Genomic DNA, 56,660 nt, shown 5'->3' on the forward strand with positions numbered 1-56,660 from the left:
GAAAACTCCACAGCACCGGAGCCTGGCCACTCACCGCGCGGCCAGGAGGCGTTGCAACGACGCAGAGACGCCGACACGCTCGGCGGGATCTCCAACAAGCGTTAGCTCGCCGGACTTCGGCCACCAGTTGAGGCGAAGATTGGTATCTGGCCCACCGAAAATGAACATCTCGAACTGACCTTTGTGTTCCCAGTGGCCCTGGCCATCGAGGGAATCCACCAGAACCTTGAGCTCATCAAGCGTGCCAAGGAATGTCATCGAGGCGGATCGCAGCAAAGCCAGTTTACGGAGCTGGACTGGCTTGGGGATCCACCGCCCAAGCTGCAGAACCGATGTGGTTCTCCCCCCGCCCGCGCGCCAGGGAGATCTGGCGTTGGCGCTCGGCGAAGCGAGCACAGTCGGCGTTGCTGAATTGGCCGATGCAGTGGTGGCAGCTCACCCCTTCCACGTAGCTGGGCTGCTGGCGATCGGCCAGCGAGAGGGGCAGCCCGCAGGCATGGCAAAGGCTGTGGCTGCCGGGCTCGAGCCGGTGATTCAGCGCCACGCGCTGGTCAAAGACGAAACACTCGCCCCGCCAGCGGCTCTGGCTCTCGGGCACCTCCTCGAGATAGCGAAGGATCCCCCCCTTCAACTGGTGCACCCCCTCGAATCCCTGCTGCTGGAGATAGGCCGTGGCCTTCTCACAACGGATGCCGCCGGTGCAGAACAGGGCCAGCCGGCGGGGCTGGCGCGCCGCCACCAGAGCGTGGAGATCGCGCTCCACCCAGGCTGGAAAGTCGCGGAAGCTGGCGGTGGCCGGATCGATCGCCCCGTCGAAGCTGCCCAGCGTCACCTCATAGGTGTTGCGGGTGTCGATCACCAGGGTGTCTGGGTCCGCGATCAGGTCGTCCCACTGCTGCGGCGGAACGTCGGTGGTCTGCCGTTGCGCCGGCTGGATCTCCGGCCGGCCCATGGTGACGATTTCAGCCTTGATCCTCAGCTTCAAGCGGTGGAACACCTGCCGCTCACTCCAGCTGAATTTGGGCTCAAGATCGGCCAGGCGGGGATCAAGGCGCAGCTGATCGAGAAAGCCACGCAAGCCAGTCTCAGGCCCGCAGAGCGTTCCGTTCAGACCTTCCTCGGCCAGCAACAGGGTGCCTTTCAGGCCAGCGGCCGCCGCCAGCGGCAGCCATTCGGCGCGCCGCTGGCGGAGCTCGCCGGGCTCGAAGCTCACGAACGCATAGAACGCCGCCACCAACCAGGGGGTATCGCCGGAATCGCTCACACCGTGTTGAGGCTGGGTACTTCCACGCTCACGCCCGCCGCCGCCAACAGGGCACGATCAGCCGCCACATCGGGGTTGCCCGTGGTGAGCAGGGTGTCGCCGTAAAAGATCGAATCGGCGCCCGCCTGCAGGCAGAGGATCTGGGCCTCACGGCTGAGCTGTTCGCGGCCGGCGCTCAGGCGCACCCGGCTGAAGGGCATCAGCATCCGAGCGGTGGCCACCATCCGCACCAGCTCCAGCGGATCGAGCGGTTCCTGTTGCTCCAGTGGTGTGCCCTCCACCGCCACCAGGGCATTGATCGGCACGCTCTCGGGGTGGGGATCGAGGTTGGCGAGCACCTGCAGAAGCCCGGCCCGGTCGGTGTCGCTCTCGCCCATGCCGATGATGCCGCCGCAGCAGACGGTCAAACCCGCCCGGCGCACCCTGGCGAGGGTTTCAAGGCGCTCCTGATAGGTGCGCGTGGTGGTGATCCGGCCGTAGAACTCGGGGCTGGTGTCGAGGTTGTGGTTATAGGCGGTGAGGCCAGCGGCAGCCAGCCGTTCGGCCTGCTGGTCGGTGAGCATGCCGGCGGTGACGCAGGCCTCCAGGCCCAGGGCCCGCACCCCGGCCACCATGGCGAGCATGGCGTCGAAGGGGGCACCATCGCGAATGTCGCGCCAAGCCCAGCCCATGCAAAAGCGATGGGCGCCTGCGGCCTTGGCAGCGCGGGCCCGCTCCAGCACCGGCTCCACCGCCAGCTCCGGGCGACCGCTGACATCGGCGCTGTGGTGCATCGATTGGGGGCAGTAGGCGCAGTCTTCTTCGCAGCCGCCGGTCTTGACGCTCAGCAGGGAAGCCAGCTGGACCCGATAGCCAGGATTGGCGGCCCGGTGCACCTGCTGGGCCTGCCAGAGCAACTCCAGCAGGGGTTGCTGCAGGAGATCTTCGATCTCCTGGCGGCTCCAGTTGTGACGCAGCGGAACCGGCAAGGTCTGATCGCCGTTAGCGGAGCTGACAGCGGCGGGTGAGGGGGCGGAGGGGGCGATCAAGACGGGACGTGGGAAGGGGGAGTGGGGGGAGCGACCGGCGCAGGGGCCGTGGCTGTGACACCGCCGAAGCGACGCTGGCGGTTCTGAAAATCGAGCAAGGCCTGCACCAGGGCCTGCTCGTTGAAATCGGGCCAGAGCACATCGGTGATGTGGATTTCGGCGTAGGCCAGCTGCCAGAGCAGGAAATTGCTGATCCTGTATTCACCACTGGTGCGGATCAGCAGATCCGGATCCACCTCCCCGACCGTCTGCAGCTGGCCGGCGAAGGCGGCTTCATCAATCGCGCCTGGATCGAGCTCACCCCGCGCCACCGCTTCGGCCAGCCGCCGGGCCGCCTGGACCAGCTCCCGCCGACCGCCGTAGTTGGTGCAGACGTTGAAGTGAATCCCCGTGTTGGCGGCGGTGCGGGCCGTGGCGGCAGTGATCAGTTGCTGCAGGCCCGGCGGGAGCTGCTCGAGATCGCCGAGGAAGCGGATCCGCACCTGCTCGCGCTCCAACCCCTCCAGCTCCCGGGCCAGAACCCGCTCAAACAGGGTCATCAGAAAACTCACCTCCTCGCCCGGCCGATTCCAGTTCTCGGTGGAGAAGGCATAGGTGGTCAGGGCGCTGATGCCCCAGTCACTGCAGAGGCGCAGGGTGCGTTTCAACGCCTCCACGCCTTCGCGGTGCCCCATCACCCTGGGCAGGTTGCGCTGGCGAGCCCAGCGCCCGTTGCCATCCATGATCACCGCCACATGGGCGGGCAGGCGGGCCGGGTCGAGCAGGGCCGGTAACGGCGCGATTGCTTGCCGGGACGCCTGGATCAGGTCAGTGGTCGCCAGGGAGCGACTCATGCGCGGGATTCGGGCGTGTCCTGCGTCACGCTACGCCCGGTGGGAAGGGGCACCACCGATCCATGGCCTGGCTTGGCAGGTGGTTTCGGAGCTGGCATCGCCAGGGCTTCGCTGAGCAGATCACGCAGCCGGCTGCTGGTGATCGGTCGCTCCAGGCGCCCCTGACGGGCCAGCGACAGGGTGCCGGTCTCTTCGGAGATGACGATGCACAGGCAGCGGTCAAAGCGCTCGGTGATGCCCATCGCCGCCAGGTGGCGGGTGCCATAACGGGCAATCCCCTGGCGCGACAGGGGAAGGATCACCCCGGCCGAGAGGATGCGGTTGCCCTTGACCAGCACGGCCCCGTCGTGCAGAGGCGTGTCGGCGGCAAACAGGTTGAGCAGCAGGTCGACGGAGAGCAGGGCGTCGAGCTCGATGCCGGGATTGAGAAAATCCTCAGGACGCAGATCACTGCCGAGATCCAGAAGGATCAGGGCACCGCGGCGGTTCTGGGAAAGGCGTCCGGCTGCTTCAGTCAGCAGGGCAACCGAACCGGAGAGGCCGGCATCAGCGCGTTGGCTGCCGAGTAACACACCCAGCCGGCCAGTGCCGAGCAGCTCCATCAAGCGCCGTAGTTCCCCCTGCCAGAGGATGGCCAGGGCCAGGCTGCAGCCGAGCACCACCGCTTCGAGCAGACGGGTGGTGAGGGGCAGGTTGGCAAAGCGCTGGACCACCCAGACCAGGGCGACCAGAAACAGCCAGCCGCGCAGCAGCCAGAGAGTGCGCGGCTCCCGCACCCTCGCCAGCAGGACCACTCCGAGGGCAGAAGCGAACAGAAGGTCGAGAACCAGGCGAATGTCCACAAACCCCAGCCAGCCCACAACAGGTCTTGTTCGTTGCCGTGCTCAGGGTACCGGCGAGAACCGCTCCGGTAAGAGGTCGTGGCGCAGCAGTTCGTCCGGCTGCTCCCGGGCCTGCACCAGCTCGGCCACGCCCCCCTGCACCAGCACGGCCGCCGGCCTGGGGATGCGGTTGTAGTTGGAGGCCATCGAGGCGTTGTAGGCCCCTGTGGCGAAGACGACGATCACATCACCCCGGCGGCTGGTCGGCAGGGCGAGGTCGTGGAGAAGCACATCACCGGATTCGCAATGCTTGCCCACCAGGGTCACGGTTTCGCTGGCAGGGGCGGTGGGCTGGTCGGCCAGAACAGCGGTGTACTGCGATTGATAGGTGATCGGCCGGGGGTTGTCGCTCATGCCGCCATCCACCGAGAGATAGGTGCGCAGGCCGGGGATCTCTTTACGACTGCCGAGGCTATAAAGGGTGAGACCAGCTGTCGCCACCAGGGAGCGACCTGGCTCACAGAGCAGGCGGGGCAGGGCTAGCCCTCGCTCACTGCAGGCGGCATTCACTGCTTCAGCCACGCCCTGCACCCAGGCCTGAATCGACGGCGGATCATCACCGGAGACATAACGAATACCGAGCCCTCCGCCCACGTTGAGATCACTGCAGGGATGGCCAAGCGAACGGGCGAGGGCGAGGGCCTCAGCCATCACGCCGGCGAGATCGTGGTGGGGCTGGAGTTCGAAGATCTGGGAGCCAATGTGGGCGTGAAGCCCTTCGAGGCGGGCCCAGCTGCAGCCGACCAGATGTTGCAGCACGGCCTCGAGCTGGTCGGGATCAAAGCCGAACTTGCTGTCGAGGTGCCCGGTGCGGATGTACTCGTGGGTGTGGCACTCGATCCCCGGCGTGAAACGCACCATCAGCCGCACCGGTTCAGGGCGGGCTGCCGCGAGCTCTTCAAGCAGCTCAAGGTCGAGCCAGTTGTCGACCACCACGGTCACCCCATGCTCCACCGCCAGTTCCAGCTCTTCGCTCGACTTGTTATTGCCATGCAGCACGATCCGATCGGCTGGCATACCGCCACGCAGGGCAGTAAGCAGTTCGCCGCTTGAAACGGCGTCAAGTCCCAGGCCTTCCGAGGCCACTAGAGCACTGAGTACCAGGCTGCTGTTGGCTTTGGAGGCATAGAGCGCCAGGGAAGGTCCGGGGTAATGGAGGGCCAGGGCGTCGCGATAGGCGCGGCAGCTGGCGCGGAGGGTGTCCTCATCGAGCACATAGAGGGGTGTGCCGTAGCGGCGTCCCAACTCGCTCAGGCCACAACCGCCCACTTCCAGCCGCCCGAGCGCATCAAGTCGCGCGCTGAGGGGGGCGAGGTTGCGGTTGGGGCTGAGCGTGTCCTGATTAGCCTCCAGCGCTGGCTGCAGACCCGGCTCGGCGGCGGCACGATCGAGTGGACTGAGCACGTTGAAGGAGGTCATTGTGATTGGCCTAGACCCTTGGGCTTTCAATCGTAAGGACCGTGGCGCACTCTGCTGAAACCTGGGTAGCGCAGCCACTGCCCAGGCCACTCACAACCAACGATCTCCAGGCCTGTGCCGCCCTCGACCGGCTGGCCCTCGGCGGTCTTTGGAATGAGACGCAGTGGCAGCGGGAGCTGGCTGAACCGGATCGACCCTGCCTGGGGCTCGGTGCAGGACCCACGCTTGTGGCGATCGCGGCGGGCTGGGTGATCTTCGATGAGCTGCACATCTCGCTGGTGGCAGTTGATCCCAGTGAGCAGCGGCGGGGCCTGGGCCGTCGCGTTCTTGAGGCCCTGCTGCTGAAAGGACAGGCCATGGGCTGCAGCCGCGCCACCCTGGAGGTAGCGGTAGGCAACGGGGCAGCCCTAGCCCTGTACGGCACGCTGGGCTTTTGCACCCAGGGACGGCGTCGCTGTTACTACCGCAGCGGCGAAGACGCTCTGATCCAATGGCTCAGTCTGGAAGCCAGGGATTGAAGCCAGCAGGCCTGGCCAGGGCGACATTACTGGGAAAGTGCCGGGACATTCGCCAAATGGATCGCCTCAAAGGTTCGGATTGCCGACCTTCAATGATGCGGAAGACCGCAAGATTTGGAAGGGCAAGCTATGAAGATCAACACCGTGGTGCCCTGTTCTGGCAATGACTTTGGCGATTCTTGCCGCGAATCCACCGGCACCCGCTTGACCCTGATAAGTTATTAGGACTTGCACAGGCACCGCCAATGTTCGAGCGGTTTACCGAGAAGGCCATCAAGGTCATCATGTTGGCCCAGGAAGAGGCTCGCCGTCTCGGCCACAACTTCGTTGGCACCGAGCAGATTCTGCTGGGCCTGATCGGCGAAGGCACTGGTGTGGCCGCCAAGGTTTTGAAATCCATGGGAGTCAATCTCAAGGACGCCCGGGTTGAAGTCGAAAAAATCATCGGCAGGGGCTCCGGCTTTGTGGCCGTCGAAATCCCCTTTACGCCGCGGGCCAAGCGAGTCCTGGAACTCTCGCTCGAAGAAGCACGTCAGCTTGGGCACAACTACATCGGCACCGAGCACCTGCTGCTTGGTCTGATTCGTGAAGGCGAAGGCGTCGCCGCACGGGTGCTGGAAAACCTTGGCGTTGACCTTGCCAAAGTGCGCACCCAGGTGATTCGGATGCTCGGCGAAACCGCCGAAGTGGCAGCGGGCAGCGGCAGCAAGGGCTCGACCAAAACTCCAACCCTCGATGAATTCGGCAGCAACCTCACCCAGTTGGCTGCTGAAGGCAAGCTTGACCCCGTGGTGGGACGCCACAACGAGATTGATCGGGTCATTCAGATCCTGGGTCGGCGCACCAAAAACAACCCCGTGCTGATCGGCGAGCCTGGCGTCGGCAAAACCGCCATCGCCGAAGGCCTGGCTCAGCGGATCACGGTCGGTGAGATCCCCGACATCCTCGAAGACAAACGCGTTCTTACTCTCGATATCGGCCTGTTGGTGGCCGGCACCAAATACCGCGGTGAATTTGAGGAACGCCTCAAGAAGATCATGGAGGAGATCCGTAGCGCCGGCAATGTGATCTTGGTGATCGATGAGGTTCACACCCTGATCGGCGCTGGAGCTGCGGAAGGAGCCATCGATGCCGCCAACATTCTCAAGCCGGCTCTGGCCCGGGGCGAATTGCAGTGCATCGGTGCCACCACCCTCGACGAATACCGCAAACACATTGAGCGGGATGCGGCCCTTGAGCGGCGCTTTCAGCCGGTGATGGTGGGTGAGCCGTCCGTCGTCGACACCATTGAGATTCTGCGGGGCCTGCGCGAGCGTTATGAGCAGCACCACCGCCTGAAGATCAGCGATGAGGCCTTGGTGGCCGCAGCCACCCTTGGCGATCGCTACATCAACGACCGCTTCTTGCCCGACAAAGCGATCGATTTGGTGGATGAAGCCGGCAGCCGCGTGCGCCTGATGAATTCCAAGCTGCCTCCAGCCGCCAAGGAGTTGGATAAGCAGCTCAGGGGCGTGCAGAAGGAAAAAGAGAATTCTGTGCGCGAACAGGATTACGGCAAGGCCGGTGAACTGCGTGACAAAGAAGTGGAGTTGCGCGAGCAGATTCGCCTCATCCTCCAGACCCGCCGCGAGGAAGAGCCCTCCGCAACGGAGGCAACCACCGACGTCGACCCTGCCGTCGCGGTGCCCGAAACTGCCGTCGCTATTGAGTTGCCGTTAGCGGGCGCTGATGGCGACCGCAGCCCGGTGGTCACCGAGGAAGATATCGCCCAGATCGTGGCGGCCTGGACTGGTGTTCCAGTTCAGAAACTCACCGAAAGCGAATCGGTGAAGCTGCTGAACATGGAGGAAACTCTCCACCAGCGTTTGATTGGTCAAGACGAGGCCGTCAAGTCGGTGTCCAAGGCGATCCGGCGGGCCCGGGTGGGTCTTCAGAACCCGAACCGCCCGATCGCCAGCTTCATCTTCTCCGGACCGACCGGCGTTGGTAAGACGGAACTCACCAAGTCATTGGCGGCCTATTTCTTCGGTAGCGAAGACGCCATGATCCGCTTGGACATGTCGGAATACATGGAGCGCCACACGGTCAGCAAGCTGATCGGCTCGCCTCCGGGTTATGTCGGCTTCAACGAAGGTGGCCAGCTCACCGAAGCGGTCCGCCGTCGCCCCTACACCGTTGTGCTCTTCGACGAAATCGAGAAGGCCCACCCCGATGTGTTCAATCTGTTGCTGCAGCTGCTTGAAGATGGTCGTCTGACCGATTCCAAGGGCCGGACGGTTGATTTCAAGAACACCTTGATCATCATGACCTCGAACATCGGTTCGAAGGTGATCGAGAAAGGTGGTGGTGGGCTCGGCTTCGAGTTCTCTGGTGCCGCCGCTGAGGAAACTCAGTACAACCGGATTCGTTCGTTGGTGAATGAAGAGCTGAAGCAATACTTCCGCCCTGAATTCCTCAACCGTCTCGACGAAATCATTGTCTTCCGTCAACTCAGCCGTGACGAGGTCAAGGAGATCGCGGAAATCATGCTGCGTGAGGTGTTTAGCCGCATTCTTGAGAAGGGCATCGAACTCTCAGTCACCCCGGCCTTCAAGGAGCGCCTGGTCGAAGAGGGTTACAACCCCAGTTACGGCGCCAGGCCCTTGCGCCGTGCCGTGATGCGCCTGCTCGAAGACAGCCTGGCCGAGGAGTTCCTCTCGGGCCGCCTCAAGGATGGCGATTCGGCTGTCGTCGACGTCGACGACGACAAGCAGGTTGTGATCCGTCCGAAGGGTGAAACCGTCGCGCCGCAACCCGAACTCGCTGGTGCTGGCGTCTGACCACTCTGGCCATCCAACACGCGATTGCACCTGCCGTCGTCCTTCGCGGCGACGGCGCCTGGGAAGCCGCCCTTCCCCGCATCGCCAGCCTCTGCCGACGTCCCTTGCTGCTTGGGCGCAGTGACTACACAGCTGCGCTTCGCCAGCAGTTGTTGGCTGATCTGGTAAGCCAGGGTCTCGCCCCCCTGGCAGCAGAGCTGCAGTTCGATTGCTGTGAAACCGATCTCAGCAACCTGGTTCAACAGATCACCAGCGCCAAGTCCAGCCTCAACGCCAAATCGCACACCGAGGCCATTGACGCGGTGATCGCGGTCGGCGGCGGCAAGGTTCTTGATGCCGGCAAGCTTTTGGCCCATCGCCTTGGCCTGGCTTGCATCACCGTCCCTACCAGCGCCGCCACCTGCGCAGGTTGGACGGCCCTGGCCAATCTCTATTCAACCGGCGGCGCCTTTGAGCGTGACGTGACCCTGGATCGCTGCCCCGATCTTCTGGTCTTCGACCATGCCTTGGTGCGCCAGGCGCCACCGGCCACCTTGACCAGCGGAATCGCTGATGCCATGGCCAAGTGGTACGAAGCGTCGGTCAGCAGCAGCAACAGTCCCGATGGATTGGTGCAACAGGCCGTTCAGCAAGCCAGGGTGTTGCGGGATCAACTGATGCTCGAAGCGGAGGAGGCTTTCCATAACCCCGGCAGCGAGGCCTGGGTGAGGGTCGCCGAAGCCTCTGCCCTCACCGCCGGACTGATCGGCGGCGTCGGTGGTGCCAGCTGCCGCACCGTTGCCGCGCACGCCGTCCACAACGGCCTCACCCAGCTGAGTGCCTGCCACGACAGTCTCCATGGCGCCAAAGTCGGCTTTGGTGTGTTGGTCCAGCTCAGGCTGGAAGAACTCCTCAGTGAGAATCGTTTGGCCGTCCAGGCGCGCCGTCAGTTGATCAGCCTGTTCCGCAAACTCAAGCTTCCCGTCTGCCTCGAAGACCTGGGCCTGAGCCGGGTGAGCCTTGAGGAGCTCCAACAGGTCTGTGCCTTCGCCTGCCAGCCCGGCTCCGATCTACACCACCTTCCCTTTGCGGTCAGCCCCACGGTTCTGTTGGCTGCCCTGGTCAGCACCACGGAAGGCTGCGAGGCGGCGCCCGAGCCACACCGAGCAGTCATCGCCCAAGCCGAACGGAGCCAACTTGAAGCCACTCGCACCGGACCGGACGCTTGAGCCTCTCCCCAACCCCTCCCCCTCCACTCCTGGGAGGCCGGGCACTGCTGGAGTGGGCAGCAACATCCTTGCAAGATCCCTTGGGACGGGAACTGGCTGCAGCCGTGCAGTGGTGGACGTTGCCTGGTTTGCCGGAACAATGGCCGGTAGCGGTGCTGGGCCAGGGAGAACCGCTGCTGCTCCTGCACGGCTTCGATAGCTCCTTGCTGGAGTTCAGGCGGCTGGCCCCGCTGTTGGCAGGCCGGGCCCAGTTGTTCATCCCCGACCTTTTTGGGTTCGGATTCAGCCCCCGTTGCCGCGATGGCCCCTATTCCCCAGCCGGGGTGCTAGCCCATCTTGATGCCATGTTGGGGGCTATCGCCGGCCTCGATGCCAGGCCTGTGGGTGTGATTGGCGCCTCCATGGGTGGTGCGGTGGCGGTCGAACTGGCCCGCCGCAGACCAGAGCGGATCCGGCGGCTGCTGTTGCTGGCGCCGGCGGGGCTCACCGGCCGCCCGAAGCCATTGCCCCCGCTGCTCGACGAACTCGGCGTGTGGTTTTTGAGCCGGCCTGCCGTGCGCCGCGGTCTCTGTCGCCAGGCTTTCGCGGACCCAGAAACCAGTGTGGGGCCGGCCGAAGCAGAGGTCGCCTCGCTGCATCTACGCACGCCAGGCTGGGCCGATTCGCTGCGACGCTTTGCCCGCAGCGGTGGTTTCGCCGGTTGCGGCAGCCCGCTGCCAGCGCAGCCGCTGCAGGTGCTTTGGGGAACCAACGACCGGATTCTGCGACCGCCGCTGAAGCGGGCAGCCATGGCCCTGCTGGGCGCGCGCGTGATGGAGCTCGAGGACTGCGGTCACCTTCCCCATCTGGATCAGCCCAATCAAGTGGCCGCCTCCTGGTGAACCAGAGGCGGCCATTGCCAAGAGGGGAGCAGGAACGCTCCTCCTGGTTCTCACCAGAGGCCGCGAATCGGCTCTAGCACCGGTGCGGGCTGGAAGATCGGCTCAGTAGCCGGTGTGAACTGCATGACTGCCTCACAGGCTGGATCGATGGCATGGGCGGGAAGCGAGAGAACGGTGCTGGCCGCTGAGAGGGCAGCGCCCGCCAGCAGAGCCCTGAGGGTGGAGGAATTCATGACAAGCCTGTGCTTACTGTTTCAGCGGAAACCACAACCATTCGCTGTCGGCATGGCCAGAGTTGACACGGCTGACCAACCCATGGAGCCCCGCAGCGGCCCGATCCTGCAACTCATCGCGGCCGGACTTCAAGTTTGGATCGGCAGCCAATGCGAAGCCGTGCAGAACCTGGAGCTGCAGCTCCATGGCACCGCCCTGCAATTGCTGCGCGGTCAATTGCAGGGGGTCAGCCTGAGCGGCCAACGGGTGGTGTACAGGGGTGTGGCGATTGAGTCGGTGCACCTGCGCAGCGAAGCCATCCAGGTGAAGGTGGCGGCCCTGATCAGGAGCAAGGCCGTTGAGCTCGACCATCCCTTCATCGTTCGTGGCCAGGTGTCCTTCAGTGCTGGTGGCCTGGTGGAAACCTTTCGCCACTCCCGCTGGCAGGCCTTGGGCGACAGCCTCGCCGAACAACTGCTGGGGATCACTCCGCTGGCCGATCTGCGCTTGACCGAGAACACTTTGATCTTCAGCGCGCACGCCACCGGCGAACACCCGGAGCTGGAAATTGAAACGCGCCCCTGTGCGCTGGATGGCAGCGTTGGCTTCGTCTGCCTCGATGGCACCTTGAAGCTGCGCCTGCCGATGGATCCCGCCATCCAGATCGAATCGGCCGGCGTGCAGGACGGCAGCCTGCAACTGCAGGGTGAGGCGCTGGTATCTCCTTGAACTCAGCTGAACAGATCCGAACTCAGCTGACCAGGGGCAACACCAGGGTCACGAAGTAGAACACCACCGCCGGAGTGAACAGATAGCTGTCGATGCGATCAAGGATGCCGCCATGGCCAGGAATGGCGTCTCCGGAATCCTTCACCCCGGCATCCCGCTTCATCATCGATTCGGTCAGATCACCCACCAAGGCGAACACCGAGACCAGAGCGCCGAGCAGGCCGCCGATCGCCCAGCCCCAGGGCCAGCCCAGCAGCACGCCACCGACGCCACCGACCAGCACACTCCAGGCCAGCCCACCGATGGCGCCCTCAATCGTCTTCCCGGGCGAAATCGGCGAGAGGGGATGGCGGCCGAGACGGCGGCCAATCACATAGGAGCCGATGTCAGTGGCGACCACCAGCAGGCAGGCCAGCAGGGTGAGTGCCATGCCTGAGCTGGCCGGCCCGCCGAGCTCTGCCAGTCGGGGGGCCAGCAAGCCGTCGCTGAGGTCACGCAGCCGCAACCAATGGCTGGGAAGAAAGCCCAGATAGAACAGCCCGAAGATTGAGGCGGCAATATCGGCGATGGTGCCGGTGACGGGCTGCAGCAGTAACCAGGCACAGATTGCCGCCCCTGACACCGGCACGACCGCAGCGGCCAGGTCGGCGGCCATGCCACCACCGCTGCCCCACTGGGTGGCGATCAGCAGCAACTGGCAAACCACCAGGGTGGTTTTGGTCGCAGGGCGGATGCCTTTGAACTGGGCCAGGCGGAAGAACTCCAGCAAGGCCAGGTGCACGATCACGCCCACCGCCAGGGCAAACCACCAGCCGCCCAGGCCCACCACCACCAGGCCGAAGCCCCCGGCGGCAAGACCGCTGACCACCCGGGACAGCGAGGTGGGAGAACGACGGGCCTGCTTCACCCGTGACGCTCGGCCGCGATCAGAAACAGGGGCTCAGCAGCCGCCAACCTGGCCTGGCTGCCGCGACGCTGCATGCGATGGACCGTGGCCTGAACCACCTGCACATCCAGCGCCTCAAGCTGACCCAGCGTGTCGGTGGCATCCACCAGCCCCTCAAGGTTGGCCGTACTGATCACGAGCCGGCCGCCAGGCTGAAGGGCGCGCCAGACAACATGGAGCACGGCCGAAAGCGGGCGCCCCACTTCCAGCAGCACCCGATCCGGATGGGGGGGCAGCAGATGGAGGTCGTCGGGGGCCTGGCCTGCCTGAATATGGAGATTCTCGATCGCAAAGCGCCGACGGTTGCGCTGCAGCAAGTCGATCGCCTCAGGGTCCCGCTCCAGGGTGTGAACCGTGCCGGCAGGCATCAACCGTGCGATCTCCAGGGCCAGGGCTCCGGTGCCGCCGCCCACATCCCAGACCACTGAGTCGGCCCGGGGACGCAGATGCGCCAGCAGCATCACCCGCAACTCCATGGGAGTGGGACTGAAGCCCGGGGCGTCCTCGAAGGCGGCATCAGGTAGGCCTGGGGTCACAAAATCCCAGGCAAAGCAAGCTCCAGAGCCAGCACCTGCAGCACCACTTGAACCGGGTGAGGATCCGAATCGATTCGCCAGGCCTCCAGCGCCCATGGCCAGCGCCCTTCAGACCACAACCTTCACGCTATCAGCGATCTGACCCGGCCAGAGCCGTCGCTGCTCCTGGAGCCACTCAGCCCGCCCCTGATCGATCCGCTCTCCGGGGATGAGCAGGGGAATGCCCGGCGGATAGGGACACAGGGGTTCGGCCGCCAGCCGGCCCACTGCTTGGGCCAGGGGTACGGCCTCGCTGTCAGAACGCCAGGCCAGGCCAACGGGCAGCTCCGGCTCGGCCACCAGCGGCAACGGCGGCGGCAGAAAGGCCGGCAGCGGCACACCGCCCAGGCACGCGGCCAACCGGCTGAGCTGACGGGGCAAGCGCCGACTCAACAGCGGCGGTGGCACCTGCCCCAGACAGAAGGTGAGACAGCCAGGTTCGGGCAGCTCGGCGATCACCCCACGCTCGCTCAACCAGTCGTCGGCCACCAGGCCGTTGACGCCCAAGGCGGCCGTGTTCAGCACCAGACGGAGCGGATCCTGATTGGCGACGACCGGCAGGCCAGCTGTCTCCAGCCGTTCGCGCAACCGCGCTGCGATGCCAAGGGCGCGCTGCAACTGAAGCGCGCCGCGCGGACTGTGAAGCTGGCAGAGGGCCGCCTCCACGGAGGCGAGCAACAGGGCACTGGGGCTGGAGGTCTGCAGCCAGAGCAAGCCACGCCACAGCGCTTCGGGCTCGACCCGTTGCCCCTGCAGCAGCACCACCGCGCTCTGGCCCAGACCGCCGGCGGCCTTGTGCAACGACTGCACAACCACGTCCGCCCCTGCCGCCAAGGCCGGGACCGGCAACAGCTTCGCTGGCAACCCCGCAGCGCCGAAATGGGCCCCGTGGGCCTCATCGACCAGCACCGGCAAGCTCCGGCGGTGGGCCAGGGCGATGCAACCCGCCAGGTCTCCGGCCAACCCCTGATAGGTGGGATGGACAAGCACGACGGCCGCCAGTGAACCGGCCTGCTCCAGCACCCGCTCCAGCCAGGCCGGCGTCGGTGGTTGCCACAAACCGGTGGCGGGATCGAAAGGCAGGTCGAACAGCACCGGCCGGAGCTGGGCAAGAACGCAGCCGTGCAACAGGCTGCGGTGAAGGTTGCGGGGCAGCAACACCCGGCTGCCGGGGGGGGCCAGGGCCAGCAGGGCCGCCTGAAGCAGGCCGCTGGAGCCATTCACACCGAACCAGCAATGGTCAGCGCCGCAGAGGCCAGCGGCATCGGCCTGGGCCAGCGCCACCGCCCCCTCGGCCTCCAGGGGTCCGCCGATCGAGGACAGTTCGGGTAGATCCCAGCGGGCCGGCGAAGCGGCCAGCAGCCGGCGGAGACCCGGTGCCAACCCCCGGCCACGCCCATGGGCCGGCAAATGCAGCGGCAGGGTGGGGCCCGGGCCAAGAAGGGCCTGCAGCAGGCGCATGGTCACCGCCGAAGTCTCCTTAGAGTTTGTTCTGTTGAGCCTGCCCGTTCAGGAGCTCCTGCCATCGTCACCCGCGCTCCGGCCCCCTTGGCACCCCCGTTCACGACCGATCGGGACCCAATTTTCTCCTACGACCCCCGGGCCGACCGTCGTTGGCTGCTGTTGCGGCCCTGGATTCTGATCGCCCGGCTGGTGGTGGTGCTCTGGCAATTGCTGGGCCTGGCCGTGGTGCTGGCGGTTCAGGGAACCAGCCAAGACGCCAAGGTTCAGCAACAGGTGGGGAAACGCATCCTCACCACCCTCACCGACCTGGGGCCCTGCTTCATCAAGCTGGGCCAGGCCCTCTCCACCCGCCCCGACCTGGTGCAGCGCGCCTGGCTCGAGCAGCTCAGCCAGCTCCAGGACAACCTCCCGCCCTTCCCCCATGCGATCGCCCTGGCGGTCATTGAGGAGGAGCTCGGCGCACCGGCCGACCAGCTCTTCGAGCATTTCCCCGCCTATCCGATTGCAGCGGCCAGCCTCGGCCAGGTCTACAAAGCGGAGCTGACAGGCGGACACTGGGTGGCCGTCAAGGTGCTGCGTCCGAACCTGGCCTATCTGCTGCGCCGGGATCTGGTGTTGATCCGGCTGCTCGCGGTGCTCAGCGCGCCATTCCTGCCCCTGAACCTGGGGGTGGGCCTCGGCGACATCATCGATGAGTTCGGCCGAAGCCTTTTTGAGGAGATTGACTACCGCCGCGAAGCTGACAATGCCGAACGCTTTGCGGCCCTGTTCGCCACCAACCCAGCCGTCACGGTGCCAAAGGTGGAGCGGCTGCTCTCCAGTCGCCGGGTACTCACCACCAGCTGGATCCATGGCATCAAGCTGCAGGATCGCCACGAACTGGAGTCCCATCACCTTGAGCCCGAAGCCCTGATCCGCACCGGCGTGATGGCGGGGATGCAGCAGCTGCTGGAGTTCGGCTATTTCCACGCCGACCCCCACCCCGGCAACCTCTTCGCCCTGCCTGGCAAAACCGGTCCGATGGGCCATGTGGCCTACGTCGATTTCGGCATGATGGATTCGATCAACGATGCCGATCGCCTCACCCTGACGGCGGCGGTCGTTCATCTGATCAACCGGGATTTCCTTGCCCTGGCCGGCGATTTTCAGACCCTCGGCTTTCTGCGCCGCAACGCCGACCTCACCCCGATCGTGCCGGCCCTGGAAACGGTGCTCGGCGGCCAGCTGGGTGAAAACGTCGGTTCGTTCAACTTCAAGGCGATCACCGATCGTTTCTCCGAGTTGATGTTCGATTACCCCTTCCGGGTACCGGCGCGCTTTGCCCTGATCATCCGGGCCGTGGTCAGCCAGGAGGGCCTGGCTCTGCGGCTTGATCCCAGCTTCCGAATCATCCGGGTGGCCTATCCCTACGTGGCCCGCCGGCTGCTGGCAGGGGACACCGCCGAGCTGCGCGAAAAGCTGCTGGAGGTGCTCTTCGACAACCAGGGGCGCCTGCAACTGCAGCGGCTCGAAAGCCTCCTGGCCGTGGTCGAACAGGATGAGGCCAACGCCGACCTGCTGCCGGTGGTCGGAGCCGGACTGCGCCTGCTGCTGGGTCCCCGTGGCGACAGCCTGCGCCAACGGCTGCTGCTGATGCTGGTACGCGACAACCGCTTGCACACCGACGATCTCAAAGCGCTGCTCGATCTGTTGCGTCGCACGTTTTCCCCGCTCAAGCTGGCGGGCGGAATGCTGCAACGGCTCAACCCCCTGGCCCCGGCAGCCTGAGCAGCAGGGACAACGGCAGGGGATCGCTAGGGTCGCTATCCGATCCCATGCCTGCTTTCACCGTGATCTCCGAGCCGATCGATCTGAGCGAAGCCACCGCGCTCGCCTCCGGTGGGGGCTTCACTGATCTCGACGCCCAGGAGATGCTGTTGCAGTACGTGCCGATCGGCCAACCGCCTTTTTTCCTCGCCGGCGTGGGCCTCGTGATCAGCCTGCTCTGCGGCCTCACCTTTTCCAAGCTGGTGCAGAACCGGCTGGATGGCTGGAAACAGGATCGCCTGGCGCTGTTGCCCCTGGGCACGGCCGAAACGGTGGCCTCCTACACGGGAATCATCCTTGGAGTCAGCCTGTTCATTGGCGGCAGCTTGCAGGTGTTCGGCTTCGGTGGCGGCACCGCCCTTCTGGTGGCCTTCCTGCTGTCGTTGCTCACCGCCGGTGGCCTCTGGATCCAGCTGGAGCGTCTGATGGGCCAGGTGCAGGACGGCAGTTTCAAGGCCGTGGACTTCGACAACTTCGACCAGTTTTTCTGAGGCGATCAGGCCACCAGATAGCCCTCCAGGCGACGGGACTGGGAGCGGATGCCTTCGAGGGCGCGGCGCTCCAGGTTACGGGTCTTGTCGCGGCTCATGCCCAGCTCCCGGGCGATTGAGGTGAGGCTCATCGGCTCTGCGACGTCCATGCCATAGCGCATCTTCAGCACATCGCGCTGCAGCTCCGGCAGTTGCTCCAGCAGCGCCCGCATGTCACCGCGCAGGCACTCGTTATCGACGTTTTCCTCGGGCAGGGTGCCATCGCCCTGCAGCAGGTCGAGCAACTCGGTGTCCTCGCCGTCGCCCACCTTGGTTTCCAGGCTCACCGGTTGCCGCGCCCGGCAGAGAAGGTCCTTCACTTCCTCTTCCGGCAGCTCCACCGCCACCGCCAGCTCGCTCAGGCTCGGGGTACGCCCCAGTTCCTGGCTCAGCTCACGCTGACCTTTCTTGAGCTTGTTGAGCGTTTCGGTGATGTGGATCGGCAGCCGGATCGTGCGGCTCTTCTCGGCAATCGCCCGGGTGATCCCCTGGCGAATCCACCAGTAGGCGTAGGTGGAGAACTTGTAGCCGCGGGTGGGGTCGAACTTCTCAACGCCGCGCACCAGACCGATCGTGCCCTCCTGGATCAGGTCGAGCAGCTCCATGTTCCGCTTGGTGTATTTCTTCGCCACGCTCACCACCAGGCGCAGGTTGGCGGCCACCATCCGCTCCTTGGCGCGGCGCCCGCAGGCCAGCTTGCGCTTGAGCACGGGCTGGCTCAGGCCCAGGGCCTGGGCCCACTGCGCCTGGCTGGGGGCCTGGCCTCCGGCACGCATCTTCAGCTCAATCTCCACCTCTTCAAGGCGTATCAGATCTTGAACCTGGCGGCCGAGGGTGATCTCCTGCTCATGGCTGAGCAGGGGCACCCGGCCGATGTCGCGCAGGTAGGAGCGCACCAGGTCGGCGCTGGGAATGATCGCCGTGGAGGAATCGGCTGCGGCCATGGAAGAAGAAGGCATCGGGCCGGTACGCGAGTTAGGAAACCCTTGTATTTCGTAATTTACCATCTCCGCACGCAATGCTCTGCAGCGCTTCCCCTGCTGTCTCCACTGCCGCTGCTCCTGGCTCCGGCAGACTGGCTCTCCTGGCGCAAGCAATCCGGGCAACAGCGATGGCAGCGGAACGGGAACGGATTCAGAAGCTGCTGGCCGGCGCCGGACTCTGCTCCAGACGACATGCCGAGCAGCTGATGCGCGAGGGGCGGGTCCGGGTCAACGGCGTTGTGGCCCAGCTAGGCGATCGGGCCGATTCCCGCCTCGATCGCGTCGAAGTCGACAACCAACCGCTGCCCAATCCGGCTGGCAGCCTCACCGTTCTGCTCAACAAGCCCGCCGGGGTGTTGTGCAGCTGCCATGACCCCGAAGGCCGCACAACCGTTCTGGACCTGCTGCCCAGGGAACTGACAGAGCAGACCGGACTCCACCCGATCGGGCGGCTTGATGCCCACAGCCGCGGCGCCCTGCTGCTCACCAATGACGGAGCGCTCACACTCCAGCTCAGCCATCCCCGTTATTCCCACAGCAAGACCTACCACCTCTGCCTGCGTGGCCATCCGGACCGGGCCTGCCTGGATCGTTGGCGCCAAGGGGTCCCCATTGATGGCCAGCCGTCGCGACCCGTCGCGGTTCGTGTCTTGAACAACCCCGGCAACAGCAGCGACCACACCTGGCTGGAGCTGCGGATGCGCGAAGGTCGCAACCGCCAGATTCGGCGCACGGCGGCCCTGTTGGGTTTTCCAGTCCTGGACCTGCAGCGAGTGGCGATCGGGGCCCTGACACTGGGAGATCTGCCCGAAGGCCGTTGGCGGCACCTTTCCGGCCAAGAATGGCTGGATCACGGCTGACCCTCGCCTTCCCATCCGCTTCCATGGCCCCCTCCTGGTTCGTTTCCTCATTCCCTGGCCCCCTTGGGCGCTGGCTGCGGCGGGCTCAGCCGGTGGCGGCGGCGGCGGCAGAACCCCCAGCCGATCCCTTGCTGACGGTGGGTCTGATGCTGCGGCGGCATCGGGAAGCGCGGGGCCTGAGCCTGCGCCAATTGGCCAACGAGACCCGGATCAGCACGCCGGTGCTGGAGGCTCTGGAGCGGGGTTGGCGGGAGCGACTGCCGGAAACGGCTTACCTGCGCACGATGCTGCCCCTGCTGGAACAGCACCTGGCCATGCCGGCAGGTTCCATGGCGAACGCCCTGCCGCAACAAGCGCCTCCAGTCCACGACGGCTGGGATTCCAGCCGGCAGCCCTTCCTCTCCCGATTCACGCCGGGCTCCATCGATGTCTTCACCACCTGGCAGGGGTCGGTGCTCTATGCCCTGATCAGTCTCGGTCTTCTCTACGGGCTGAACATCCAGCAACAACGGCTTGCGGCGGCCAACCAACTGACCCTGCGGCCGGTGTCGCCCCTGCCGCTGGCCATGCAGGACGGCCCGGCTGAGGCCAATGACGAGCTGCTCAAGGCCTATCCGGAACTGCGGCCGCTGCGGCTGGCCGAACGGGGCGTGGCGATGCAACGGCTGCGGGGGTTGGAGAGCGGCAACGCCATGCCATCGGCGGGGGTGCTGCGGCTGCAGCTGGCCGAACCGACCAGGATCGACCTGAGCAGTGAAAGCGGCGAGCGCACGCAATTGCAGGCGGCCCGAGGCGAACTGGTGCTGCAGATGCAGCCGCCGATCCAGCTGCAGCTCAACCCCGCTCCCAGTCGACCGGCCGTGTTCTGGGATGGTCAGGCAGTTAAGGCCGAGGCGACTCAGCCGGGCCGCTTCCGCATTCCTCCGGCGGCTGAGACAGCGGTGCCGTCCCCGGCTGCGGGCTCACGGCCGTAGCGACGGGCCAGTTCGCCGAGACCCTGCAAGGGTCCGCGCAGCGCATCGATGGGCTGCTCCAGCCGCCAACACCAGTTGCCCGTGCTGGTGCCAGGCGTGTTGAAGCGGGCGCGGTCATCGAGGTGGAGCAAATCCTGGAGGGGAACAATGGCCAGTTCGGCGGAAGAGCCCAGCGCCAGTTCCAGCAACTGCCAGCCGGGCGCGTCGATGTGCTGGCCGATCAACTCGCCGACCTGGTGACGCCGGTCCTCGCTGAGGTCCTGCCACCAGCTCAGGCAGGTGGCGTTGTCGTGGGTGCCGGTATAAACCACCCAGCGATCACCCCGATAGTTGGCAGGGAGATAGGCGTTGTCGGCGTTGCCGTCGAAGGCGAACTGGAGGATCTTCATGCCTGGCAGGGCAAAGCGATCGCGCAACGCCTCCACCTCCGGCGTGATCACGCCCAGGTCTTCGGCGATCAGGCGCAGGGGTCCATCGCCAGGCCCCAGCAGGCTGCCCAACAGGGCATGGCCAGGAGAACGTCTCCACCGGCCCGCCTGGGCCGTGGTCGCGTCGCCGGGCACGTCCCAGTAGGCCTCAAGGGCGCGGAAATGGTCGAGGCGCAGCAGATCAAAGAGCTGGAGTTGGCGCGCCAGGCGCCGTCTCCACCAGCGAAAGCCGCCCAGCCGATGCCGCCACCAGCGATACACCGGCGTGCCCCAGAGCTGGCCGCTGTCGGAGAAGTAGTCGGGTGGAACACCGCTTTGGCTGAACAGCGAGCCATCAGAACGCAGCGAAAACAGCTGACGATTCGCCCAGACATCGGCACTGTCATGGGCCACGTAGAAGGGCAGATCGCCGATCAGTTGCACGCCCAAAGCGCCGGCATGGTCAGCGAGTCGTTGCCACTGGCGTTGCAGGTGCCATTGCAGCAGCGCTTCTTGAAGCAAGGCGTCAGCCTCCTGCCGATCGAGCTGCCGCAAAGCGGAGCGCCCATGGCGGGCCAGGGGTTTGGGCCAGAGCCACCAGGGCTGCTGGCCATGGCGATCGCGCAGCACCATGAAGCGACAATGATCCTGCAGCCAGCCGGCCTGCTGGTCGCTCCAGTTTTGGAAGGCACGGAGCTGCTCGGCCGGTTGGCCGCTCCAGCGCCGCAGCAACAACCGCCCGAAGGCCGCAGCCCTCAGCGGGCAGGCGTTGAGGTCCAGCTGGTCGTCGCGGCTGGCCGGCAGTTCCTTCAGATCGTCAGCAGCCAGGAACCCCCCAGCCACCAACTCCGAGCCATCAAGCAACCAGGGGTTGAGGGCGAAGCCACTGGGAGAGCTGTAGGGAGAGCCGGTGCCATCGGTGGGGGCCAGGGGCAGCAACTGCCAGGCCCCGATGCCCTGCTCGGCCAGCAACTCCAGCCATTCCAGGGCCGCCGCCCCGAAACTGCCACTGCCAGACGTGCCGGGCAAGGCGGTGGGATGGAGCAGGACGCCGCAGCGCCGCGCGGCCTGCTTCTCAGATGCTGTCTTGCTCACGCGCTGGGAAGGCGGTAGCGGCTGATGATTTTCTTGGCGAAGGCCGGTATGTGCTGATCCGCCTTCTCCGGGTGGTTGCGGCGCACCCAAAGCGCGTTGCGGGTGAAATGGGAGTCGATCGAGAAGCGACCGTATTCCAGACCTTTGGGACCCACCCGCTGCACCAGCCAGCCCACCACCTCAGCCAGCCAGCCGGGCAGCTTCACCGCCTTGTCATAGGCGCCGATGCCCTGTTGCACGGCGGCGCGCCGATCACCGCTGCTGGTCACCGGCGCAAGCTCCAGTTCAGGCTCGACCAGATCCAGCAGCAGCTGGCCGAGCGGGTTGCGTACCACCAGCCATTGGCGGCCGAAAGTGGCACCCATGTACCCCACGACCAGATCGGCTCCGGCATTGACGTAATCGAAACAGCTCAGGCAACTGGGCGCGAAAACATCCTTGAGATGGGGCGTGTCGAGGCCGAAGAACGGCACCGTTTCCTGGCGGCCATCGCTATGGCGGAAATGAATGCGGAAGTCCTGCATGAACTCGTAGTGCACCACGGTGGCCGGCGAGCTGCTGGCGCTCTCCAGAAAGGTCTGCAGGCCAGCGCGGCTGACATTGTCAACACAGGGCATGCCGAGCACGTAGAGCTGCTCGAGTGGGAGGGTGTCCTGGACGGCTCGCAGGGCCTGGATCTGGCAGCCCACGCCGATCGCCAGCAGCCTGCGAATGCCGCTTCCCGGCAGTTGCTCCAGCACCTCAAGGTTGGGGGAGAGGGTGGGCTTGTTCACCCGTGCCGCCAGAACCTCTTCCGGGGTGCGGGCCAGCACCGGCACCGGCGTGAAGCGATCGTCCGGGCTCTGCTGCACGCAGAGCACCGCATCCACCAGCCCGCTTTCCAGCGCCCGCACCCCGATCCGGCTGACGATGCCTGTCCACTGGGCACCGGCGATCGGTGGACCCAGCCTGGCGCTGACCATGCGCTGGTGAACCCCGAAATACAGCTCGTCTTCGTTGTTGAGGTCACGGCTGCGGCCATGGGCTTTCTCCTCGAGACGCTCGAACTGCTGGTTGAGGAAGGCACAGGCGTTACGGACATACGCCACCCAGCGGCTGTCGCAAAGGCCGCAGTCACTGCAGAGATCCTTGGCTGGCTTGGGGCTCCCCTTGGCCAATGGCCTGGCCCGTTCGTGGGGGGGGAGAGAGGCTGTCGTCAAAGTCAAATCCTGCCGTTGAGCGGCATAGGAGCTCACAACCTATCGGTCGTTCGGGCTGGCCTGCACGGGCTGGGCGAGAGTGGGACAAATCGATCCAGGGAACCGACGCCCATGGCCGGCGGCCAGAGAAGCACAATCAGCTCCAGCCTGAGCAAGGCAGGTCAAGAGCTTGGGAACCGAGCTCGCAAGGCGCCGAGGCGCACGTATCTACTGGTCCTGGCCACAGCGACTCTGGGCCTGGCAGGCGGCATCGGCGCGCTCAATCTGGTTTGGGCCCAAGCCGATCCTGAGCGAACCGGCGCCCACCAGGCAGGAGAGCGCGCCAGGCTGAGCCCTCCGCCCACTCGCCCGATCACGGTGCTGTTGATCGGCAGCGACGCCGATCTGCTCGGGCAGGCCAGGAATGGCGCCGCCCCTTCAGGGCCCGCCAACAGCGACGCCTTGCTGCTGGCACGGGTGGATCCCGCCGGGGCCCTGCGGCTGCTGATCCTTCCCGCCGACCTGGCCGTTCAGCTACCAGGCGAGAAGCCCCCGCAGTCGCTCGGTTCGTTGTATCGAGAGGGCGGGCCAGCCCTGGCCAGCAGCTCCGTGGCAGCCCTGCTGGGGCTGGAATCCGGTCAACCCCAGCGCTATGTGGTGGTGCCCCGGGCCGCCCTGCGCAGCCTGGTTGATGGGCTGGGCGGCGTGGAGATGAATCTGGAGCAACCGTTGCGCTCCACCGACAAGACCCAGAATTTCGAGGTGGATCTGCAGGCCGGCCTGCAGAATTTCAGGGGCAATCAGGTGGAGCAGATGGTTCGCTTCCTGGAACCATCCCTGGGCGAACAGGGTCGCCGGATCCGCCAGCAGCTGGTGCTTGAAGGCCTCTTCCAACAGCTGTCCCGCCCTGAACAGGGATCTCGGCTGCCAGAGCTGCTGACCCAACTGGCTCCGCAGGTCGACACCAACCTCTCCACCGGTGAAGCCCTCAGCCTGCTCAGTGCGGCAACGGCCAATCCCAAACAGATCCGCTTTGACCAACTGCCACTGGCGCGGCCCAGCAAGGCCGACCAACCCTTGCGGCAGCTCCAGAAGAGTGCGGCCGTGCCGCTCTGGCCCAAGGGCTGATTCAAGCCAGCGCCAAGCGCTGCCAGCCCAGCTGCAGGGCTGCGGCCAAGGCCAGCTCCTCGGCGTCTTGGTCGGAGCCGGAAGCAGGGTTCTCCTCTCCAACCATGCCAAGCCAGGCCAGACCTTCGCGGCGGCGCATTGGCCCCTCCCAGGGGCCGCCCCACTGAATCAGGCCCACCAGGGGCACCCCGCAGGCATGGAGAAGCGCGCTGTAGGCCGCCGGGATGCCACCGCCGGCAGCGGCTGCGGTGATCAGAAGCAGCGTGGGTTGCCGCCATGAACCCAGGGAATCGGCCCAGCGGCCATCCGGCTCGATCCACTGCCCCGGATCCAGCGGCAACGGCGCCAGCCAGGGGCCATGGCGCTCAGCCAAGGAGGCCAGACGAGCCGTGGCTGTGGCCTGAGCCTGGGCGGGCCAGCCGGCCAGCGGCAAGGCCAGCAGGTCCGCCAGGCGGCTGGCCGCCTTCAGGGTGGTCGCGGCGTCACAGCCAGCACCGACCAGCATCAGGCGTTGCTCGGTGCGGATTGGCCCAGGCTGGACTGTTACGGCCCCTGTCTTTGCCATTTTTTGCAGTTCTAACGGCGACAGGCTTCTACCATCGGGACTAAGCCATGCGTCATCGCCGCCGCCGTGAGCAGTTTCTTGACCGCTGAGCAGGTGAAGCAGGGCGCGACAGCCCACGACACCAGGCGGCTGAGGCTGTTCAGTGGAACATCCAATCCAGGATTGGCCCAGGAAATCGGCGCCTACCTGGGAGTTCCGGATGGCCCGAGGGTGATCAAACGCTTCGCCGATGGCGAACTTTATATCCAGATCCAGGAATCGATTCGCGGTTGTGATGTCTTCCTGATCCAGCCCACCTGCGCTCCGGTGAACGATCACCTGATGGAGCTGCTGATCATGGTGGACGCCTGCCGCCGCGCCTCCGCCCGCCAGATCACCGCCGTGATCCCCTATTACGGCTATGCCCGCGCCGACCGCAAAACCGCTGGCCGCGAATCGATCACCGCCAAATTGGTGGCCAATCTGCTGGTGACCTCGGGGGTGGACCGGGTGCTGGCCATGGACCTGCATTCCTCCCAGATCCAGGGCTATTTCGATATTCCCTGTGATCACATCTACGGATCACCGGTGCTGGTGGATTATCTCTCCGCCCGTGATCTCGGTGAGGTGGTGGTGGTCTCCCCTGATGTCGGTGGCGTCGCCAGAGCCCGGGCCTTCGCCAAGCGCATGCACGATGCGCCACTGGCGATCATCGACAAACGACGCTCCGGTCACAACGTGGCCGAGAGCCTGACCGTGATCGGTGATGTGGCTGGCAAAACCGCAATTTTGATCGACGACATGATCGACACCGGCGGCACGATCGCCCAGGGGGGCCAGTTGTTGCGGGAACGGGGGGCCCACAGGGTGCTGGCCTGCGCCACCCACCCCGTGTTTTCACCGCCGGCCATTCAGCGTCTCTCCGAACCGGGCCTGTTCGAAGAAGTGTTGGTCACCAACAGCATCCCGATTGCCCCCGAGTGCAGCTTCCCCCAGCTCCAGGTCTTGTCGGTGGCCAAGATGCTGGGTGAAGCGATCTGGCGCATCCATGAGGAGAGCTCGGTGAGCTCGATGTTCCGCTAAGGCCAAGGCCGGAACTTTGGTGGCCACCACCACTGGCAGGGGCTGGTCCGAGCCGATACTCTCCGCCCTGGTGCCACAGCTTTCACCATCGCTCCGATCCTTCCCGCAGAGCCCGAGAACCCCGCCCCAAAGGCGGAGCCCATGCCGATGGCCATGCCCCTGAGGGTTCGACTCAAGGGCTCCCTGCCGGCCCTGCTCACCACCCTGCTCACCGCAGGATTACAGGGCATTGGCGCCCTGCCGGCCCTGGCGGCCAGCCCCCGGGTGGGCGTCTGGCTCACCAACAGCCCCAGCCCCCTCTACTACGACCGCCGCCGACTGGAGAAGGCCGTCGACGAACTGGCCGCCACCGGGATCAACACCCTCTATCCGAATGTCTGGAGCCGGGGAGCGACGTTCCACCGCAGCCGCTTTGCACCGATCGAGCCGGCCCTGCTCAAGGCCGATGCCTCGTTAGACCCGATCTGTCACCTCACCAGCGCGGCCCATCGCCGGGGCATGAAGGTGATCCCCTGGTTCGAATATGGCCTGATGGAGCCGGCCGATGCCGAGGTGGTGCGCCGTCACCCGGAATGGCTGCTGCGCCGCAGCGACGGCAGCACCCTGTACGCCATGCATGGGGCCAACCTCAAAACCTCGCCGCTCAAGGATCTGCGGGTCTGGTTGAACCCCGCCCACCCTGGGGTGCGGGCCCGGTTCATCGGCCTGATCGGCGAAATCGTGCAGCGATGCAACGTGGATGGCATCCAGCTCGATGACCACTTCGCCTGGCCGGTGGAACTCGGCTACGACACCTACACCAGCGCCCTGTTCCGCAAAGACACCGGCCGTGAACCGCCGAGTGATTACAACAACAGAGAATGGATGACCTGGCGCCGCCAGCAGCTCACAGGCCTGCTGCGGGAACTGCGCCGTGAGATGAAGCGCTCCCACAGCGGCTCTGTGGTCAGCCTTTCGCCCGGGCCCTTCCGCTTCTCCTATAACCACTGGCTGCAGGACTGGGAGATCTGGGCCCTGGGCAACCTGGTGGATGAACTGGTGGTTCAGAACTACGCCTATTCGGTGAATGGGTTCGCCAAAGACCTCGACCAATCGGCCTTAGTCAAGGCCCGCCGCTGGGGCATGCCGGTCCAGATCGGCATCCTGGCCGGCTTCGGCAAGCGCACCACGCCGATGCCTGCTCTGAACCAGAAGGTGAAGCTGGCGGCCGGCAAAGGAATGGGAGTGATCTACTTCTATTGGGAAGGCCTGTGGGGGGTCCACGCCGGCCCCGAAGGTGCGGCCGCCCGCAAAGCCGGCTTCCGCAAGCTGCACTCCAGCGCCTTCCCCTAGATCAGGATTTACGAGATCAGGATCGGCAAGATCAGGATTGGCGCCCTTCGCTGCCGAGGCACTGATCCACCACCTCGCGGGTGTTCGCCGAGAGTTCGGCGGCCGAGAGCCGGGCGGCGGCTTCGCGCATCCGTTCGCCGCGAAGGGGGCCGTAGCTCTGCCAACGGCTGAAGATCTTGGCCATGCGCGAGGCCGTGATCGGATTGCGGCGATCCAGGTCGGCAATCTGATCGGCCATGAAGCGATAGCCCTCACCTCCAATGGCGTGGAACACCGGCGGGTTGCCGGCCAGTCCGCCCAGCACGGCACGGATGGAGTTGGGAGCAGCCGCATCGAAACGCGGGTGGGCCAGCAGCCCACGCACCCGCTCAAGGCCATCGCCGAAAGGAGCGCTGGCCTCAAGGGCAAACCAGGCGTCAAGGATCACCGGTTTCTCCTGCCAACGCGCGTAGAAGGCGGCCATCGCCGCGCTGCGCTCTAGGCCCTCCCAGGGCTGCAGGGCCCGCAAGCCCGCGCGAGCCAGGGTCATCGACGGGCCATCCACCGCGGCCGCGGCCGCCGCCATCACGCCACGATCCCCGGCGGCGGCCAGCCAGGTCCAGGCTGTGGCGGTGAGCATCCGCTCGCCATTACCCGCTGGCCAGGCCTGATCCCAGTGCTGGCGGCAACGCTCGAGGGCCGAGCCAAGCGGGGCGGCGAGGGCTTCACCGAAGCGCCGCTGCAGGGCCAGCTGGGCCGCCAGGAGCAGCGGTGGATCCGGCGTGTCCATGGCCTGTTCAAGCTCGGCCATCCCCGGCAGGGCCATCAGGCAACTGCGGCTGGCATCGCCCAGGTCGTCTTCATTCAAGATTCGCTCAAAAGCAGCGATCAGGCCCGATTCCAGGGCGCTGTCTGCCTCACCGTCGGCGCGGCTGAGCACCGCCTGACGCAGCAGGGTCTGACCGGCATCCCAGCGGGCGAAGGGATCGGAATCGGCAGAGAAGAGCAACAGCAACTCAGGGCGTTGCCGCTCGATCTCCAGCCGCACCGGCGCTGAAAACCCCCGCAACAGCGACAAGGCCGGCGGCTCGCTGGAGCTGGGCAGATCGGCGAAACGAAAGATCTGCTCGGCCTGATCGATCACCAGCAGGCCTTGGGCGCCCAGGGGAAGCTCTTCGCCGCCAGCGCCCAGCAGGCCAAGGGCCAAAGGAATCACGAGCGGTTGCTTCTGCGGCTGCCCCGGGGTGGGCAGGGTGTGCTGGCGCACCTTGAGTTCCAGCACGCCGCCGGCCCCATCCCAGCGCCGCTCGATCCGTAGCACCGGGGTACCGGCCTGGTGATACCAGCGGCGGAAGCGCTGAAAATCAAAGCGAACGGATTGCGATTCTCCGTTCTCTGCCCCAGCGGTGGCGGCCTCTTCCATGGCCGCAACAAAGTCTTCGCAGGTGGCGGCGGTGCCGTCATGACGCTGCACATACAGCGCCATGCCAGCCATGAACAAGCGGTGTCCCAGCAGGGTGTGGAGCATGCGGATCAGCTCCGAGCCCTTTTCATAGATCGTCGTGGTGTAGAAGTTGTCAATCGCCTGGTATTGGTCAGGCTGTACCGGATGGGCCGTTGGACCGGCATCTTCACGGAACTGGGTGTTGCGCAGCATCGAGACATCCTCGATGCGCTTGACAGCAGCGGAATGGAGATCAGCAGTGAAGGATTGATCCCTGAACACCGTAAGACCCTCTTTCAAGGAGAGCTGGAACCAGTCGCGGCAGGTGATGCGATTGCCGGTCCAGTTATGGAAATACTCGTGGGCAATCACACTCTCGATGCGCTCGAGTTCGCCGTCCGTTGCGGTGACCGCATCGGCAAGAACCAGCTTGGAGTTGAAGATGTTGAGGCTCTTGTTCTCCATCGCGCCCATGTTGAAATGGCGCACGGCCACGATGTTGAATTCATCGAGGTCGTACTCCAGCCCATACACGCGCTCATCCCAGGCCATCGCCCGTTGCAGTGAGGCCATGGCGTGGGCGGTGAAGGGGGCATCGCCGGGCTCCACGTGGAGGCGGAGTTGCACGCTGCGCCCCGAGGCTGTGGTGAAGGTCTCGCGCACCTCCTCCAGCCGGCCGGCCACCAGGGCAAACAGGTAAGAGGGTTTGGGGAAGGGGTCGTCCCAGATCGCATAGTGCCGATTCCCCTCCAACTCCCCCTGCTCCACACCGTTGCCGTTGGAGAGCAGCACCGGGCAGTCGCTGCGGTCGGCCTCCAGGCGCACGCGAAAACGGCTGAGCAGATCAGGACGATCAGGATGAAAACTGATCCGCCGGAACCCCTCGGCTTCGCACTGGGTCGTGAACAGTCCGCCGCTGGCGTAGAGCCCTTCAAGGGTGGTGTTGGTCTGGGGCCGGATGCGCACCAAGCTGGTGAGCAGGAAGGGCCCTGGCGGTGGCGCCAGGATCACCAGCCGGTCGTCCTGGCGCTGGTAGGCCGCCGGCGGCAGGGTTTCGCCATCGATGGCCAGTTCCAGCAGTTCGAGGTCCACGCCGCGCAGTTCCAGCGGCGGCGATGGTGACGGGGCCTGGATGGCTGGGGCAAAGGCCAGGGCCGCCTCCACCAGGGCCTGGTCCGAGAACAGGCGCACGGTCAGGTCCGTGCGATCGAGGCGATAGGGAAACGGCTGGTAGTCGGCCAGCCGGGTCACGCAGTGGGGAGCCAGGCTCATCGGGTCTGGAAAGCAACGCTTCCTTGATCCTGGCGCCCCGTTCGGCCCTCACCAGGGCAGGGGGTCGCGGCCCTGGCCGGCATTGCAGCCCACCTGGGAACCCAGCAGGGCCCCAAGAGGCACGGCCCAGGTGCGACCGTCCTGGCGCGAAGCGGCGTAACCGAGGCCGCCGCCGAGAACACCGCCGACTAAGCGGCCGATCGAGCAGCGTTGCTGAAGATTCTGGGCGTCCTGCCAGCTGCTTGGGCCCTGCTGATAGGGGGCCGAGTTGATGCGTTGGCTGGGGTAATCCTGGAAGGGGGCCGGGAAGTTCCTCGCCAGAGAGACGGGGGCCTGATTCTGCCAAGACCTCGAGCCGGCGAGGGCTTCGGCAGGAACAGCCAGCACCAGACCAAGAACAGCGGCGGCCAAGGCGGCCGGTGCCTGAGAGCGAAGCGAGAGCGTGAAGACCATGGCGTGTGAGGCGGTGGAGATCCCCGAAGGGATGCCATCAGCAAAGCCCCAGTCCCCGATCAAAGTGCAACTGAGAAGGCCTCCAGCTACGTCTGAATGCAACCGCCACTTACGGAGCTGGAGGCCGGGCTCCGCCAGCACCCTGTTGCTTGATCGCGTCCTGCACCCGCTTGACCACATCGGCAGGGACCTCCGCTGGGCAGATCTCGACGGCTCCGATCACTGCGGATTTGGTGGACCCACGCCAGATCTCCTCGATCGTGAGTGCCTTGGTGCCCACCTGCTGGATCAAGCCCCCATGCAGCCCCTGAATCACCTGGGCGATGGTTTCGCCGGCGATGCCCACCGCTGTATCGAATTCAACCTTGGCGCTGCGTGAAATGCAGACGTTGACAGCCGCAATCCTGGTGTAAAGCGACATCTCCGCTTCGGTGGCCGGCGCGGCCTGGGCCTCGGGAACCAGCAGCGTCAGGGGGACAATCATCAGGGAGGCCGCCAACAGACGGCTGCTCCAACGAGAGGGAAGTCGCAAAGCAAGAGTGATCATCAACCCCCATGCTGAACCATGATCAGCGGGACATCAATCCACCAGGAGTGCAGCCCATGGAGTGGCTGACCTTGGACTGGACCCAGGACTTGCCCCAATAAGCCATAGGCTGGATCCAAGTTTTGGTTCTGTGACTGGTGCCCGGCTCAGGGGACATGGTCCCCATCACCCTGGATCAGGAAGCAGCTCCTGCAACCCGTCAAGCCCTGACGCTGCTGATTGTCGCGACCTCCCAGCACCTGAGCTCGCCGGGCCTGCGCGGGGTTCTCCAATTTCTGGAGAGTCATGACTATGGCTTCGAGCTGAATCTTCAGATCGCCGATCCAGCCAAACGCCCCGAGTTGCTGGAGCTCTATCGCCTGGTGGCCACCCCCGCCGTGGTCAAGCTCCACCCAGCGCCTCGTCAGGTGTTCGCCGGCAACACCATCCTCGAGCAACTCAAGGGCTGGTTGCCCCGTTGGCAGCAGCTGGAGATGGTGAGCGGCCTGGGAATGAGCCTGCGCCCGGTCGAGAACGATGGCAGCCGCAGCCAGCGGGAACTCCAGCTCGAAGACCAGCTGCTGGTGCTGCGCCAGGAGAATGAAACACTGATTAATCGGCTCGGGGTGCAAGAACGGCGGCTGCGGATGGTCGCCCATGAACTGCGCACGCCCCTGACCGCCGCGAAACTGGCCCTGCAGAGCTTGCAGCTTGGACAGATCGACAACAGCCGCTGCAAGGACGTGCTGAACCGCCGGCTCGACGACATCGAGCATCTCTCCAAGGACCTGCTGGAGGAGGGCACGACCCGATGGGAAGCCCTGTTCAATCCCCAGCGCCTGGATCTCGGCTCAGTGGCAGCGGAAGCCCTGCTGGAGCTCGAAAAACTCTGGGTGGGCCGGGACTTGACACTCCTGGCCGATGTTCCCGCCGACCTGCCTGATGTCTTCGCCGACCAACGGCGCATGCGCCAGGTCCTGCTGAACCTGCTCGAAAACGCCCTGAAATTCACCCCTGAAGGGGGGCAGGTGACGCTGAGAATCCTGCACCGGACCAGCCAGTGGGTTCAGGTGTCAATCTGCGACACCGGCCCTGGAATCCCGAGGGAAGAACAGGAACGGATTTTCCTCGACCGCGTCCGCCTCCCCCAGACCTCTGCCACCACATCGGGATTCGGGGTGGGTCTGTCGGTGTGCCGGCGAATCACCGAGGCCCACGGCGGTCGCAGTTGGGTGGTCTCGGAGCCAGGCGAGGGAGCCTGCTTTCACTTCACCGTCCCGACCTGGAAAGGCCAGCACGCCCTGGCCCAGAGTCCGCCTTGACGAAGGGCCACTCCAAACCGTAGTTTCCAACCACGGTCCGCCTGGCTTAAACGCTGTGCCCCGTGGCCTTGCCCCCATCGTCTAGAGGCCTAGGACACCTCCCTTTCACGGAGGCGACAGGGGTTCGAATCCCCTTGGGGGTATTCAATCGAAGAGGTCGAAGCGTTTTTGCTGACTTTTCGATTGACAACCATTGGCTATTAACGGCGATTCGCTGTTTACAGCGATTGCGCAACCATCGAGCTGTTTAGCTATTTCTGATTTAAATGGTTAGTTTTCGAGGTTTTTCCTCTTCTTTGGCTCTTGTTTTGTGCGAAAACAAACTCGCAGTTAGAAAGGGTTAATCAGTGCTGACTGGCTCTGATGATCAAGCGCTGCTAGGTGCAGCGAACAACGGCTGACCCTGCGTTCGCGATCAAACCTGATTCAGAGGCCTCGTTCAGGCTCAGAACTGCTGCGGCAGGCCTTGGCTGGCCCGACGTTGGGCCTCCCGCTGCACGGCCCGCAGATTGGCGGCCAGATCCTCACGCAGTCGCTGCTCGATCAGGCCGATCGGCATGCCCTGGCGCCCCTGAACCGTCAGTTCGTAGAGAAGCCTGGAGCCCAGGCGATCACCGCTCACCCGCCAGGCCCCCTCGAAGCGCCGGAAATCACCCTGGGTCATCGCGAAGTGAAGCAGGCCTTCCTCGGGCTTTTCGGTCAACTCGAGCTCAACGCGAGCCTTGAAGCGCAGACCGCAGAACTCCTGGCAACCGACCTGCTCCAAGCCCACCCGGGCGCCGCGGCGCCAGAGCAGGCGGGAGGTAGCGAGGTTGGGGATGAAGCGGCTGAGGTTCTCGTAATCGGTGATGACGTCCCAGACCAGGGCATGTTGCAGATCCAGGCGCAGCTGCACGGCCAGGCGGCGCACACCCTGGGGAAGGCGCTCCATGTCCTGCTGGATCGTGTCGAGGTCACAGGCCGGCTGGTTCGGATCCAGTCGAGGCTGGGGGGCAATACCGAAGGCCGAAAGTTGCGCCAAGAGAGAAACGCCGAACTCGGGGGGTTGGGAGGTGAGGGCCGCTACACCCCGATGTCAGAACCCAAACCTAACCCTGCCGATCTGGGCGCTGGTGGGCAAGGCCTGGAATTGCCTGCCTGATCAGGCTTGCCTATGATTTGGGCGCATTTTCAGGAACGGTGGCTGAATGCGCACCTCGACAGCAGCGCTTGGCCAGAGCGATTCCCGCATGTTCACCCTTGTGGTTCAGGGACTGGGCGGTCCTAGTCAACGAACCGCCGAGCGACGCCTCAGCGTCTGCTTCAGCCAGATGCAAGCCACCCTGCGTCTGATCAACCAGCAGGGGGCTCGCCTTCTTTCGGTCACGCCGATCGGGGACTCCCCCGAGGCTGAAGCCTCCCCCCCAGTTCCCACCACCCCCTCTCCAACTGTGACCACCACCAGCGCGCACGAGGCACCACCCGTCAACCTCTACAAGCCGAAGGCCCCCTACCTCGGCACCGTGCTGGGCAACTATCCCTTGGTGGCCGAAGGGGCGATCGGCCGGGTGAACCACATCACCTTCGACCTCTCCGAAGGCAATCTCCACTACGTGGAAGGCCAGAGCATCGGCATCATTCCCGACGGCGAAGACGCCAACGGCAAGCCCAACAAACTGCGGCTCTATTCAATCGCCAGCACCCGCCATGGCGACGGCCTGGAAGACAAGACGGTTTCCCTCTGCGTCCGCCAGCTCCAGTACGAAAAAGATGGCGAGACCATCTACGGGGTCTGCTCCAGCTTCCTCTGCGACATTGAGCCAGGCAGCAAGGTGAAAATCACTGGCCCAGTGGGCAAGGAAATGCTGCTGCCTGCCGATGAGGAGGCCAATGTCATCATGCTGGCCACCGGCACCGGCATCGCCCCGATGCGCGCCTACCTGCGCCGCATGTTCGATCCGGGTGAACGTGCCAAGAATCCTGGCTATCAGTTCCGCGGCAAGGCCTGGCTGATCATGGGTGTGCCCACCACCCCCAACCTGCTCTACGAAGAGGATCTCCAGTCGTATCTCACCGAGTTCCCTGACCACTTCCGCTACACCAAGGCGATCAGCCGTGAGCAGAAAAATCCTTCCGGTGGGCGGATGTATATCCAGGACCGGGTCGCCGAACACGGCGAGGAAATCTTCAATCTGATCGAGGATCCCAAGACCCACGTCTACATGTGTGGCCTCAGGGGCATGGAGCCAGGCATCGACGAAGCCATGACCGCCGCTGCCACCGCCAAGGGGCTGGATTGGAGCGTGCTCCGTCCCCAGCTCAAGAAGGCTGACCGCTGGCACGTCGAGACCTACTGAAACGGGTTTCAGCCGCTGGGTTTGACGCTCTTGGCTTGCCTACGGGCAGGCCATTTTTTGCCGAAACCAGCACAAATCTGCCGGCAACGCTGCGCAGGTGCCGTCCTGCCAGCTTTTGTGGGTAGATCAGCCTGAATGACGCCCTCTCCATGACCAGCACCCTCACCAATCCACTCAGGGTCGGGTTGCGCCAGGAGCGCGTGATCTCGCCCCAGTGCCTGGTGATCTTCGGTGCCAGCGGCGATCTCACCCACCGCAAGCTTGTGCCTGCGCTGTTCGAGCTGTTCCGCCAGAGGCGGTTGCCCAGCGAGTTCGTCATCCTCGGCTGTGCTCGACGCCCCTGGAGTGACGACGACTTCCGCGGCAAGATGGCCGAGGCGCTGGCTGAAACGATCCGTGATCACCCCCGCGACTGGGAGCAATTCGCTGGAAACCTCTACTACGAACCGGTCGACTTGCAGCAGAGCGAGCAGCTTCTGCGCCTGGCCGATCGCCTCGATGGCCTCGACCGCCTGCGGGCCACGCGGGGCAACCGCACCTTCTATCTCTCCGTTTCACCTGATTTTTACGGCAGCGGCTGCCGCGCCCTCGCCGACGCCGGCCTGCTGAGCGACCCGAAGCGCAGCCGGGTGGTGATCGAAAAACCATTCGGCCGCGATTACGGCAGCGCCGAGAAGCTCAACCGGATCGTGCGGGCCTGCGCCCAGGAGAATCAGGTCTTCCGAATCGACCACTACCTGGGCAAGGAGACGGTCCAGAACATTCTGGTGCTGCGCTTCGCCAACACGATCTTTGAGCCGATCTGGAACCGCAATTTCATCTCCAGCGTGCAGATCACCGCCGCTGAAACCGTCGGGGTGGAGGAAAGGGCCGGCTACTACGAGAGTTCCGGCGCCCTGCGCGACATGGTCCAGAACCACCTCACCCAGATGCTGGCGCTCACCACGATGGAAGCGCCAGGCCGTTTCGACCCCGAAGCGATCCGCAACGAAAAGGCCAAGGTGCTGCAGGCCGCCCGCCTGGCCAACAACACGGAGCCCTGGAAATGCTGCGTGCGCGGGCAGTACAGCGCCGGCGGCAGCCCCAGCGACCCGTTCAAGGCCTACCGCGACGAGCCGGGCGTGAACCCGAACAGCACCACCGAAACCTATGTGGCGATGAAGCTGTTCATCGACAACTGGCGCTGGCAAGGCGTGCCCTTCTATCTGCGCACGGGCAAACGCCTGCCGAAGCGGCTCTCCGAGGTGGTGCTCACCTTCCGGGAAGCTCCCGTCCACCTCTTCGATGCCGCCGGCGGCAGCCCAACGGCCAACCAGCTGATCCTGCGCATCCAGCCCGATGAAGGCGCTGGCTTTGTTTTTGATGTGAAGGCGCCGGGTTCAGGCATGCGCAGCCGACCGGTCGACATGCACTTTTCCTACGACGAATCTTTCGGGGAACCGTCTGACGAGGGCTACGTGCGCCTGCTGGCCGACGCCATGCTGGGTGACCCCACCCTCTACACCCGCGCCGATGAAGTGGAAGCCGCCTGGCGGCTGTACACGCCGCTGCTGGAGCTGATCGAGGACAGCCCCTGGCAGTTGCCGGTTCAGCCCTACGAGGCCGGCACCTGGGGACCCGGTGCCGCCGACAGCCTGCTGGCCTCCGACGGCCTGATGTGGCGCCGTCCCTGAGCTCCAGACACCTGACCAACCGCCGACCCTCCCTGCGCTCGCCCCGATGTCCCCCCAGCTCACCCTTCAGGCCCCGCTCGAACTCTCCCCTGACGAGGTGCCGAATTATCTCGAGCATCTGTGGGGCAGCGAACTCGACGCCTCCACCGGAGCCTCCACCTTCACCCTGGTGGTCTGGGAGCCGTCGTGGCTGCAGCAGCAGCTGATCCGCACCGGCCACATCGACGGGCCGATCAACGGCCTGCTCAACAAGGAGCTCTTCGCCGCCGCCCGCTCGGTCACAGCGGATTGCGGCTTGCCGCTCTGCACCGCTCCGATGGCCCCCGAGCTGTCCCACGCCCTGGGTGAGCAACCGGGTGAACACAAGGCCGAGGATCTGCGCGGTCAGTTTGTGGACCAGGCGATCAGTGCCCACCGCCCGCGCCGGCTGATCACCCTGGCCCCGACCCTGCGCGAAGACCACCCGCTGGAAACGCTGGTGGCCGCCTACTGCCCCCTACCGGAGGAGAGCAGTGGCAGCCCACCGGCCTGTGGCGACGTGGTCGTACTGCGGGGCGGCAAGGGCGCCATCGAGCAAGGCCTGGCCCTTGTGGGTCCGCTGGTGGCGGAGGAGCTCCCTTGCTGGGTGTGGTGGAACGGATCTCTCGATGAATCCCCCGATCTGCTCGAAGCCCTGGCTCTGCCCAACCGGCGGGTTGTGCTCGACAGCTCGATCGGGAATCCCCGCCGCTGCCTCGATGTCTTGGTGGACATGATCGCCACCGGACGAGCGGTGAACGACCTCAACTGGTTGCGGCAGCGCGGCTGGACCGAATCCCTGGCGATGGTGTTCGATCCGCCCGGCCGCCGTGAGGCCCTCAACAAGGTGGTGCAGCTCGACATCGACGTGGAAGGAACGCACCCGGTGCAGGGCTTGCTGCTGGCGGCCTGGATCGCCGATCGGCTCGGTTGGCATCTTCTGAACAGCTACCAGATCCCCGCCGACGGCCTGGATGTGGGCATCGGAGCTGAATTCCAGCGCTCCGATGGCGAGAGCGTCCAGGTGCGGCTGATGTCCGTTCCCGTGGGGATTCCCAACAGCCATCCCGGTGCCCTCGTTGGTCTGCGGCTGATCTGTTGCCCGCAGGGGAAAAAACCGCTGTGCGTCATCCTCTGCTCCGAATCGGGCGGCTGCATGCGCCTCGAAGCCGGTGGGGTGGCGACGATGGAACTGGCCGAGGAGGTGGTGAGCGTCTCGGGGGACAGCGAGGAGATGGAGATGGCCCGCTTGCTCAGCGGTGGACACGACTCCACCAATCCCCTGCTCGCCGCCGCCGCGCCCCTGGCTGCCAAGCTGCTGCCTCTTTGATCCGCGTCCCGACGACCCGCCGGCATGGCCTGTTTGATTGCGGCCCCCTGCAGCGGCAGCGGCAAAACCCTGCTCAGCCTCTGCCTGACGGCATTGGTGCGCCAGCGGGGCGAGACGATCCAGACCTTCAAGGTGGGACCGGATTACCTCGATCCCCAGCTGCTCAGCCTGGCCAGCGGCCGGCCCTGCCGCAACCTCGACAAACTGCTCTGTGGCTCCGACTGGGTGCAGCGCAGCTTCCCCTGGTGGGGGCGGCAGGCCGATCACTGCCTGGTGGAAGGGGTGATGGGCCTCTTCGATGGCCGGGGACCTGGCCTGGAGGGCAGCTCGGCTGAACTGGCCTTGAGCCTTGAGCTGCCTGTGGTGCTGGTGGTGGAGGCCAGCCGCCAGGCTGGATCCGTGGCCGCCCTGGTGAGCGGCTTCCGCGACCATCTCGCCAGCCTCCACGTTGCCGGGGTCGTGCTCAACGGCGTCAGCACCGAGCGACATCAGGCCCTGCTCAGCGAAGCCCTGGCGGCCATCGCCATGCCGCTGTTGGGGGTGCTGCCCCGCCACCCCAGCCTCAACTTGCCCTCACGGCACCTGGGCTTGCTCCCCGCCCACGAGCTCGAAGACGTCGAGTCCAGCCTGGAGGCCTGGTCCGATCTGGCTGAGCGCCACCTCGATCTCGGCCGGCTGCTGCCGCTGCTGGAGCCGCCGCCCAACCCAGGCCCTGCGGGCCACAGCCAGGATCCGATTCGCTGGTGCCTGAAGCAGGCCAGCCCGCAGCCTCAGCCGCGGGCCCAGTCCCAGGCCAACGCCAAGGTCCAGCCGGTGCGCCTGGCGATCGCCAGCGATGCCGCCTTTCACTTCCGCTACCCCGAAGCCAGTGAGCTGCTGGCCGGGCTCGGCCTGGCGCTGCTGCCCTGGCAACCGCTGGCCGATGAGCCCCTGCCAGCCGGCTGCCAGGGCGTGATCCTGCCTGGGGGCTACCCAGAACTGCACGCCGCCGCTCTGGCAGCCAGTGGCCGCAGCCTTGCTGAATTGCGCCGTGCCGCCGCGGCCGGATTGCCGATCTATGCCGAGTGCGGCGGCCTGCTGCTGCTCGGCGAGCAGCTGGTGGACGACAACGGCGGGGCCCACGCCATGGCGGGGCTGTTGCCGTTCTCAGCCCGGCGCGGCGCCCTGCAGCTGGGCTATCGCCAGGCCAGCCCCCTGGCCGACGGCCTGCTGGTCCGCCAGGGGGAGAGCCTCTGCGGCCACGAATTCCACCGCTGGGAGCTGCAGCCAGCGGGCCTCAGGCGGCCTGGGGCGGAGCCAGCGCTCTGGCAGCTCGAAGGCTGGGGCTGGCCGCAACGGCCGGAGGGCTGGAGCCGGCCGAACCTGCATGCCAGCTGGCTGCACCTGCACTGGAGCGGCTGCGCCCAGATCTGCCATCGCCTGGGGGCCGCCGCCGCCGCCGCCCAGCCGCTGGCCCCCGCCCATGCGGCAACCTGAAGCCGGCACGCCGTTCGTTTTTCACCAATCGACCCTTGACGACCTCCCACCAACACCCCACGTCGGAGCTGTGGTTGTTACGCCACGGCGCCACCACCTGGGCCCGCCAGGGGCGCCACACCGGCACTACCGATCTGGCCTTGTTGCCCGATGGCGAAGACGAGGCCCGCGCCCTGGCTTCGGTGCTCTCTCCCCTCAGCTTCGCAGCGGTGCTCTGCAGCCCGCTGCTGCGGGCCCGTCAGACCTGCGAGCTGGCGGGGCTGGCCGGCGCCGCCCTGCCCTGTGAGGATCTGCGCGAGTGGGACTACGGCGACTACGAGGGCATCACCACCGCCGAAATTCGCCAGCAGATCCCCGGTTGGAGTGCCTGGAGCCATGGTTGCCCAGGCGGCGAGAGTGTGGCCCAGGTGGATCAGCGCTGCCAGCGGGTGATCGCCTTGGCCCTGGCCCTGGTGCCGGCTCCCGGCCAACGGGTGGCGCTGTTTGCCCACGGACACATCCTGCGGGCCCTGGGGGGTTGCTGGCTGGGCCTGGGGGCCGCCGGCGGCGGCCTGCTGTCGCTGGCCACCGGTACGGTCAGCGTGCTCGGTCACGAACGGGAACAACGGGTGATCCTGCGCTGGAATGCCCCCACCCCTGCCAGCTGAGCCGATGAACCAGGTCGGTCTCTGGGGCGAGCTGATCGCCTATGGCAGCGGCGTCAGCCTCAGCCCGATCCACATCGGCCTGCTGTTTCTGTTGCTGCTCGGTGCCAACCCGTTGCGGCGGGGAGGACTGTTCGTGCTCGGTTGGATGGTGACAATCGCGCTGATGGTGGGCCTGCTGCTCACCGTGGGCCACGGCTTTCTGCTGAGCATGGAGCAGGGCACCAGCCACCGCACCGGCCTGGACCTGCTCGGTGCCGGTGCCCTGCTGGCCCTCGGGCTGCGCGAACTGCTGCCGAGCAAGCAGGGTCTCAAGGAGCCGCCGGCCTGGTCCAAACAGCTCGATCGCCTCAGCAGCTTGCCGTTGCCGCTGCTGATCGGCGCCAGTGCGGGCCTCGAAGTGATCAGCCCCGACGATGTCTTTCTGGTGGCCAAGGCGGCCGCCGCCCTGCTCGCCGCCGGGCTGGCCTGGCGCCAGGAGTGGATCCTCGCGGCCCTGTTCACCGTGGCCGCCAGCCTGCTGTTGCTGCTGCCCTACCTGGCTGTGGTGCTGAACCGGCAGGGGATCCTGCCGCTGCTGGAGCGGGGCAAGGCCCTGCTGCTGGCACGCAGCGATCTGGTGGTGGGCGGCCTCAGCCTGGCGCTGGCCGGCTACCTGGGCTGGCAAGGGATCGAGGGCCTGCGGCTGAGCTGAGGCTGAGTTCGGCTGAAGCTGAGTTGATCGGGCCCTTAGCCATCGCCTGTTTCCTCCTCCTCCAACCAGCGCCGCCAGTGGTCCGCGTCGGCTTCGCTGCCTTTGGAGCCCACCATCCAGACCGCCGTACGGGCCCGGCTGACCGCCACATAGATCAACTGACGGCGGAGCAGGGGATCGCGGGGCCAGAAGACATCGGCATCGATGAACACTTCGGAGAAACTGCTGCCCTGGCTGCGGTGCACGGTCATCACAGCAGCAGGACCCAGTGAGGCGAAGGAATCGCGCACCAGGAAGTAGCGCCGCCAGAGGCTGCGGCCTTCTTTTTTGCCCGCCTCGCGGGCTTCCGCCGCCAGGCGGGCCAGCACCGCCTCAAGCTGCCGGCGCCCCAACGATCCAGGCGGGGGAAGGAGCCGCAGCGAGAGTGGCGTCTCGCTGCTCTCCACAGCCACCACCTGGGTGTCGATCACGGGGCCGCCACTGACGCCGAAGCCGGCCAGGTCACAGCGCTCCGGAGTGACATCGCGCACCACCAGCTCCCGATTCGAGGCCAGCACCATGTCGGGTTCTTCGCCACCCTCCTCACCCTGCGGGCAGGCCGGTGCCATCACCGCCTGGCGGGTGAGCAGCACTTCGCCGGGCAGCACCGGCAACTGATCAGCCATGGCGCCATGGATGGCGCGACGGGCCAGGGGCACCAGCTGCTCAAGCGAGCGGTTGGTGTAACAGAGGATCCGGGCCTGATCGGGGTTGTCACATTCGGCCGCCCGGCGCAGGGCGGCCTGGGCCGCCTCCAGCCAGGGCTGACGCTCCAGCAGCGCCACCAGCCCTCCCTGCTGGCGCATCACCGGAAGCAGGGGCGGGAGCCGGCAAGGCAGGCGCTGCTCGCGCAGGCCAGTGGCGAGGCGAAGCACCGGCCCCTGGTGGCGCACCACCTCGCTCAGGGCGCAGCGGTGGGCCCGCTCGATCTCAAACACCGGACTGGAGGGGGCGCCAACGGGGGGCAACTGGGCCGGATCACCCACAAACACCAGGCGGGTGGCAAAGGGATGGGCGCCTTGCAGGGCGATCTCCAGCAGCTGGCCATCCACCATCGAGGCCTCATCGATCAGCACCAGGCCCAGGTGTTCGAGGGCCACAGCCGTCTGCTCGGTGGCCTCGCAGACTTCGCGGCCACCCTGGCGCCGCAACTTCAGCCGCAGCAGGCGGTGCAGGGTGGAGGGATGCCAGGTGGCCCGCAAGCCGCTGAGGTCGAGGTAATGGCGCAGCACGCTGACCGCCTTGTGGGTCGGGGCCACCACCGTCCAGCAGAGGCCAAGCTGCTCAACATGGGCCAGAAACGCCATCGACAGAAAGGTCTTGCCGGTGCCGGCATAGCCACTGAGCACGAAGGGGGTGCCATCCGCAGGCCTGGCCAGCCAGCTGACGAAGGCCTCAACGGCCCGTTGCTGGCCGGCGGTGAGCGCAACCGCTGCGGCCGGACCGGGGCCCCTCAACCGATCCGAGCCACTCAACCGATGGGAAGCCAGCCCCAGCCCCGGGCGATCTGCAGGGGGGAGCCGGCCAAGGCCAGGCCACAGAGGGCGATCGCCGGACCGATCAGGCTGCCGACGAGCACCTCGAGGCGGGTGTGGCCCAGGGTTTCCTTGAGAAGCGCCGTTGCCGCAGCCGTGACCGGAAGCTTGTCCGATAGATCTGCCGGTTGGTCTGCTGGGAGGTCTGTTGGTTGATTCACGCTGGCCTCCTGCCAGAGCGCCGCAGGAAGGCTGTTGATCCGTTTGGCCTGCAGGCCGGCGGCGTAGCGCACACCGGTTGCGTCGTACATCACCACAAAGGCAACGGCGCAGGCCAGGGCAAAGAGGGGGTCATCAAAGCCCAGCTGCCAGCCGGTGCCGGCGGCTGCGCCGGTGACCAGGGCCGAGTGACTCGACGGCATTCCGCCGGTTTCGAGCAGGACCGCCGGCCGCCAGCGTTGATACAGCACCAGTTCGACCAGCACTTTGGCGAGCTGGGCCAGGCCACAGGCCGCCAGGGCCCAGGCCAGCACGCCGTTGCCCAGCAGCTGCTGGGGAATCGAGCCTCCCGCAGAGAGCACGCTCATCGATCCCGACTCGTGATGTAGTCAGCCAGAGCGAGCAGGGGCTGGGCCTTGGCCTGCCAGGGGAGAAGGGCCTGCTTGGCTTCAGTCACCAGCAAATCAGCCCGCTGGCGGGATTCCTCCAGCCCAAGCAGCTTGGGATAGGTGGTTTTGTCGGCCGTCAGATCCTTGCCGGCGGTCTTGCCGAGCACCTCACTGCTGGCGGTCAGATCGAGGATGTCATCGATGATCTGGAACGCCAGGCCGATGCCGCGGGCGAACCGGCCAAGGGCATCGAGTAGGGGCTCCGGGGCGCCGGCAATCAGGGCACCGCTCAGCACCGAGGCCCGCAGCAGCGCCCCTGTTTTATGCAGATGGATGTACTCGAGCGTGCCCAGATCCACCGGCTGGCCCTCCGATTCCAGATCCACGACCTGGCCGCCGACCAGTCCAGGAGCACCGGCGGCCAGAGAGAGCTCACCAACCACCTTCAGCAAGCGCTCGGCCGGCACCGCCGGGCTGCGTCGCGCCACCATCTCGAAGGCGCGGGTGAGCAGGGCATCACCGGCAAGGATGGCGTTGGCTTCGCCGAACACCTTGTGATTGGTGGGGCGACCGCGGCGCAGGTCGTCGTTGTCCATGGCGGGAAGGTCGTCATGGATCAACGACATGGTGTGGACCATCTCCAGGGCCACGGCGGTGGGCAGGGCCAGGGCACTGTCTCCGCCAGCCAGTTCACAGCTGGCCAGGCAGAGGATCGGGCGCAGGCGCTTGCCGCCGGCCAGCAGGGAGTAGCGCATCGCCTCCCGCAGTGACTCCGGCCGCTCCGGTCCGAGGGCGCCATCAAGGGCCGCATCGACACGCAAGCGCGAGGCCTCCAGGTAGGCAGCGAAATCAAAACCCGTGCTCACCGCCACGGCCATCGGTACCAGCGCGTTGGCCGGGATTCTCTCAGGCCATCGCACGGCATGGCACTCAAACAAGAAGATCCGCCAACGGATTGTCAACTCCCGGCTGCGCCGCTGAGCTGCGCTTCCACCAACTGGTCACCGTATTGAGCAGCAACATCGTCACCGTCATCGGGCCGACACCACCGGGCACTGGCGTGATCGCCGCGGCGATCGGCTCCACCTCCGCAAAGCGCACGTCACCGCAAAGCCGCCCGCGGGCCGCCGGGCCGGCCGCTGGGTCTGGAGCCAGGCGGTGGATGCCGACATCCACTACCGCGGCCCCGGCTCTGACGTGCTCAGCACCCACCAGCAACGGCTGTCCGGCGGCCACCACCAACACCTCGGCCTCGCGCGTGAGTGCGGCCAGATCTCGGCTGCGGGAATGGGCCACGGTCACCGTGGCATTGGCAGCCTGGAGCATCAGGGCCATCGGCTTGCCCACCAGGATGCTGCGGCCGACCACAACAGCCCTGGCGCCTTCTAAAGCGATGCCGGCGCGCCGCAGCAGGGCCATCACCCCGGCTGGGGTGCAACTGCGAGGACCGGGCTCCCCCTTGAGCAAACGACCGAGGTTGAGACTGTGGAGCCCATCGGCGTCCTTCTCCGGATCAATCGCCGCCAGCAAGCTCGCCTCGGGCAGGCCGGGGGGAAGGGGAAGCTGCAGCAGGATGCCGTCCACCTCTGGATCCTCGTTCAATCGTCGGATCACGGCCAGCACCTGATCGGGCGTGGTGTCCACGGGCAGATGGGCGCCGAGGTTGCGAATTCCCACCCGCAGACAAGCCTTTTCCTTGTTGGCCACGTAAACCCCGCTGGCGGGGTCTTCGCCGACCCTCAACACCGCCAGTCCGGGCGGGCGACCGGCCTTCTGGAGATTGGCGGCGATCAGCGCGCTGAGGCGCTGTTCCAGCTCCGCCGCCAGTTGACGACCATCGAGGGACAGAGCCATCGCCGGCGTGCTCAGGTTGTACCAGCATGACAACCCGGCCGCCGCGGCACGCCTCGCTAGCGTTGGTGGACCGGCGGCGGAGATGGTGCTGCACCTGGCTCGCGCCAAACGAACCTGGCGCCAATGGCTGCGGCGGGAATCGCCGCGTCAGGCCTTGTATTGCTGGAAGATCAGGGATTGGCTGGCTGTGCTGCTGGTCTGCGCCCTGGTGGCCCTGGTCTCGAGCTGGCCCTGGCTGGTGGAGCCGATTCTGCGGCCGGGCATCCCGGCCCCGTTCAGTGCTGTGGCACCGCGGGAAGCCACCGTGGTCGACACGGACGCCCTGGAACGACGCCGCTCCCAGCTGGGAACCCGCACCAACGTGCAGGTTGTGGATCGCCAGGCCAACGTCGAACTGCAGCAACGCCTGGAGCGCCAGCTCCAGGAACTGGCCCAGGTGGCCGCAGGCCCCCAGGACCGGGTGGCCCCGCTGGAGCTGGCGCCGCCTGAGCAGGACTGGCTGATGGCCCAGAACCCAGAGCAACGCGCGGCCTGGAATCAGGCCTTGCGCCAGGCCCAGCAGCGCATGCTCAGCCAGGGGGTGGTGGGAAGCGTGGCGAAACAGCAACTGGAGCAGGCCGCCAGCCTGCAGCTGGCCCCATTGCCGGAGACGGCCAAAACCCTGGGCAGCCGCCTGCTGGCGGTCAATCTGCAGGGACGCACCAACCTGCGCAACGATGCCGGACTCAGCCAGCGCTTGATCGAAGAGCTGCTCAACCAAGAAGGGATTCCGCGCATCAGGGTGAAGCAGGGGGACCTGATCACCCAGCAGGGGGAGCCGATCAGCCCCCAGGCCTACGACGTGCTCGATTACTTCGGTATGGTGGATCGCAGGCCCTTGTTGAGGGCCTGGGTGGTCCATTTCCTCGAAGCCTTGGCCGCCTGCCTGGTGACGGTCCTGATCATCCGTCGCTGGCGCAGCAATCTCGAGCCTCGCCACGCCCTGCTGGTGCTTGGCATGCTTCTGGTGGTTCAGGGCTTCAAGCTCTGGCTCGGCAACACCGCCAGCCCCCTGGCCCTGCTGGTGCCGCCCACCTTGCTGCTCGCCCAGGCGCTGGGGACAACCACAGGCCTGGCCTGGCTGGCCTCGGCCAGCTTGTTGTGGCCCCAACCGCTCGACGACTACAGCGAGGTCCGCCTGATCGTCGCGGCGGTGGTCGCGGCGGTCGCGGCGGTCCTGGCGGGGCGACAGCGCAGTCGGGCCCAGCTGGTTCAGCTGGCGATCCTGCTGCCCAGTGGCGCCCTCGCCCTGCAGTGGCTCATGCTCCAGATCGTGGCGCTCTGGCATGGCCGCACCCGACTGCTGCCCAGCGGCAGCGAATTGGGCGGGGAGGCTTTGCTGATGGGCGGCCTGCTGATGGGCGGCCTGCTGCTCGGCCCTTTGGTGGAGAGCTTCTTTGGCCTGCTCACCCGAGCCCGCTTGATGGAACTCGCCGACCTGCAGCGGCCGCTGCTGCGGCGGCTGCAGGTCGAGGCGCCCGGAACGTTTGAGCACACCTTGATGATCTGCGGGCTGGCCGAGGAAGGAGCTCGCGCCATCCATTGCGACGTGGACCTGATCCGCACCGGCTCCCTGTATCACGACGTTGGCAAACTGCATGCGCCGCAATGGTTCATCGAGAATCAGTCGGAGGGGCCCAACCCCCATGACCTGCTCGATGACCCCGCCGGCAGCGCCGCCGTTCTGCAGGCCCACGTGGATGAGGGGCTGAAACTGGCTCGCAAGCACCGCCTGCCCAGGCCGCTGGCTGATTTCATCCCGGAGCATCAAGGAACCCTGCGCATGGGGTACTTCTTCCACCAGGCCCGGGAGCGAGACCCGTCGGTGCCCGAAGCGAACTACCGCTATGTGGGACCCACCCCCCAACGCCGAGAAACGGCGATCCTGATGCTGGCCGATGGCTGTGAGGCCGCCTTGCGCTCGTTACCCCCAAACACCTCAGAGCAAGAAGCGAGTGCGATGGTGCGCCGGCTGATCGATGCCCGGCGCTTAGACGGCCAGCTCAAGGACAGCGGACTGAGCCGCGGCGAACTCGAACTGGTGATCCGTGCCTTCGTGCGGGTCTGGAAGCGGATGCGTCACCGACGCATTCCCTACCCGATTCCGGCCCGCAAGGCCTACAGCGCCTGAATGGTGCCCAACCCCGTGGCGATAGGGTCCATGCAGGCAGATCCGCCCATGGTTTCTTCTTCGCTTCTCTCCTCCGCAGGATCTGGCTCCAGGATCGGTGTGCTGATCTGTGGCCACGGCAGCCGCAACCGACTCGCTGTCGATGAGTTCGCCCGGCTGGCCACCGGGCTGCGCCAGCGCCTGCCCCAGGTACCGGTGGAATACGGCTACCTGGAATTCGCCCGGCCGATCCTGCGCGACGGCCTCGAAAGCCTGCGCCAGCAAGGCGTGGACCAGGTGCTGGCGGTGCCCGGGATGCTGTTCGCCGCCGGCCACGCCAAGAACGACATCCCCTCCGTTCTCAACACCTACACGGCTGAAACCGGCCTGCGCATCGACTATGGCCGCGAACTGGGCATCGATCTCAAAATGATCCAGGCGGCCGCCGCCAGGATCCGTGACGCCCTCGTGCCCGCCGCTCAGACGCTCCCGTCTTTGCACGACACCCTGCTGGTGGTGGTGGGGCGGGGCTCTTCGGACCCGGATGCCAACTCGAACGTCAGCAAGGTGACCCGGATGCTGGTAGAAGGCATGGGCTTCGGCTGGGGGGAAACGCTGTATTCGGGGGTCACTTTCCCGCTGGTGGAACCGGGTCTGCGCCATGCCGTGAAGCTGGGCTTCAAGCGGGTGGTGGTGTTCCCCTATTTCCTGTTCTCCGGCGTGCTGGTCAGCCGCATCCGCCACCACACCGAGCGGGTGGCGGCCGACCATCCAGACATCACCTTCCTTGCGGCCTCCTACCTCGGCGATCACCCCCTGGTGATAGACACCTTCCAGGAACGGGTGGAGGAGGTGGTGCGGGGCGACACGCAGATGAACTGTTCGCTCTGCAAGTACCGCGCTGAGGTGCTGGGCTTCGAGACCGAGGTGGGAGCGCCCCAGCGCAGCCACCACCACCACGTGGAGGGGCTGATCGAAGGCTGCACCCTCTGCGAGCGCGAATGCACCGGGGCCTGCCAGCCCGACGGCGTGCCGATCCCCCTGGGGCATCAGGCCCACAGCCACGGCCACGGTCCTGACCACAGCCATGACCATGGCCACGCTCCCTACCCCCAGGCTGACCATCCGCTGGGCCCACGCAGCCTTGGCTCCAGCGGCTCAGCCGTCTCGACTCCAGGCGAGTCCCAGGAGACAAGCAACCGATAGGTTCTGCTGATCAATCAACGATTTCCCCAGCCGAAGCAGGTTTTCCCCAGCGAAAGCATGGTTTTTCCACAGGTTGAGCGGCGGGAACCGGCTTGATAGCGAGACATCTGGGGATTGTGATGAATTCATCCCCAGGAACTTGACAGCAGCGTGCCATCGCTTTTTCCAATCGACGCCGGCGGCAGGGACAGCCAAAAAACGAGCGAGCGGTTGGCTGTCTCATCCCAACGCCCGGTGGGTTTGGCTGGGATTGGTCGCTTTGACGCCAGGCCATGGTCTGTGGCTTGCTAGGCACGAACGACGCAGGACTGGCAGTTGGGCAACGGTTCAGATCAGGGCCATCGGCACGACGACATCACAGGCAACGAGCTGGTCTCCCTCGAGGCCGAAATTCCCGAGGTGCTCTTCGATGGGATGCGGGAGTTCATTCGCAGGCACCCCCACTGGGACCAATACCGGCTGGTCAGCTCCGCTCTGGCCTGCTTCCTGTTTCAGAACGGCTGCACAGACCGCAACGTCACCCAGCACTACCTCAACGGTCTGTTCCTGCGCCAGGAAGCCAGCTGAGGGGCACAAAAAAAGCGGAATCATGATTGATTCCGCTTTGGTTTCTCCCTTGCCCGACCCTGTGAAAGGTCGCCCCCAGATTGTGCGGCTGGCTCCTTAGAGGCGTTGTGGTCGTTGACACCAGTCGCCCGCTCCCGTCAGGAGCCGCGCACAAGATCGTGAGCCGCCCGTTCACAGGCTCTCCAGGTGATCGCCATCTCCGTGAGGGTGGGGCTCTGCCAACCCGAACTGGGCCAGCAGGCCCCATCGGTGAGCAGCAGGTTGGGGGCCCGCCAGCAGCGGTTCCAGGGGTCGAGCACCCCGTCCTCCGGCCGCTTCGCCATGCGGGCACCGCCCAGTTCATGGATGTAGTAGCCGGGTGGAAGCGCCTCGTTGGACACGGCCAGGTTGCGGCGCAGCAGCGGCTCGGCCAGGGGGATCAAGAAAAGGTCTTCAAGGGGTCGGATCTGCCCCCCCGCGGCTGTCACCACCTCCCCCATCCGCTGCTGCATGTGGGCCACCAGCCGCCGTTCGTTTTCGCCCCAGTGGCAGTCGATGTGGGCGGTGGGCAGCCCCCAGGCATCCACCTGATCGGTGTTCAACGTGAGGCGGTTGTGAGCTTCGGGGAGCACCTCGCCAAGACCGCTGAGGAAGCCCACCGCTTCGCTGCGGCGCCGTTTCAGCGGCCCGGGCGGGTCGAAGCGTTGCAGCCCCGCCCAGATTCCATAGCCGCGCAGAAACGGCAGCGCGCCCCCATCGCCGAGGTTCACGGTGTTGGGGATGAAAACGCTGCCAGCAGCGGAGAGTTCGGCGGCTTGGCGGGGGGCTGGCTGGTCCGGGATCGCGAAAAAGCGGCAGCTGGAGATGTGATCCATCAAGTAGCGCCCCAGGCAGCCGGAGGGGTCCTCCACCCCACCGCTCTGGTGGTCGGCGCCGGAGTGCAGCAGGATCCGAACCGATTCGAGGGTGGAGGCGCAGAGCACAACCAGGGCCGCCGGGGCGCGCCGCCGGCGGCCGCTGAGCCGTTCAACAAACACCACGCCATCGGCACGGCCGCTGCGGCGATCACAGCTGACATGGCTCACCACCGCGTTGCTGCGCAGGGTCACCCGGCCGGTGGCGAGGGCCCGGCCCAGGGCACCGGCCTGGGAGCTGGAGGAGGGCCAGGGCTGCTGCCCATCGCCGCGGTTGCCAAGGGCGAACCCACGGGAATGGATCAGGGGGAGGCCGAGATCCTTACCGATCGCCTGGCCCAGGTGCCGCTCCGCCGGGGTGTAAGGCAGCGGCGGCAGAAACTCCCCATCAGGAAGCTGGGGCAAGCCATCACGCTGGCCATGCACGCCCAGCAGCCGCTCCAGGCGGCCGTAATAGGGCGCCAGGTCTTGGTTTTCGATCGGCCAGCAGGGGCCGTGCCCATCGCGGGCAGCCGCCTTGAACTCGTAGTCGGAGAGCCGCAGGGTGATCCCTCCCCAGGTGAGGCTGCGGCCACCCACCTGCCGGCCACGGCTCCAGACAAAGGGCCTCGCTTCGGGGGTGGTGTAGGGGTTCTGGAGCTCGTCGACGTAGAGATCGGGGTTGGTTTTCCAGTAGCCAGGGTGCTGGGCCTGGAGCCGTTGCCGACCGCTGCTGAGCTTGCTGAGCCGGCGCAGGCTGTTGAGCGGCTCACTGCCGAAGGCCTGGGATGGGCTGAGATTGGGGCCGGCTTCGAGCACCAGCACCCGTAGGCCCGCCTCCGCCAGCACCATCGCCGCGACCCCACCGGTGGCACCGGAGCCCACCACCACCGCATCGAATCCATCGAGTTCGCCTGGGGAGGAGGAGGTCGGTGCGATGGGACAAGGTCGCCGGAGGCGAGAGGCTAAACCAGTGGCAGCAACGAAGGCAGACGCCTGGAGCAGGCCAGGGGTGCGGCCGGCCGCACAGAGATCAACAACAGAGAAACAACGCAGAGAACAACTGAGCCACTAGCAAACAACCAGCAAGAATAAAACAGCCATCAAGAATCAAACAGCGCTAAGTATCAAAAGGCGTCGAGAATCAAGCAGCTGTCAAGCACGAAGCCAACAACAAAGATTTAACGTCCGCCAGAAACGAAGCCGCTGATGGATCAATAGTCCAATTTAAATCATTCTCAGGTTCGGGATTTTCAGCTTCAGTCCATGAATCGCTGGTTATTGCGTTGCCCTCAAAGACAACCCGATTGCTGCGGCGCCAGCACCAATCAGAGATCGAAGAGGCCAAGTGCCATTCCAGGCAAGCCATCTAGAAAGGCATTCCAGTCAGCCCATCTAGGCAAGCCTTCCAGTCATGCCAACTCGATCACGCTGAGCATCAGCCGCCCAGCATCAAAAAACCCCCAGATGCTGAACCAGCATCTGGGGGTTTGAAGTGGTGGCGGGGAGGAGATTTGAACTCCTGACCTTCGGGTTATGAGCCCGACGAGCTACCAGACTGCTCTACCCCGCGCCGCTCTGGAATCTTATCAGTCGAAGCGCAGCTCCCCTTGCACCGCCAGCTCCAGACCCAGGCCAGGCGATAGGAACTGCTGGCCGAGTTCTTCCAGTGCGAGCGGGGTGAGCCAGTCAAGTTGCTTGAGCAGATGCAGCGCCACGGCCTGTTTGGCCCGGCTGGCGCCGTCTTCCACCTTGATCGCCAGGCCCAGGCCCTCGCCCATCCGGGCCAGACACTGAATCCCCTCGGCGCCACCCTTGCTGACAACAAGACCGTGGCTGCGGCGCATCAGCTCGGTGTCGAAGCGGCCTTCGCCCGCCACAAGCTCAGGGTGCGCCAGCATCGCCCGGCTCAGCCGCTCCAGCTCAGGCTGCTCGGAAGCCCCCAGGTGGGCGAACAGCAGAGCCATCTGGGCGAGCTGCATCTGCAGGGTGGGGGCGCCACAGTCATCGCGAGCGGCGACCAACTCCGCCCCGGGCAGGCCCAGCAACTCACCCACTTGCTTGAGCAACTGCTGCTGCAGGGGGTGGTCGGTCTGCAGGTAAGACTCCAGCGCCCAGTTCATCCGCCGGCAGGTGGCTAGAAAGGCGGCATGTTTTCCCGAGCAGTTGTGCTCCAGGGGGCTGGCGCCTGGTCGGGGCTGTGGGCACTGCAGCCGTTCAGCCTCCAGATCGGCACTCCAGAGAATCTTGAAGGCTTCGCGGGCCTGGGCGGGGGTGCCGGTATGGGAGGAGCAGGCGATCGCCAGGCCCCGATCACCGCTGCCGGTCTGGTCGGCGGCGCCGCTGCTCACGAACATCTGGGCCTGGAAGGGCTTAAGGGCCGAGCGCACGAAGCTCAGCTGCTGGGGGTCACCCGCCCGCATTAATACCCGCCCGCGCTGGTCGCAGACCACCGCATGCACCCGGTGCACCGACTCGGCAATGCCGTTCCTGAGCAGCAGCACCTCCAGGGGAGGAACCCCAGGGCGTTGGGGTGAGCTGAAGCTGGAGGGCAGGGTCATCGCCACATCGTCAGTGCTTTTTCAAAGAGCCTGGCAGAGCCCGGTACCGAGCAGAATTAAGCCCGCGGCCAGCCCCAGTCCCAGTTCAAGCCGCGCCAGCACGGGACGGACTTCATGCAGGGCCACCAGCAGATCCTGCTGGCGCCACGCCAGGGGCTTCTCCCACACCTGGCCGTCATACCAACCGGATTCTTCGTACTCCACCCGCTCAGATCGCAGGCGCCTGTGCACGTAGCTCCAACCCAGCCATTGACGCAGCAACAAAAACACCGCCGGCAGCACGGCGAAGACGGCAGCCACCAAAACGAGCCGGGGAAGGTTGTGACGCAGGGGCCAGCTGCCACTGGCAATCAACAGAGAGAGCGGCAGGCTGATCAGCCAACACCAGGCCAGGGGGCGGATCAGGCCAGAAGCCTTGACTGCCGGCCAGGTGAAAAACCAGGACGCACAGAGTTGGCGGTACTCCTCAAGGGGCCGCTGGTTCGTCGGCACCGGACAGGGTGGGGACGGGCAGGCCTGATCCATGGGGGCGCAACGGCGGAATCTCGTCGGGCGGGAAGGAGCTTGAGCTTAAGAACGGCACCTGTTCGCCGTGCCCCCAGAACGCTTCGAGGTCGTAATACTCACGATCGCGGGCGCTGAGCACATGGACGATCAATTCGCCGTAGTCGAGCAGAACCCAGTGGCCTTCACGCTGACCCTCCTTGCCGCGGGGCAGGCGGGTGGCTTCAAGCTCCAGACGGTCTTCGACCGAGCGGGCAATCGCCCGCACCTGAACATCGGAGAGGCCGGAGCAGATCACGAACCAGTCGGCCAGTGACGACACCTCATCCACCCGGATCAGGCAAATATCCACGGCCTTGCGGTCGTCGCAGGCCTCGGCAGCCAGCCGGGCGAGCTGATCACTATCCATAGACGTTCTCACTGGTGACGGACTGGCGACTTCCCTGCTGTTGGGCCATTTCGGCACGCGCTTTCTCCGCACTCTTGCGCAGGGCTTCGAGGCGGTCTTCGTAGAAGGAGCGTTTGCGTTTCTTGCGGGTCTGTTCCACCCGCTCTTTCAGGGCGCCACCCAGGCTCTTGTAAGCGTTGGGCAGGCTGTAGCCGAAGCGGGTGGCCAGGGAAATGGCCCGCTCGTCGGCGGCAATGGCGTCCTGCAAGCGCTTCTCAGAGTTGTTCTTGAGATACAGCCGGTAGCCGGCAAATCCCGAGAGGCCCATGGCCATCATCAGCAACAGGCCGTCCTGCACCCAGAGCTCACCGATCGCACCGCCCAGGCCGATCGCCAGGGCGGCCATCTCCCAACCGTCACGGGGCACCGCATCGTTCTGCACCCGGCCCACCTCGTGCCAGAAGAGCAGGTTGCGGTGATCGAGGGCCAGCTGATCCCACTGATCGAGATCCACCTGGATCTCCACCTCATCGCGACCAATCTCTTCGATCGAGATCAAGGCAGGATCGGCAGAGGCGGCGGCTTCCACAAACACCCAGCTCTGCATCTCCGGAGGGAGGAGCCCCTTCAGGCGCTGGAGTTCGCTCATGAAACCGGCGGACATCGTTTCGATCCTGCATATTAGCGAGATCGGCCGCCAGCGAAGGGCAGCAGAACCATCGGGGTGCGTGAGAGGCTAAGCCCGTTTGGCCCCTCACCCATCCCATGCCCCGACGGTCGGATCTGCGTCGCATCCTGCTGCTGGGTTCAGGGCCGATCGTGATCGGCCAGGCCTGCGAATTCGATTATTCCGGCACCCAGGCCTGCAAGGCACTGCGGGATGAGGGTTTCGAGGTGGTGTTGGTGAACTCCAACCCGGCTTCGATCATGACCGATCCGGAGATGGCGGATCGCACCTACATCGAACCGCTCACCCCCGACGTGGTGCGGCAGGTGATCGAACTGGAGCGCCCCGATGCCCTGCTGCCCACCATGGGCGGCCAGACCGCCCTGAACCTGGCGGTGGCCCTGGCCGAAGACGGCACCCTTGAGCGCTTCGGTGTCGAGCTGATCGGCGCCAACCTGCAGGCGATCCAGAAGGCGGAAGACCGGCGCCTGTTCAAGGAGGCGATGGAGCGCATCGGCGTGGCGGTGTGTCCGTCCGGCATCGCCTCCTCGCTGGAGGAAGCCGAGCGGGTGGGCGAAGAGATCGGCACCTACCCCCGCATCATCCGGCCGGCCTTCACCCTCGGCGGCTCCGGTGGCGGCATCGCCTACAACCCCGAAGAATTCCAGGCCTTCTGCAAGAGCGGCTTAGAGGCCAGCCCGGTCAGCCAGATCCTGATCGAGCGCTCGCTGATCGGCTGGAAGGAGTTCGAGCTGGAGGTGATGCGTGATCTCGCCGACAACGTGGTGATCATCTGCAGCATCGAGAATCTCGATCCGATGGGGGTACACACGGGCGATTCGATCACCGTGGCGCCGGCCCAGACCCTCACCGACCGCGAATACCAGCGCCTGCGTGACCAGTCGATCGCGATCATCCGCGAGATCGGCGTTGAAACCGGCGGCAGCAACATCCAGTTCGCGATCAACCCCGCCAATGGCGATGTGGTGGTGATCGAGATGAACCCTCGGGTGAGCCGCTCCTCGGCGCTGGCCTCAAAGGCCACTGGCTTCCCGATCGCCAAGATCGCCGCCCGCCTGGCGGTGGGGTACACCCTCGACGAAATCCTCAACGACATCACCGGCGCCACCCCGGCCTGCTTCGAGCCCACGATCGACTATGTGGTCACCAAGATTCCGCGCTTCGCCTTCGAGAAGTTCCGCGGGTCGCCTGCGGTGCTGAGCACCTCGATGAAGTCGGTGGGGGAGGCGATGGCCATCGGCCGCTGCTTCGAGGAATCGTTCCAGAAAGCCGTGCGCTCGCTCGAAACCGGCCATGCCGGCTGGGGCTGTGACCGCCCCGATGAACCCCTGGAGCCCAGCGACCTGGAGCGGATGCTGCGCACCCCTGCCCCGGATCGCATCTTCGCGGTGCGCGCCGCGATGGTGGCCGGCCGCAGCGACGCCGACATCCACCGGCTGAGCGCCATTGATCCCTGGTTCCTCGCCAAGCTCAGGCGGCTGATCGAGGCCGAAAACCGCCTGCTGCACGGACGGACCCTGGAGCAGCTCGCGGCAGCGGAGCTGCTGGAGCTGAAGCAACTGGGCTTCTCCGATCGCCAGATCGCCTGGGCCACCAGCAGCGACGAGCTGAGCGTGCGGATCCGGCGCCAGGCCCTCGGGGTGAACGCCGTGTTCAAGACGGTGGACACCTGCGCCGCCGAGTTCGAATCCAGCACCCCGTATCACTACGCCACCTATGAGCGACCCCTGGAACGGCTGACGGGCGCTGGTCAGATCGAGCAGCTGCCAGCGCAAGACGAAGTGAGGCAGGAGAAACGGCGCAAGGTGATGATCCTCGGCGGCGGTCCCAACCGGATCGGCCAGGGGATCGAGTTCGACTACTGCTGCTGCCACGCCTCGTTTGCCCTGCGCGGCGACGGCTTCGCCACGGTGATGGTGAACAGCAACCCGGAAACCGTCTCCACCGACTACGACACCAGCGACCGCCTCTACTTCGAGCCGCTCACCCTCGAGGACGTGCTCAATGTCATCGAAGCGGAGCGACCTGAAGGGGTGATCGTCCAGTTCGGCGGCCAGACACCGCTCAAGCTCGCCCTGCCCCTGCTGCGCTGGCTGGCCACGCCGGAGGGGCTGGCCACCGGCACCAGGCTGTGGGGCACCTCACCTGAATCGATCGACCAGGCCGAAGACCGCGAGCAGTTCGAGGCGATCCTGCGCCGGCTGGAGATCCGCCAGCCCCGCAACGGCCTGGCCAGAACCGCTGACGAAGCCAGGGCGGTGGCGGCGGCCGTGGGCTACCCCGTTGTCGTGCGTCCCAGCTACGTGCTGGGCGGCCGCGCCATGGAAGTGGTCTTCGATGAAACCGAACTCAACCGCTACATGGTGGAGGCCGTGTCGGTGGAGCCCGACCATCCGGTGCTGATCGACCAGTACCTGCAGAACGCGATCGAGGTGGATGTCGATGCCCTCGCCGACCGGGAAGGCCGGGTGGTGATCGGCGGGCTGATGGAGCACATCGAGCCGGCAGGCATCCATTCCGGCGATTCGGCCTGCTGCCTGCCGGCGGTGTCGCTCGGTGCCGGAGCGCTGGCCACGATCCGGCAGTGGTCCAGGGAGCTGGCCCTCGCCCTCCAGGTAACCGGCCTGATCAACCTGCAATTTGCGGTCCAGCTCGATGCCGAGGGGCGCGAGCAGGTGTTCATCATCGAGGCCAATCCCCGCGCCTCACGCACGGTGCCGTTCGTGGCCAAGGCCACCGGCGTGCCGCTGGCCAAGATCGCCAGCCTGCTGATGGCCGGCCACACCCTCGCTGAGCTGGGTCTCACCGAGGAGCCCAAGCCGCCGCTGCAGAACGTCAAGGAGGCGGTGCTGCCGTTCAAGCGCTTCCCCGGCGCTGACACCCTGCTGGGCCCGGAGATGCGCTCCACCGGCGAGGTGATGGGCAGCGCCGCCGGCTTCGGCATGGCCTATGCCAAGGCCGAGATCGCCGCCGGCGATGGGCTGCCCACCACTGGCACGGTGTTTCTCTCCACCCACGACCGCGACAAGCCTTCGCTGTTGCCGGTGGCCCGGCGCCTCGCTGAGCTGGGCTTCGCCCTGATCGCCACCAGCGGCACCGCCCTGGCCCTGCAGGAAGCCGGGCTGGAGGTGGAGCCCATCCTCAAGGTTCATGAGGGGCGGCCGAACATTGAAGATGCGATTCGCTCGGCCCGCATCCAGCTGATCATCAACACCCCGATCGGGCGGCAAGCGGCCTTCGACGACGGATACCTGCGCCGCGCCGCCCTCGACTATGCCGTTCCGACGGTGACCACCCTGGCCGGTGCTCGGGCGGCAGTCGAAGCGATTGCCACCCTGCAGAGCGAGCCGCTCACCCTCTCGGCGCTGCAGGACATCCATCCGGCTCTGGGACTGGGGAAACACAGGCCAAGCCTCCAGGCTCCCTAAGATCGCATCCATCTCTGATTCGATTGTTTTGACCATCTCCGCCCCCGCCAGCACCGCCCCAGGCACCGACCTGCGCGAGCTCTTCCAGGCGGCCTACCAGAACCGCTACACCTGGGAACCGGGCTTTGGCGGCTACGCGGGCCGTTGCGTCTGGGAGCAGGAGGGCCAGCGCGCCGAAGGCCGTTTCATGGTGGGCGCCGACCTCAAGGCGAACGTGGAGGGCATCGACGACGAGACCATCAGCAAAGCGGTGGGCTCCCAGCTCTGGGAGGTCTGCATCCACCGGGTGCGCCGCAGCTTCGAGCAGACCCACGGCGCCAACACCTTCACCGCCGGTGACACCAATGAGGTGGGCGTTGAGGTGATCGTGGGCGGCAAGAACAGCGGCGATCGCTATCGCATCGCTAACGATGTGGTGACGATGGTGCACCGCCACATCCACGGCACGGTGGTGAC

51 protein-coding genes, 2 tRNA genes and 1 pseudogene (2 of these 54 cut by a window edge) are annotated in these 56,660 nt (G+C 65.8%); 25 read left to right on the plus strand and 29 right to left on the minus strand.

The genetic code is table 11. From position 1 onward, the window contains the following. From BM449_RS02335 to lysA, 7 genes are all read right to left on the minus strand, one after another. Positions 1 to 34 carry the 5' end (the start) of a DUF952 domain-containing protein gene (locus BM449_RS02335; RefSeq protein WP_071799916.1) on the minus strand. The gene continues 947 nt to the left of window position 1, outside the view, so 34 of the gene's 981 nt are visible here — the first part of the coding sequence; the start codon lies at positions 32 to 34; its stop codon lies off the left edge, out of view. Further along, positions 31 to 258 (minus strand): hypothetical protein, encoded by a 228-nt coding sequence (locus BM449_RS02340; protein WP_071799917.1) that lies wholly within the window; start codon positions 256 to 258, stop codon positions 31 to 33. Before BM449_RS02340 ends, BM449_RS02335 begins: the two co-directional genes overlap by 4 nt. A 25-nt stretch (positions 259 to 283) precedes the next feature. Continuing rightward, positions 284 to 1,264, minus strand: a complete 981-nt coding sequence (locus BM449_RS02345; protein WP_071799918.1) for a rhodanese-related sulfurtransferase — start codon at positions 1,262 to 1,264, stop codon at positions 284 to 286. Beyond that, positions 1,261 to 2,220 (minus strand): biotin synthase BioB, encoded by a 960-nt coding sequence (gene bioB, locus BM449_RS02350; protein ID WP_071801875.1) that lies wholly within the window; start codon positions 2,218 to 2,220, stop codon positions 1,261 to 1,263. Before bioB ends, BM449_RS02345 begins: the two co-directional genes overlap by 4 nt. Before the next feature lie 68 nt (positions 2,221 to 2,288). After that, entirely contained in the window at positions 2,289 to 3,125 is an 837-nt protein-coding gene (locus BM449_RS02355) for an isoprenyl transferase (RefSeq protein ID WP_071799919.1), read from the minus strand. Next, on the minus strand, positions 3,122 to 3,985 hold the full coding sequence (cdaA, locus tag BM449_RS02360) for a diadenylate cyclase CdaA (protein ID WP_071799920.1): 864 nt from the start codon (positions 3,983 to 3,985) through the stop codon (positions 3,122 to 3,124). The genes BM449_RS02355 and cdaA overlap by 4 nt, the downstream gene beginning before the upstream one ends. Positions 3,986 to 4,009: 24 nt before the next feature. Next, complete coding sequence (gene lysA / locus BM449_RS02365) at positions 4,010 to 5,425, minus strand: diaminopimelate decarboxylase (protein WP_083544347.1); 1,416 nt, start codon at positions 5,423 to 5,425, stop codon at positions 4,010 to 4,012. A gap of 41 nt (positions 5,426 to 5,466) precedes the next feature. Between lysA and BM449_RS02370 the strand changes: the two genes are divergently transcribed. The 4 genes from BM449_RS02370 to BM449_RS02385 all read left to right on the plus strand — a co-directional run bounded on the left by BM449_RS02370 (position 5,467) and on the right by BM449_RS02385 (position 10,851). Continuing rightward, entirely contained in the window at positions 5,467 to 5,943 is a 477-nt protein-coding gene (locus BM449_RS02370) for a GNAT family N-acetyltransferase (protein WP_233830984.1), read from the plus strand. Positions 5,944 to 6,188: 245 nt separating this feature from the next. Next, complete coding sequence (locus BM449_RS02375; RefSeq protein WP_071799921.1) at positions 6,189 to 8,762, plus strand: ATP-dependent Clp protease ATP-binding subunit; 2,574 nt, start codon at positions 6,189 to 6,191, stop codon at positions 8,760 to 8,762. Beyond that, entirely contained in the window at positions 8,759 to 9,970 is a 1,212-nt protein-coding gene (locus BM449_RS02380) for an iron-containing alcohol dehydrogenase family protein (protein ID WP_083544348.1), read from the plus strand. Before BM449_RS02375 ends, BM449_RS02380 begins: the two co-directional genes overlap by 4 nt. A gap of 68 nt (positions 9,971 to 10,038) precedes the next feature. Continuing rightward, on the plus strand, positions 10,039 to 10,851 hold the full coding sequence (locus BM449_RS02385; protein ID WP_233830986.1) for an alpha/beta fold hydrolase: 813 nt from the start codon (positions 10,039 to 10,041) through the stop codon (positions 10,849 to 10,851). 50 nt (positions 10,852 to 10,901) lie between these two features. On the opposite strand, the gene BM449_RS02390 is transcribed toward BM449_RS02385, so the two are convergent. Beyond that, the gene (locus BM449_RS02390) at positions 10,902 to 11,084 is read right to left on the minus strand and encodes a hypothetical protein (RefSeq protein WP_071799922.1); all 183 of its coding nucleotides are present in this window, start codon (positions 11,082 to 11,084) and stop codon (positions 10,902 to 10,904) included. Between the two features lie 52 nt (positions 11,085 to 11,136). Between BM449_RS02390 and BM449_RS02395 the strand changes: the two genes are divergently transcribed. Next, complete coding sequence (locus tag BM449_RS02395; protein ID WP_233830988.1) at positions 11,137 to 11,793, plus strand: LmeA family phospholipid-binding protein; 657 nt, start codon at positions 11,137 to 11,139, stop codon at positions 11,791 to 11,793. A gap of 22 nt (positions 11,794 to 11,815) precedes the next feature. Here BM449_RS02395 and BM449_RS02400 read toward each other — a convergent pair whose 3' ends face one another. From BM449_RS02400 to BM449_RS02410, 3 genes are read right to left on the minus strand one after another with little or no spacing between them, the layout of a single operon-like run. Next, entirely contained in the window at positions 11,816 to 12,700 is an 885-nt protein-coding gene (locus BM449_RS02400; RefSeq protein WP_120352744.1) for a phosphatidate cytidylyltransferase, read from the minus strand. After that, positions 12,697 to 13,371, minus strand: coding sequence for a precorrin-6Y C5,15-methyltransferase subunit CbiT (gene cbiT / locus BM449_RS02405; protein WP_083544350.1), 675 nt, complete (start codon positions 13,369 to 13,371; stop codon positions 12,697 to 12,699). The genes BM449_RS02400 and cbiT overlap by 4 nt, the downstream gene beginning before the upstream one ends. A gap of 12 nt (positions 13,372 to 13,383) precedes the next feature. Next, the gene (locus tag BM449_RS02410) at positions 13,384 to 14,775 is read right to left on the minus strand and encodes an aminotransferase class I/II-fold pyridoxal phosphate-dependent enzyme (protein WP_071801881.1); all 1,392 of its coding nucleotides are present in this window, start codon (positions 14,773 to 14,775) and stop codon (positions 13,384 to 13,386) included. A gap of 120 nt (positions 14,776 to 14,895) precedes the next feature. On the opposite strand from BM449_RS02410, the gene BM449_RS02415 reads away from it, so the two are divergent. Then, positions 14,896 to 16,545, plus strand: a complete 1,650-nt coding sequence (locus BM449_RS02415; RefSeq protein WP_071801882.1) for an AarF/ABC1/UbiB kinase family protein — start codon at positions 14,896 to 14,898, stop codon at positions 16,543 to 16,545. Positions 16,546 to 16,688: 143 nt separating this feature from the next. Next, complete coding sequence (locus BM449_RS02420) at positions 16,689 to 17,075, plus strand: hypothetical protein (protein ID WP_233831218.1); 387 nt, start codon at positions 16,689 to 16,691, stop codon at positions 17,073 to 17,075. Positions 17,076 to 17,080: 5 nt separating this feature from the next. Here BM449_RS02420 and BM449_RS02425 read toward each other — a convergent pair whose 3' ends face one another. After that, positions 17,081 to 18,073 (minus strand): RpoD/SigA family RNA polymerase sigma factor, encoded by a 993-nt coding sequence (locus BM449_RS02425; RefSeq protein ID WP_071799925.1) that lies wholly within the window; start codon positions 18,071 to 18,073, stop codon positions 17,081 to 17,083. 152 nt (positions 18,074 to 18,225) lie between these two features. Here BM449_RS02425 and BM449_RS02430 point away from each other — a divergent pair, with 152 nt between their 5' ends. Together BM449_RS02430 and BM449_RS02435 are read left to right on the plus strand one after the other, a co-directional pair. Further along, positions 18,226 to 18,957 carry a pseudouridine synthase gene (locus BM449_RS02430; RefSeq protein WP_071799926.1) on the plus strand — a complete coding sequence of 244 codons (732 nt, stop codon included), beginning with the start codon at positions 18,226 to 18,228 and terminating at the stop codon, positions 18,955 to 18,957. A 23-nt stretch (positions 18,958 to 18,980) separates the two neighbouring features. Next, on the plus strand, positions 18,981 to 19,931 hold the full coding sequence (locus BM449_RS02435; protein ID WP_071799927.1) for a helix-turn-helix domain-containing protein: 951 nt from the start codon (positions 18,981 to 18,983) through the stop codon (positions 19,929 to 19,931). On the opposite strand, the gene malQ is transcribed toward BM449_RS02435, so the two are convergent. After that, positions 19,856 to 21,433, minus strand: a complete 1,578-nt coding sequence (gene malQ / locus BM449_RS02440) for a 4-alpha-glucanotransferase (protein WP_071799928.1) — start codon at positions 21,431 to 21,433, stop codon at positions 19,856 to 19,858. The genes BM449_RS02435 and malQ overlap by 76 nt on opposite strands. Beyond that, entirely contained in the window at positions 21,430 to 22,590 is a 1,161-nt protein-coding gene (locus BM449_RS02445) for a Coenzyme F420 hydrogenase/dehydrogenase, beta subunit C-terminal domain (RefSeq protein WP_233830990.1), read from the minus strand. Before BM449_RS02445 ends, malQ begins: the two co-directional genes overlap by 4 nt. A gap of 153 nt (positions 22,591 to 22,743) precedes the next feature. On the opposite strand from BM449_RS02445, the gene BM449_RS02450 reads away from it, so the two are divergent. Continuing rightward, positions 22,744 to 23,739, plus strand: coding sequence for an LCP family protein (locus BM449_RS02450; protein ID WP_083544351.1), 996 nt, complete (start codon positions 22,744 to 22,746; stop codon positions 23,737 to 23,739). A gap of 1 nt (position 23,740) precedes the next feature. Here the strand turns inward: BM449_RS02450 and BM449_RS02455 are convergent, their stop codons facing one another. Continuing rightward, a complete protein-coding gene (locus BM449_RS02455; protein ID WP_145536632.1) occupies positions 23,741 to 24,304 on the minus strand; it encodes a hypothetical protein in 564 nt (187 codons plus the stop codon). 66 nt (positions 24,305 to 24,370) lie between these two features. On the opposite strand from BM449_RS02455, the gene BM449_RS02460 reads away from it, so the two are divergent. Together BM449_RS02460 and BM449_RS02465 are read left to right on the plus strand one after the other, a co-directional pair. Continuing rightward, positions 24,371 to 25,366 (plus strand): ribose-phosphate pyrophosphokinase, encoded by a 996-nt coding sequence (locus BM449_RS02460; protein ID WP_071799930.1) that lies wholly within the window; start codon positions 24,371 to 24,373, stop codon positions 25,364 to 25,366. Positions 25,367 to 25,513: 147 nt separating this feature from the next. Continuing rightward, the gene (locus BM449_RS02465) at positions 25,514 to 26,698 is read left to right on the plus strand and encodes a family 10 glycosylhydrolase (RefSeq protein ID WP_071801885.1); all 1,185 of its coding nucleotides are present in this window, start codon (positions 25,514 to 25,516) and stop codon (positions 26,696 to 26,698) included. 31 nt (positions 26,699 to 26,729) lie between these two features. On the opposite strand, the gene pepN is transcribed toward BM449_RS02465, so the two are convergent. From pepN to BM449_RS02480, 3 genes are all read right to left on the minus strand, one after another. Next, positions 26,730 to 29,393: an aminopeptidase N gene (gene pepN, locus BM449_RS02470; RefSeq protein WP_071799931.1), complete on the minus strand. Its 2,664-nt coding sequence runs from the start codon at positions 29,391 to 29,393 to the stop codon at positions 26,730 to 26,732. A gap of 48 nt (positions 29,394 to 29,441) precedes the next feature. Then, on the minus strand, positions 29,442 to 29,846 hold the full coding sequence (locus BM449_RS02475; RefSeq protein WP_145536629.1) for a hypothetical protein: 405 nt from the start codon (positions 29,844 to 29,846) through the stop codon (positions 29,442 to 29,444). A gap of 109 nt (positions 29,847 to 29,955) precedes the next feature. Next, positions 29,956 to 30,330: a cAMP phosphodiesterase gene (locus tag BM449_RS02480; RefSeq protein ID WP_233830992.1), complete on the minus strand. Its 375-nt coding sequence runs from the start codon at positions 30,328 to 30,330 to the stop codon at positions 29,956 to 29,958. 218 nt (positions 30,331 to 30,548) lie between these two features. Between BM449_RS02480 and BM449_RS02485 the strand changes: the two genes are divergently transcribed. Together BM449_RS02485 and BM449_RS02490 are read left to right on the plus strand one after the other, a co-directional pair. Beyond that, on the plus strand, positions 30,549 to 31,694 hold the full coding sequence (locus BM449_RS02485) for a histidine kinase (RefSeq protein ID WP_071799934.1): 1,146 nt from the start codon (positions 30,549 to 30,551) through the stop codon (positions 31,692 to 31,694). A 70-nt stretch (positions 31,695 to 31,764) separates the two neighbouring features. Next, positions 31,765 to 31,837: transfer RNA gene (locus tag BM449_RS02490), tRNA-Glu, on the plus strand. 302 nt (positions 31,838 to 32,139) lie between these two features. Here BM449_RS02490 and BM449_RS02495 read toward each other — a convergent pair. Beyond that, positions 32,140 to 32,625 (minus strand): SRPBCC family protein, encoded by a 486-nt coding sequence (locus BM449_RS02495; protein WP_071801886.1) that lies wholly within the window; start codon positions 32,623 to 32,625, stop codon positions 32,140 to 32,142. A 256-nt stretch (positions 32,626 to 32,881) separates the two neighbouring features. Between BM449_RS02495 and BM449_RS02500 the strand changes: the two genes are divergently transcribed. From BM449_RS02500 to BM449_RS02525, 6 genes are all read left to right on the plus strand, one after another. Next, complete coding sequence (locus BM449_RS02500; protein WP_071799935.1) at positions 32,882 to 34,030, plus strand: phycobilisome linker polypeptide; 1,149 nt, start codon at positions 32,882 to 32,884, stop codon at positions 34,028 to 34,030. A gap of 149 nt (positions 34,031 to 34,179) precedes the next feature. Beyond that, positions 34,180 to 35,703, plus strand: a complete 1,524-nt coding sequence (zwf, locus tag BM449_RS02505; RefSeq protein ID WP_071799936.1) for a glucose-6-phosphate dehydrogenase — start codon at positions 34,180 to 34,182, stop codon at positions 35,701 to 35,703. Between the two features lie 46 nt (positions 35,704 to 35,749). Beyond that, positions 35,750 to 37,051: a glucose-6-phosphate dehydrogenase assembly protein OpcA gene (locus BM449_RS02510; protein WP_071799937.1), complete on the plus strand. Its 1,302-nt coding sequence runs from the start codon at positions 35,750 to 35,752 to the stop codon at positions 37,049 to 37,051. A gap of 24 nt (positions 37,052 to 37,075) precedes the next feature. Continuing rightward, positions 37,076 to 38,527, plus strand: coding sequence for a cobyrinate a,c-diamide synthase (locus BM449_RS02515; RefSeq protein WP_071799938.1), 1,452 nt, complete (start codon positions 37,076 to 37,078; stop codon positions 38,525 to 38,527). A 35-nt stretch (positions 38,528 to 38,562) separates the two neighbouring features. Further along, positions 38,563 to 39,174, plus strand: a complete 612-nt coding sequence (locus BM449_RS02520) for a histidine phosphatase family protein (protein WP_071799939.1) — start codon at positions 38,563 to 38,565, stop codon at positions 39,172 to 39,174. A gap of 4 nt (positions 39,175 to 39,178) precedes the next feature. Continuing rightward, positions 39,179 to 39,865 carry a GAP family protein gene (locus BM449_RS02525; protein WP_071801887.1) on the plus strand — a complete coding sequence of 229 codons (687 nt, stop codon included), beginning with the start codon at positions 39,179 to 39,181 and terminating at the stop codon, positions 39,863 to 39,865. Between the two features lie 35 nt (positions 39,866 to 39,900). Here the strand turns inward: BM449_RS02525 and BM449_RS02530 are convergent, their stop codons facing one another. Genes BM449_RS02530 through folD form a run of 4 tightly spaced genes read right to left on the minus strand, consistent with a single transcriptional unit; the run spans position 39,901 to position 43,841 of the window. Beyond that, positions 39,901 to 41,379: an AAA family ATPase gene (locus BM449_RS02530; RefSeq protein ID WP_233830994.1), complete on the minus strand. Its 1,479-nt coding sequence runs from the start codon at positions 41,377 to 41,379 to the stop codon at positions 39,901 to 39,903. Then, a complete protein-coding gene (locus BM449_RS02535) occupies positions 41,376 to 41,966 on the minus strand; it encodes a divergent PAP2 family protein (RefSeq protein ID WP_071799940.1) in 591 nt (196 codons plus the stop codon). Before BM449_RS02535 ends, BM449_RS02530 begins: the two co-directional genes overlap by 4 nt. Next, positions 41,963 to 42,865, minus strand: a complete 903-nt coding sequence (crtE, locus tag BM449_RS02540; RefSeq protein WP_186437605.1) for a geranylgeranyl diphosphate synthase CrtE — start codon at positions 42,863 to 42,865, stop codon at positions 41,963 to 41,965. The genes BM449_RS02535 and crtE overlap by 4 nt, the downstream gene beginning before the upstream one ends. 52 nt (positions 42,866 to 42,917) lie before the next feature. Continuing rightward, positions 42,918 to 43,841 (minus strand): bifunctional methylenetetrahydrofolate dehydrogenase/methenyltetrahydrofolate cyclohydrolase FolD, encoded by a 924-nt coding sequence (folD, locus tag BM449_RS02545; protein WP_071799941.1) that lies wholly within the window; start codon positions 43,839 to 43,841, stop codon positions 42,918 to 42,920. Positions 43,842 to 43,923: 82 nt separating this feature from the next. Between folD and BM449_RS02550 the strand changes: the two genes are divergently transcribed. The 3 genes from BM449_RS02550 (at position 43,924) to BM449_RS15305 (ending at position 47,763) form a co-directional block, all read left to right on the plus strand. Then, complete coding sequence (locus BM449_RS02550; RefSeq protein WP_071799942.1) at positions 43,924 to 46,011, plus strand: HDIG domain-containing metalloprotein; 2,088 nt, start codon at positions 43,924 to 43,926, stop codon at positions 46,009 to 46,011. 48 nt (positions 46,012 to 46,059) lie between these two features. Beyond that, the gene (locus BM449_RS02555) at positions 46,060 to 47,196 is read left to right on the plus strand and encodes a sirohydrochlorin chelatase (protein ID WP_071801890.1); all 1,137 of its coding nucleotides are present in this window, start codon (positions 46,060 to 46,062) and stop codon (positions 47,194 to 47,196) included. 315 nt (positions 47,197 to 47,511) lie between these two features. Further along, positions 47,512 to 47,763 (plus strand): DUF2811 domain-containing protein, encoded by a 252-nt coding sequence (locus BM449_RS15305; RefSeq protein ID WP_071799943.1) that lies wholly within the window; start codon positions 47,512 to 47,514, stop codon positions 47,761 to 47,763. A gap of 137 nt (positions 47,764 to 47,900) precedes the next feature. On the opposite strand, the gene BM449_RS02565 is transcribed toward BM449_RS15305, so the two are convergent. From BM449_RS02565 to BM449_RS02590, 6 genes and pseudogenes are all read right to left on the minus strand, one after another. Then, positions 47,901 to 49,526 (minus strand): GMC family oxidoreductase, encoded by a 1,626-nt coding sequence (locus tag BM449_RS02565; protein WP_255448075.1) that lies wholly within the window; start codon positions 49,524 to 49,526, stop codon positions 47,901 to 47,903. Positions 49,527 to 50,131: 605 nt separating this feature from the next. Continuing rightward, a tRNA-Met gene (locus tag BM449_RS02570) sits at positions 50,132 to 50,208 on the minus strand. A gap of 16 nt (positions 50,209 to 50,224) precedes the next feature. Beyond that, positions 50,225 to 51,196: an asparaginase gene (locus BM449_RS02575; protein ID WP_071799945.1), complete on the minus strand. Its 972-nt coding sequence runs from the start codon at positions 51,194 to 51,196 to the stop codon at positions 50,225 to 50,227. A 21-nt stretch (positions 51,197 to 51,217) separates the two neighbouring features. Next, complete coding sequence (locus BM449_RS02580) at positions 51,218 to 51,721, minus strand: CGLD27 family protein (RefSeq protein ID WP_071799946.1); 504 nt, start codon at positions 51,719 to 51,721, stop codon at positions 51,218 to 51,220. Between the two features lie 37 nt (positions 51,722 to 51,758). Next, positions 51,759 to 52,109, minus strand: a pseudogene (rsfS, locus tag BM449_RS02585) (ribosome silencing factor); the annotation flags it as partial. Then, positions 52,102 to 52,737 (minus strand): DUF3318 domain-containing protein, encoded by a 636-nt coding sequence (locus tag BM449_RS02590; RefSeq protein ID WP_071801891.1) that lies wholly within the window; start codon positions 52,735 to 52,737, stop codon positions 52,102 to 52,104. The gene BM449_RS02590 and the pseudogene rsfS, both read right to left, overlap by 8 nt. Positions 52,738 to 52,853: 116 nt before the next feature. Here BM449_RS02590 and carB point away from each other — a divergent pair, with 116 nt between their 5' ends. Beyond that, positions 52,854 to 56,204, plus strand: coding sequence for a carbamoyl-phosphate synthase large subunit (gene carB, locus BM449_RS02595; RefSeq protein ID WP_071799947.1), 3,351 nt, complete (start codon positions 52,854 to 52,856; stop codon positions 56,202 to 56,204). A 28-nt stretch (positions 56,205 to 56,232) separates the two neighbouring features. After that, a protein-coding gene (locus BM449_RS02600; protein ID WP_071799948.1) for a DUF3386 domain-containing protein crosses the window boundary here: on the plus strand, positions 56,233 to 56,660 show its 5' portion. Its footprint extends 259 nt past the window's final position; only the first 428 of its 687 coding nucleotides appear in the window; the start codon lies at positions 56,233 to 56,235; the stop codon falls past the right edge of the window.

The organism is Synechococcus sp. SynAce01 (assembly GCF_001885215.1).
GTDB lineage: Bacteria > Cyanobacteriota > Cyanobacteriia > PCC-6307 > Cyanobiaceae > Regnicoccus > Regnicoccus frigidus.

Coding starts and splice junctions, on each gene's coding strand:
- BM449_RS02475 (WP_145536629.1), bottom strand. CDS start 29,846: ATGGTCTTCACGCTCTCGCTTCGCTCTCAGGCACCGGCCGCCTTGGCC.
- BM449_RS02430 (WP_071799926.1), top strand. CDS start 18,226: ATGGCAGCGGAACGGGAACGGATTCAGAAGCTGCTGGCCGGCGCCGGA.
- BM449_RS02575 (WP_071799945.1), bottom strand. CDS start 51,196: ATGACCCTGCCCTCCAGCTTCAGCTCACCCCAACGCCCTGGGGTTCCT.
- BM449_RS02590 (WP_071801891.1), bottom strand. CDS start 52,737: ATGAGCGAACTCCAGCGCCTGAAGGGGCTCCTCCCTCCGGAGATGCAG.
- BM449_RS02510 (WP_071799937.1), top strand. CDS start 35,750: ATGTCCCCCCAGCTCACCCTTCAGGCCCCGCTCGAACTCTCCCCTGAC.
- BM449_RS02390 (WP_071799922.1), bottom strand. CDS start 11,084: ATGAATTCCTCCACCCTCAGGGCTCTGCTGGCGGGCGCTGCCCTCTCA.
- BM449_RS02455 (WP_145536632.1), bottom strand. CDS start 24,304: ATGGCAAAGACAGGGGCCGTAACAGTCCAGCCTGGGCCAATCCGCACC.
- folD (WP_071799941.1), bottom strand. CDS start 43,841: ATGGCTCTGTCCCTCGATGGTCGTCAACTGGCGGCGGAGCTGGAACAG.
- BM449_RS02515 (WP_071799938.1), top strand. CDS start 37,076: ATGGCCTGTTTGATTGCGGCCCCCTGCAGCGGCAGCGGCAAAACCCTG.
- BM449_RS02485 (WP_071799934.1), top strand. CDS start 30,549: ATGGTCCCCATCACCCTGGATCAGGAAGCAGCTCCTGCAACCCGTCAA.
- BM449_RS02375 (WP_071799921.1), top strand. CDS start 6,189: ATGTTCGAGCGGTTTACCGAGAAGGCCATCAAGGTCATCATGTTGGCC.
- BM449_RS02425 (WP_071799925.1), bottom strand. CDS start 18,073: ATGCCTTCTTCTTCCATGGCCGCAGCCGATTCCTCCACGGCGATCATT.
- zwf (WP_071799936.1), top strand. CDS start 34,180: ATGACCAGCACCCTCACCAATCCACTCAGGGTCGGGTTGCGCCAGGAG.
- BM449_RS02535 (WP_071799940.1), bottom strand. CDS start 41,966: ATGAGCGTGCTCTCTGCGGGAGGCTCGATTCCCCAGCAGCTGCTGGGC.
- BM449_RS02420 (WP_233831218.1), top strand. CDS start 16,689: ATGCTGTTGCAGTACGTGCCGATCGGCCAACCGCCTTTTTTCCTCGCC.
- BM449_RS02465 (WP_071801885.1), top strand. CDS start 25,514: ATGGCCATGCCCCTGAGGGTTCGACTCAAGGGCTCCCTGCCGGCCCTG.
- pepN (WP_071799931.1), bottom strand. CDS start 29,393: ATGAGCCTGGCTCCCCACTGCGTGACCCGGCTGGCCGACTACCAGCCG.
- BM449_RS02450 (WP_083544351.1), top strand. CDS start 22,744: ATGGCCGGCGGCCAGAGAAGCACAATCAGCTCCAGCCTGAGCAAGGCA.
- BM449_RS02355 (WP_071799919.1), bottom strand. CDS start 3,125: ATGAGTCGCTCCCTGGCGACCACTGACCTGATCCAGGCGTCCCGGCAA.
- carB (WP_071799947.1), top strand. CDS start 52,854: ATGCCCCGACGGTCGGATCTGCGTCGCATCCTGCTGCTGGGTTCAGGG.
- crtE (WP_186437605.1), bottom strand. CDS start 42,865: ATGGCCGTGGCGGTGAGCACGGGTTTTGATTTCGCTGCCTACCTGGAG.
- BM449_RS02500 (WP_071799935.1), top strand. CDS start 32,882: ATGCGCACCTCGACAGCAGCGCTTGGCCAGAGCGATTCCCGCATGTTC.
- BM449_RS02410 (WP_071801881.1), bottom strand. CDS start 14,775: ATGCGCCTGCTGCAGGCCCTTCTTGGCCCGGGCCCCACCCTGCCGCTG.
- BM449_RS02495 (WP_071801886.1), bottom strand. CDS start 32,625: ATGGAGCGCCTTCCCCAGGGTGTGCGCCGCCTGGCCGTGCAGCTGCGC.
- BM449_RS02340 (WP_071799917.1), bottom strand. CDS start 258: ATGACATTCCTTGGCACGCTTGATGAGCTCAAGGTTCTGGTGGATTCC.
- BM449_RS02550 (WP_071799942.1), top strand. CDS start 43,924: ATGGTGCTGCACCTGGCTCGCGCCAAACGAACCTGGCGCCAATGGCTG.
- cbiT (WP_083544350.1), bottom strand. CDS start 13,371: ATGGGCGCTGGAGGCCTGGCGAATCGATTCGGATCCTCACCCGGTTCA.
- BM449_RS02525 (WP_071801887.1), top strand. CDS start 39,179: ATGAACCAGGTCGGTCTCTGGGGCGAGCTGATCGCCTATGGCAGCGGC.
- BM449_RS02555 (WP_071801890.1), top strand. CDS start 46,060: ATGGTTTCTTCTTCGCTTCTCTCCTCCGCAGGATCTGGCTCCAGGATC.
- BM449_RS02580 (WP_071799946.1), bottom strand. CDS start 51,721: ATGGATCAGGCCTGCCCGTCCCCACCCTGTCCGGTGCCGACGAACCAG.
- BM449_RS02435 (WP_071799927.1), top strand. CDS start 18,981: ATGGCCCCCTCCTGGTTCGTTTCCTCATTCCCTGGCCCCCTTGGGCGC.
- BM449_RS02480 (WP_233830992.1), bottom strand. CDS start 30,330: ATGATTGTCCCCCTGACGCTGCTGGTTCCCGAGGCCCAGGCCGCGCCG.
- BM449_RS02395 (WP_233830988.1), top strand. CDS start 11,137: ATGGCCAGAGTTGACACGGCTGACCAACCCATGGAGCCCCGCAGCGGC.
- lysA (WP_083544347.1), bottom strand. CDS start 5,425: ATGACCTCCTTCAACGTGCTCAGTCCACTCGATCGTGCCGCCGCCGAG.